Below are 51462 nucleotides of genomic sequence, written 5' to 3'. Positions count from 1 at the left end.
CCGCTGGAGCCCGGGTGCCGACCCCTCGAGGGGTCGGCACCCGGGCTCCAGCGGAGCGTCCCGCCGGCTGGTGCGAGCGGTGCTCAGCGCCGGACCGGTCGGCTCAGTGCTTGTCGCCGGTGATGGCGTCCTTCACCTTGGTGACCACGTTCTCGGCCTGCTGCGCGGCGCCGCCCAGGGCGTTGCCGGGCTTGCCCGGGCCCTGGCTGCCGTCGTAGGTGACGTACTGCAGCGGGTCGGGCGCGGGCAGGATGCCCTGGTCGTCGGTCAGCGGGCGCAGTTCCTCGGTGCGGAACGGCTTGCCGTCGATGACGCTGTTGCCGGTCGCCCACAGGCCCTCGCCGGCCCGGCTGCCGTTGGTGGAGGTGTAGAAGACGTGGGCGGCGTCGTCGCGCTCGAGGTCGGCGTTGGAGCGCTCGATCTCGCTCTCCGCGTAGCCCTCCTCCACCAGCATCTGGATGCCGAGCAGCCACTGCTGCTGGTGGTAGGTGTCGCGGGCCAGGTTGAAGGCCAGCATGTCCTTCACGCCGCGGTCGTCGGTCATGTTGGCGATGCGGCTGGTCATCAGCCGGCTCTGCCCCTCGGCGGCCGCGTTGGAGCGGAAGTCCGTCAGCAGGTTCCCGCTGGAGACGATGTAGCCGGCGTTCCAGGGGACGCCCTGGCTGTCGGTGGGCCGGGCGCCGCCGCCGGAGACGATGGCGTGCTGCGGGTTCTGCCCGCCCAGGACCGCCGCCAGCACCGGGTTCGCCGCGGCGGCCTTCTCCGTCGTCTCACCGGGAGCGCCCTCCAGCAGGCGGGCGAGCATGACGGTGAGCATCTCGACGTGCGAGATCTCCTCCGTCCCGATGTCCATGATCATGTCCTTGTACTTGCCGGGGACCCGGCAGTTCCAGCCCTGGAACAGGTACTGCATCATCACGGTCATCTCGCCGAACTGCCCGCCCAGGATCTCCTGGAACTTCGCGGCGAACAGGGCGTCGGGCTTCTCCGGCTTGGCGGTGAACTGCAGTTCACGGGTGTGCTGGTACACGCGATTCCTTCCGTGGTTGCGCGGGCGGGGCCGTCAGTTCTTCTTCTCGTACCCGGCGAGGGCGTTGCCCAGGCCGAAGAAGGTGGGCGCCCACTGGCCGATGAAGATGCCCCAGCGGTCGGCGCGGTCGATGCCCGCGCCCTTCTCCTTCTCCTTGGAGGTCAGCCAGGACGCGAACGACAGGCCGATGCTGCCGAAGGCGGCCGCGTAGGCCCACTCGGACTTGATCCCGGCCTCGTGCAGGTACTTGACCACGTGTGTCCCTCCTCGGGTGGTTCCGCTGGTGCTGTCCCCGTACCCGCCGCGGCCGCGTTCAACCGCCTCGTTTCCCGAGCGGTCGCCCACCCTCACCCGCTGCGCCGGTGCGGCCGGCGCAGGCGGGCGCGCCACCGCTGCCGGGGCGTGGCGGTCCCCCCGGACGGGGTCGTGCCCGGCAGGGTCCAGGGCGTGGGCGCCACCGCCTCCGGGTCCGGCTCGACGTCCCCGTGCCCCGTCCGCAGGGCGCCCAGGCAGCGGCGCACCGCTGTCACGACCGCGCCGGCGGTCTGCCGGTCGCGCTCGTCGGTGTACTCCGCGGCGGCCACGGCCGCGGACAGCCGCTGCACCTCCTCGCGCAGGCCGTCGATGCGGTCGGGCCCCTGCGCCTGCCCGTCCCGAGTCCCGTCCTGCGCGGGTTCCGCGCCGGCGGGCGGTTCGCGCACCACGTCCGCCATCGCGGCCAGCGTCGCCGCCACGGGCTGGCGCAGCGCGGCGTCCATGGCCACGCCCCGCTCGGAGGGGTTCTGCACCTCCACGAGCAGGGCCGTCAGCTCCTCCACCCGCACCGCCAGGCCGGCCAGCACCAGCCCCCGCTCCTGCCGGCGCTGCACCGCGTCGTGGTGGCGGCGCGCGCGCAGGTTGGCGTGCAGAGACTCCTCGACCTCCTCGCCGCTCTCGCGGGCGGCGGCGCGCACGGGTTCGACCGCGCGCAGCCGCTCGCTCCACTCCTGCGCGCTGGGCGGGGTGTCGCGGCGCAGGCCGTCGGCGAGGTCGTCGAGCTGGTCGGCCAGCACGTCCGCCAGCTGCTGCAGCGTGCGGTCGGACTGCAGCAGCGGCAGCTCCGGCAGCAGCGCGTTCACCCCCACGGCGACCAGGCCGCCGAGCAGCGTCAGCCCGCTGTAGGCCAGCACGTAGTCGACGGGGTCCGGGTCGCCGACGATGAGGACGAACACCGCGGCGGTCAGCACCCAGCTGCGCTGGTCGCCCAGCACCCGCCACCCGGCCAGCAGGGTCGCGGTGAACACCACGACGGCGACCACCGCGAGGCCGGCCCCCAGCAGCGCGTGGCTGGCCAGCGCCACGACCGCACCGAGCACGATGCCCGCCACGGCCCGCACGGAGTTGTCGACCGAGGAGCGCACCGTCGTGTAGGACCCGACCACCGCGCCCAGGGGGGCGTAGTACGGGTACGTCTCCGCGGCGGAGAACGGCAGCCACAGAGCGACCTGCCACGCCACGGTCGCGGCCAGCGCGGTGCGCACCGCCAGGCCCAGCCGGGGCCGGCGGCCGAACAGCAGGCCGCGGGCGCTCGCGCGTGGCGAGCGCCCGCGGGGGGTGGCGCTCAGGGTTCCAGGACGACCTTGACGCAGCCGTCCTCCTTCTTCTGGAACATCTCGTAGGCGCCCGGCGCCTCCGACAGGGGCAGGCGGTGGGTGGTCAGGTCCATCACGCCCAGGGGGTCGGCGGGGTCCTCCACCAGCGGCAGGACGTCGTCCAGCCAGCGGCGCACGTTGCACTGGCCCATCCGCAGCTGGATCTGCTTGTCGAACATCGTCATCAGCGGCAGCGGGTCGGCCTCGCCGCCGTACACGCCCGACAGCGAGACGGTGCCGCCGCGCCGCACCGAGGAGATCGCCGCGCGCAGCGCGCCGAGCCGGTCGATCCCGCCGGTCTCCATCACCTTCTGCGCCACCTTGTCCGGCAGCAGCCCCACCGCGCTCTGGGCGGCCTTGGCGACCGCTCCCTCCGGTGCGCCGTGGGCCTCCATCCCCACGGCGTCCACCACGGAGTCCGGCCCGCGCCCGTCGGTGCGCTCGCGCAGCTGCGCGGCCACGTCGGCTCCGGAGGCGTCGGTCAGGTCGATGGTGCTCACGCCGTGCCGCTCGGCCATCGCGCGCCGCTCGGGCACCGGGTCCACCCCGACGACGGTGAACCCCAGGTGCCGGCCGATGCGGGCGCTCATCTGCCCGACCGGTCCCAGCCCCAGGACGGCCAGGGTGCCACCGGCGGGCACGTCGGCGTAGGCGACGGCCTGCCAGGCGGTGGGCACCACGTCGGACAGGAACAGGTACCGCTCGTCGGGCAATTCCGTGCCCACCTTGATCGGGCCGTAGTCGGCGTGCGGCACGCGCAGGTACTCCGCCTGCCCGCCGGGCACGGAGCCGTACAAGGAGGTGTAGCCGAACAGCGCCGCGCCCGAGCCCTTCTCGCGCACCTGCGTCGTCTCGCACTGCGTCTGCAGGCCGCGCTCGCACATGAAGCAGCGCCCGCAGGCCACCTGGAACGGTATGACGACGCGGTCGCCGACGGAGAGGTTCGGCACCTCCGGCCCGACCTCCTCGACGATCCCCATGGGCTCGTGCCCCAGGACGTCGCCCTTGGCCAGGTACGGCCCCAGGACTTCGTACAGGTGCAGGTCGGAGCCGCAGATCGCCGTGGACGTGATGCGGACGACCGCGTCGGTGGGTTCCTGGATCCGCGGGTCCGGGACCTCGTCCACGCGCACGGACCGCTTCCCCTGCCAGGTGAGTGCCTTCACGCCCCCCACCCTGACCCCGCGACCGGACGTCGGCACCTTCTGGACGTTCCACGTTTGAGCACCCGCTGCCCGGGTAGTCACCTGCCAGGAACGCGAGAGATCACGCGGCCGGTCGCGAGCCGGTCCGGACGCGAGGAGGACGACGTGGGGATCGCCGACAAGGCCCAGCAGTTCGCGCAGGGCCACGAGCAGCAGACCGACAAGGCCATCGACGGAGCGGGTGACGCCGCCGACGCCAAGACCGGCGGCAAGCACGCCGGTGCCGTCGACACGGCCCAGGACAAGGCCGACGACGCCGTCGGCGGCGACCAGGGCGCGTGAACCCCACGATCCCGCAGCAGCACCCCAACGAGGAGGCGAACATGTCGACGTACGACGTCGCAGGTGGCTCCGGAGCGACGGCCTCCGGTGCCGAGGGTTCCGGTGGCGCCAAGGAGCGCGCGCAGCAGACCGCCGGTTCGGCCAAGGAGCAGGCCGGCCAGGTGACCGGCACCGCCAAGGAGCAGGCGGGTGCCGTCGCCGGTACCGCCAAGGAGCAGGCGAGCGCCGTCGCCGGCACCGCCAAGGAGGAGGCCGGGCACGTCGTGCACTCGGCCCAGGAGCAGCTCGGCGGTGTGCTGCAGGAGGCGCAGAGCCAGGCCGTGGACCTGCTCGGCGAGCTGCGCCGCCAGGTCGACGAGCAGAGCACCGGACAGCGCGACAAGCTGGCGGCCTTCCTGAAGCAGGCGGCGGACGAACTGTCCCAGATGGGCAGCGCCAGCGAGGGTTCGGGGATGGCGACCCAGCTCGTGCGCCAGGCCGGCGAGCGCGCCGGCGCCCTGGGCGACGCGCTGGCCGGCCGCGAGCCGCGCGAGCTGCTGGAGCAGGTGCGCTCCTACGCGCGCCGCCGCCCCGGTGCGTTCCTGCTGGGCGCGCTCGCCGCGGGCGCCCTCGCCGGGCGCGTCACCCGCGGAGCGCAGGCCGCCCACAGCTCCTCCGGGTCCGAGGGCCGCGAGCTGGAGCCGCTGAGCACCGCACCGACCCCGGGCACCACCGGCACCCTGGACCTGCCCGGCAGCGACCTGTCCTCCACCTACGCCGCCGGCGTCACGGGGACGGGCACCACCACCGCCGCGGGCACCAGCGTGGACGAGGCCGTGTCCCGCTACGGCGAGGACCCGAACGAGGACCTCGTCCCGCGCCACATCGCCTCCGACGTCCCCTCGATGTCGGACGCGCCGTCGCACGGGTCCCGGCCGTGAGCGGGGCCACGAGCGCGTCCCGCCCCGAGCCCGAGAACGGCGGTGGCGAGCGCTCCATCGGTGAGATCTTCTCCAGCATCACCACGGAGATGTCCACGCTGGTGCGCCAGGAGATCGCCCTGGCCAAGACCGAGCTGCGCCAGGACGCCAAGAACGCCGGCAAGGGGGCGGGCATGCTCGCCGGTGCGGGGGTGGCCGGGCACCTGTTCCTGATCTCCCTGACCGCCCTGGCGATCCTCGCGCTGGGCGACCTCATCGGCCACGCGTGGGCGGCGCTCGTCGTCACCGTCGTGTGGGGCGTGGTCGCGGCCGTGCTGGCCAAGAGCGGGCAGAAGGAGATGAAGAAGGTGCCGCCGCCGCTGGAGCGGACCACCGTGACACTGAAGGAGGACGCGCAATGGGCCAAGCACCCGACGAGCTGACCGGTACCGACGCGGGCCCGGGCAGCCCCGAGCAGATCGAGAGCGAGATCGCCGGCACCCGCTCCGCGCTCAGCGCCGACCTCGACGAGCTCACCGATCGGCTGAGCCCCTCGAACGTCGCCCAGCGCCAGGCCGACAAGGTCAAGGAGAGGGCCACCGGGCTCAAGGACCGCGTCATGGGCTCGGCCCACGACGCCGCCGACTCGGTGATGGGCTCGGCCCACGGCGCGGCCGACTCCGTGCGCGGCAAGGCCGGCGACGTCCGCCACCGCGCCGGCGACACCGGTGGTGGCCTGCGCGAGCGCGCCGGGTCGGCTCGTGAGGGTGTCGCCGGCAGCGCGGGCGACGCCAAGGGCGCCGTGACGTCCAAGACGCGCGGCAACCCGCTGGCGGCCGGTGTGATCGCCTTCGGCGCGGGCTGGCTGCTGTCCTCGCTGCTGCCGGCGAGCGAGAAGGAGGAGCGGGCCACCGCCAAGGCGGTCGACGCCGCCAAGGAGCACGGCGGCGGCGTGATCGAGGCCGCCAAGGGTGCCGTGGCCGACGTGCGCGGCAACCTGCAGGAGCAGGCGACCCAGGCCGCGCACCAGGTCGCCGACTCGGCGAAGGAAGGCGTGGAGGCCGTGCGCTCGGACGCGCAGGGTGCCGCCGCCCACGTCAAGGAGCACGGGCAGTCCGCGGCCGGCGAGGTCAAGGAGCACGGGCAGTCCGCGGCCGGCGAGGTCAAGGGCCAGGGGCAGTCCGCGGCCGGCGAGGTCCGCGACACCGCCCGCAGCTGAGCCGAGCAGGACCCGACGACGGCCCCGTCCCCCGCACCGGGGGGCGGGGCCGTGGACGAGGAGGACGCGTGAGCACCGGACCGCAGGAGAACGCCCGCCCGCAGGACGAGGACGCCGTGCAGCAGAGCACGGACGACCTCGTCGACGAGGCGCTGGACGTCGACGACGCCGACGCGCCGGACGAGCCGCGCGGCGGCACGCACATCCCCTGAGCAGCCATCCCCTGAGCAGCGCTGCCGGGACGCGCTCGGCGCGCGTCCCGGCGCGGGGGACGGGAGAGTGGAGACCATGAGCAGGACGACGCAGCGCAACGGCACCGGCAGCGACGAGCTGTCCGTGCAGCACGACGACCACGGCGAGAAGGCCGAGTCCCCCCAGCAGATCCCGGCGAAGGGCTGGCTGCAGGTCTCCAAGCGCGCCTGGAAGGAGGCCAGCGACGACCAGGTGCCGCTGCTGGCGGCGGGCGTCGCGTTCAAGGCGTTCCTGGCGATCTTCCCGGCGCTGACCGCCGCGTTCCTGCTGTGGAGCCTGTTCGGCAACCCCGACCAGATCACGAACCAGATCAACCAGATCTCCGCGATCCCGGAGGAGGCGCGGAGCCTGGTGACCAGCCAGGTCCAGCACGTCAGCCAGAACAAGGCCAGCGCCGGGTGGAGCGCGGCCCTGGCGATCGTGCTGGCGCTGTGGAGCGCCTCCAGCGGCGTGCAGAACCTCATGGCCGCCACGAACATGGCCTACGACGAGGACGAGACCCGCGGTTTCGTCAAGCGCAAGGGCGTCGCGCTGCTGCTGACGATCGGCGCCATCGTCTTCATGCTGCTAGCCATCGGGTTCATCGCGGTCGCACCGGTGCTCGTCAACGCGCTGGGCGCCAGCGGAGTCGTGAACGTCGTCGTCAGCGTGCTGCGCTGGGTGCTGCTGCTGGGCCTGGTCCTGGTGGCGCTGGCCGTGGTGTACCGGCTCGCCCCGGACCGCGACTCGCCGAGGATGAAGTGGACCTCGGTCGGTGCGGCCGTCGCCACCGCGCTGTGGCTGATCGTCTCGATCGGTTTCTCCCTCTACGTCACGCTGGCCGGCGGCACCTCGTACACGAAGAACTACGGTGCGATGGCGGGGGTCGTCATCCTGCTGATGTGGCTGTGGCTGACCAGCTACGCCATCCTGCTGGGTGCGGAGATCAACGCCGAGTCCGAGCGCCAGACCGACCACGACACCACCGTCGGCGACCCGCAGCCCATGGGCCAGCGCGACGCCACGGCCGCGGACCGCAAGCCCGAGGACCGCTAGGCCCCCGGGCTCGCGCCCCGCTCAGCGCAGCCGCAGGCTCACCGTCCGCCGGTGAGCTTGCGGCTGCGCTGCTGCTCGCCGGGCACGCCGTACGGGTAGTCCGCCGGTTGCGGGTCGCTGGCGGTGTCCAGCGCGTCGAGCTCGTCGGCCTCCAGCTCCAGGTCCGCCGAACCCAGGTTGTCGGTCAGCTGCTCCAGCGTGCGGGCGCCGAGGATCACCGAGGACACCGCCGGCTGCGCGGCCAGCCAGGCCAGCGACACCTGCGCCATCGACGCCCCGCGCGCCTCGGCGACCTGCTGCACCGCGGCGATGACGTCCCAGGTGCGCTGCTGGGAGTTGCGCCGCGCGTACGCCTCCACGCCCCGCTCGGGGTTCTCACCCAGCCGCGTCGCACCGGTGGGGGCGTTGTCGCGGGTGTACTTGCCCGACAGCCAGCCACCGCCCAGCGGCGACCACGGCAGCAGCCCCAGGCCGTTCTCCTCCGCGGCGGGCACGATCTCCCACTCGATCTCGCGCACCAGCAGGCTGTACTGCGGCTGCAGCGTCACCGGTCGCACCAGGCCGGACGCGTCGGCGGCGCTCACCGCCCTCTGCAGCTGCCAGCCGGTGAAGTTCGACAGGCCGACGTTGTGCACCTTGCCGGCGCGCACGAACGCGTCGAGGGTCTCCAGCGTCTCCTCGATCGGCGTCCACGGGTCCCAGGCGTGCACCTGGTACAGGTCCACCGCGTCCAGCCCCAGCCGGCGCAGGGACGCGTCCAGTGCCCGGGTCAGGTGCCGGCGGGACAGGCCGACGCCGTTGGGTTCCCCCGAGGTGGGGAAACGTCCCTTGGTCGCCAGGACCACCCGCTCGGTCACCTCCGCGGGGCGGGCGGCGAACCAGGCGCCGACGATCTCCTCGGACGTGCCGGCGGTGTAGACGTCGGCGGTGTCCACGAGCGTGCCACCGGCCTCCACGAACGCGTCGAGCTGCGCGAACGCGCCGTCCCGGTCGGTCTCGGCGCCGAACGTCATCGTGCCGAGGGCGAGGTGGGAGACGGACGTGCCGCTGCTGCCCAGGGTCCGGTACTCCATCGTGCGTTCCTCCAGACGGGTGGACTTCACGGGGGGATCCCCGCGCCCATCCTGCTCCGCGGGTCGCCGGCCCGCGCGGCGCCCCCGCCCACCACGGCGAGGGCCCCGCGACCGCGTCCTCAGCCGCCCGCGGGGCGCGGACCCGGCTGCAGCCCCCAGCGCTCCTGCGTGGTGTCGAACCGCCAGTAGTCGACCACCGCCTGCTCGCCCGCGCTGGCGCGGGTGGCGAAGACGTACCCGTCGTCGAACAGCGGGTTCGCCAGCAGGGTCAGATCGCCCTCCTCGTCCCCGATCGGCTCGCGCGGCACCAGGTTCCACGAGCCCCCGTAGTGGCTGGCCACGACCGCGTCGACGCCCGAGTGCAGCGTCCCGCCCTGCAGGTAGACGATCACGTCGGACCAGAAGTCCTGGGTGACGTGCCGCCACTCCACGGCACCCCCCGGCCGGTCCGCCAGCACCGGCTCCGGCAGGTCGAACCGGGCGTCGGCGGTCCACTGCGAGCCGTCCCAGCTGAACAGCTCCAGCGCCGACCCGGTGCCCTCGTCGCCGACGAGCGCGGCGAGGTCCGGCTGCGCGGGCGTCGCCGGGTCCATCGACACCACGTCCGCGTCCCGCGACGCGGCCAGGTCGGCCAGCGCCTGGTCGGCCGCCGAGTCCACGGCCGGTGGCACGGCCGACGCCGTCCCGGTGGGGGCCGTGGTGCTCGAGGCACCCGTCGCGGGAGCGGTGGGGGCGGCGGGGGTCGTGGTGGCGCTCGCTGCCGGAGCCGCGGTGGCGGCTGCAGGACCGTCGGCGGCGCTCCCGCAGCCGGACAGCGCCAGCGCGAGGACGAGGGGGGACAGGGTGCGGGTGGTGGTGCGGTTCACGTGCAACGGACGCGCCGGCTGCCGCGTCCGTTGCACGGCGGCTCGACCGGGCCGCCCGAGGGACGGAGGCGCGCATGGAGCACGACACGCGGGGAGAGGACCCGCTGGGCCGGGCGCTGCGCGCGCTGGGGAGCAGCGACCCCGGCATCGACGTCGTCGCCCTGACCGCGGCCGCCCGCGACCGGGCCCGCACGGTGCGCCGCCGACGGCGCACCACCGCCCTGGCGGTCGCAGCGGTCGCCCTCGTGGTGCCCGCCGGGCTGTCCCGGCTGCCCGTCACCGAACCCGCGCCGAGGACCGCGGTGGCCTCTCCGGAGGTGGTCGCCGAGCTGCCCGCCGCGGCGCTGCTCGACGACGCCGCCGTGCAGGACGTGCTCCCGGGCGCGGTCGCCGACGCGGGCCTGGCCCGGGCGGGCGGGTCGGCCGCGGACGCCCCCGCGGGCCTGTGCCGCGACGAGACCTTCACGTCCCCCGGGACGGTCGTCGCGAGCCGGTCGGCGGGCTGGTCCGTCCCGGCCACGGTCGTGCAGCCGCTGCCGCAGGCCGTGACCGAGCGGCTGCTGCTGCTGCGCGACGGCGGCGCCCGCGAGTTCGTGGCGCAGGTGCGCGAGCAGGCCACCGGGTGCGCCGCAGCCGGGGAGGAGTCCACCCCCTGGCAGGTGCGCGAGGGCTCCGGTGCCGGGGACGCCTCGGTCACCGGCTGGGCCCAGGTGCTGCTCGGCGACAACCCGCACTGGCGCGTGCGCGTCGTGGCCCGCGAGGGCGACGTCGTGGTCGACCTGCAGGCGGAGGTCTTCCGGGCCGACGGTGAGGCCGTCGCCCGGCAGCTGGAGGACCTGGCGGCCGAGGCGCTGGAGCGCGCCGCCGGGGAGGTGACCCGGTGAGCCCCGCGGGCACCGCCCTGCGCGAGGCTGCGGGCGTGCTGACGTTCGAGGAGTTCGTGGCCGTGCGCGGCCCGGCCCTCGTCCGGCTGGCGCGCGGGCTGCTGCGCGACCCCGACACCGCCGAGGACGTCGTGCAGGACGTCCTCGCCAAGGCGCTGCTGTCCTGGTGGCGAGTGGCGGGCGCCGACGACCCGGTGGCGTACGTCAACCGCATGGTCGTCAACGCGTGCACGTCCTGGTGGCGCCGCGCGGCCCGCCGCGAGCGGCCCGCCGGCGAGGACCTGCCCGAGCCGGCCGGCCGCACCCGCCCCGACGCGAGCGCCCAGCTGGCCGACCGTGACCAGCTGCTCACCGCGCTGCGCGCGCTGCCGGTCAAGCAGCGCACCGTGCTGGTGCTGCGCTACTTCGAGGACATGGCCGACGAGCAGATCGCCGACCTGCTCGACGTCACCACCGGCACGGTGCGCAGCAACGCCCACCGCGGCCTGGCGGCGCTGCGCGGTGCGGTGCAGCGCTGAACCGGGGGTGCACCGTTGCGGGGCCCGGCGAGATCACTCAGCATCGGGGGCGTGCCCGAGAACCCGCCGCCCTTCGACGTCCACGTGCGCGGCACGGTCTTCCTGGACATCGTCTTCACCGGCCTGGAGGCCGAGCCCCGCCTGGGCACGGAGGTGTGGACCTCCGGCATGGGCTCGTGCCCGGGGGGCATCGCGAACATGGCGGTGGCCGCGGCGCGCCTGGGCCTGCGCACCTCGCTGGCGGCGGCGTTCAGCACCGACGCCTACGGGCGGTTCTGCTGGGAGACCCTCGGGCAGCAGGAGGGGGTGGACCTGTCCACCTCCCACCGCGTCGAGGACTGGCACTCCCCGGTGACCGTCTCCCTCGCCTACGGCGGCGACCGGGCGATGGTCACCCACGAGCACCCTGCGCCCGTCCCGGACCCGGTGGAGGTGCCCCCGGCGCGCTCGTGCCTGGTGCACCTGGAGGCCGACCCGCAGCCGTGGGTGCTGCGGGCCGAGAGCCAGGGCGCCCTGGTCTTCGCCGACGTGGGCTGGGACTCCTCCACGCAGTGGAGCCCGGACGTGCTGGCCGGCCTGGAGCACTGCTACGCGTTCCTGCCCAACCACGTGGAGGCGATGCGCTACACCCGCACGGACGACCCGGCCGCCGCCGTGACCGCGCTGGCCGAGCGGGTGCCGGTGGCCGTCGTCACCCACGGCCCGGACGGTGCGTTCGCGGTGGACCAGACGACGGGGGAGAGCGCCCGGGTGCCGGGGCTGCGGGTGGAGGCGCTGGACGCCACCGGGGCCGGGGACGTGTTCGGGGCCGGCTTCCTGACCGGGACCCTCGCGGGCTGGCCGCTGGCCCAGCGGCTGGCGTTCGCGAACCTGTGCGCGGGGCTGAGCGTGCAGCAGTTCGGGGGTTCGCTGTCGGCGCCGGGCTGGGGCGACATCGCCGACTGGTGGTCCCACGTGCGCCTCGGCCCGCGCACCTCCGCCACGGCGGAGCTGGTGCGCCGCTACGGGTTCCTGCGCGACGTGCTGCCGGCCGAGCACGGCCGCGCGGTGCGCCGGGCCGGGGCGACGCTCGCGGTGCGCAACGACCTGCCGGTGGGGCCCAGCGCCCCGTCGGCCCCCGCCTGACGCCGCGGGGCGTACCGTCGGAGGACCGCACGGGGCCCGAGGGGCCCCGTCGCCGGCCCGCAGCACCACGACGGGGGACTCCAGGGCCCCGGGCCGGCACCACGCGGGACCGCGCGCCGAGCAGGCGCGAGCACGCCCGGTCGAGCCGGGCGGCGAGGAGCACACCGTGGACAAGTCCCCGCGCAACGGGTCCGTCAAGAAGGCCGGCAAGTCGCTGAAGGAGAAGCGGGTGGACAAGAAGGCCAGGTCCGCCGACCGCGGCGCGGCCGCCGCCGTCGCCGACAGCGTCACCGGGTCCCGCAAGGGCCGCTGAGCGTCCGGGGCACCCCGCTGCGACGGGGTGCCCCGCTGCGCCCGCGACGGGCGAGCGCCCGGGGGCGCGGACATGATCGGGGGGTGAGCGAGCCCGCGCCGGACACCGCGACCAGCACCCCCGACGGCACCCCGCGGGGCGCCCCGCTCCGACCCGGGCACCCCGGTGCGGCGCAGTGGGTCCCGCCGGGCGCGGACGTGGAGCGGTTGCGCGAGGCGGCGCGCGGGTGCCGGGGCTGCGAGCTGTGGGAACCCGCCACGCAGGTCGTGTTCTCCGCCGGCGCGGCCGACGGGCGCCTGGCCCTGGTGGGCGAGCAGCCGGGCGACCAGGAGGACCGCCGGGGGATCCCCTTCGTCGGGCCGGCCGGACGGCTGCTGCAGCGGGCCGTGGCCGAGGCCGGCATCGACCTGGCCACCACGTACGTCACCAACGCCGTCAAGCACTTCCGGTTCGAGCAGCGCACCGGCGCCGGCCGCCGCATCCACCGGACGCCCGACCTCGCGCACGTCACCGCGTGCCGGCCGTGGCTGGCGGCGGAGCTGGCGCAGGTGGACCCCGAGGTGGTGGTGTGCCTGGGCGCCACGGCCGCGAGGGCGCTGCTGCCGGAGGGCTTCCGCGTCACGAAGCACCGCGGGCAGCTGATCCGCCGGGTCACCTCGCGCGGGGAGAAGACGTTCCTGGGCACGATCCACCCCTCGGCGGTGCTGCGCGTGCCGGAGGCCGAGCGGGAGGCCGCGCACGCGGCGCTGGTGGCGGACCTGCGGGTGGCCGCCGGGGCGCTGACGTGACCGGGGGCCTCGCCGTGCCAAGATAGATACATCATGGACACAGCTGAGGTGCGCACCGCTCCGCCCGCTGCCGACCGCGTCTACGCCGACGTCAAGGCCGCCATCCTCGACCGCTCCCTGCCCGGCGGGCACCTGCTCACCGAGGGGGAGGTCGCCGAGCGCGTCGGCGTCTCGCGCACCCCCGTGCGCGAGGGGCTGCTGCGCCTGCAGGCCGAGGGCCTGGTGCACCTGATCCCCAAGCGCGGCGCCCTGGTGGTGCCCGTGTCCCCGGCCGAGGTCGAGGACGTCCTGGAGGCCCGCGAGCTCGTCGAGGTCCACACCGCCGTGCGCGCCTGGGACCTGCGCGCCGAGCTGACCGGCCCGCTGGCCGCTCACCTGGACGACATGCGCGCCGCCCGCGAGGCCGGCGACGCCTGGGCCTTCACCGCCGCCGACCGCGCCTTCCACGCCACCGTCGTGCGCGCCGCCGGCAACGAGATCCTCGCCGGCCTCTACGACACCCTGCGCGACCGCCAGATGCGCATGGGCGTGGCCATCGTGCGCGGCTCCCGCGAGCGCATGGGCACCACCCTCGACCAGCACGCCGCGCTGCTGGACGCGCTGGCCGGCGAGGACCGCGAGCACTGGCTGCACCTCGTGCGCGAGCACGTGCGCGGCGCCGGGCAGCGGCTGCGAGCGGCCCGGTGAGCGGTGTGCACCGGAGCACCGCCGAGGGCGCGACGGCGGTGCGCGGGGCGTGGCTGGTCTTCGCCGTGGGTGCCGCCGCCTACGTCGTCACCGTCGCCAACCGCACCTCCCTGGCCGCCGCCGGGCTGGAGGCGCAGGAGCGCTACGCCGTCGGCGCCGGTGCCCTGTCCAGCTTCGCCGTCCTGCAGTTCCTCGTCTACGCGGCGCTGCAGGTGCCCGTCGGCGTCCTCGTCGACCGCTGGGGCCCGCGCCGCCTCGTCGTCCTGGGCGCCGCCGTCATGGGCGCCGGCCAGCTGCTGCTGGCGCTGAGCACCGAGACCTGGCAGGCCGTGCTCGCGCGCGTCCTCGTCGGCGCCGGCGACGCCGCCACCTTCATCTCCGTGGTCCGCCTGGTCACCAACTGGTTCCCGCCGCGGCGGGTGCCGGTGATGACGCAGCTCGTCGGGTTGTTCGGCCAGCTCGGGCAGGTGTTCAGCGTCGTGCCCCTCGCCGCGCTGCTGCACGGGCCCGGCTGGACGCCCGCCTACGCCGGCCTCGCCGCGTTCAGCGTCCTGGCCGGGGTCCTGTCGGTGCTCGTGCTGCGCGACGTGCCGCCCGGCGCGCCCGACCCCCGCACCCGCCGCGGGGTCCGGCAGGTCGCCGGCGACCTGCGCGAGTCGCTGCGCCACCCCGGCACCCGGCTGGGGCTGTGGTCGCACTGGGCCACCCCCTTCGCAGGCAACGCCTTCGCCGTGCTGTGGGGCTACCCGTTCCTCGTCTCCGGGCAGGGGCTGTCCACCGGCACCGCGGGCGCCCTGCTGACCCTCTACACCGTCGTCGCGGCGGGCGCCGGTCCGCTCATGGGCACCCTGGTGGCCCGCCACCCGCTGCGCCGCTCCTGGATCGTGCTGGCCGTCGTCGCGGGCCAGGCCGCCGCGTGGGCGGCGGTGCTGGCCTGGCCCGGCCGCGCGCCCCTGGCGCTGCTCGTGCTGCTCGTGGTCGTCCTGGGCACCGGTGTGCCCGGCTCGCTGATCGGCTTCGACTTCGCCCGCACGTCCAACCCCGCCCACCGCCTCGGCGGGGCCACCGGCATGACCAACGTCATGGGCTTCGCCTCCACGGTGGTGCTCGTGCTCGCCGTCGGTGTCGTCCTGGACCTGCAGGGCGCCGGCAGCCCCGGCGCGTACTCCCTGGGCGCCTTCAAGCTCGCCTTCGCCGTGCAGTTCCCGCTGTGGGCCCTCGGCGTGGTGGGCATCGTCGTCAGCCGCCGGCGCACCCGCGAGCTGCTGGCGCGGGAGGGCGTCGTGGTGCCCCGGATGCGCGAGGCGGTGCGCCGGGACGCGGCCGCCCGTCGCGCCCGCGGCGGCGCCGCGCACCCCGGCCGGGACGACGCGCTGACCTAGTCCCGGTCCCGGTCCCGGTCCCGGTCCCGGTGCTGCGGCTCGCCGCCCGCCGCGGCCGCCGGCCCCGCGCGCCGCTGGCGCACCCGCCGCAGCACCGCCCACGCCAGGACCCCGGCGAGCACCGCGTAGAAGACGTAGTCGAGGTACTGCCCGTACTGCTCCACCAGCCGGTACTGGGTGCCCAGGGCCATGCCCAGGCCGATGAGCAGGCCGTTCCACAAGCCCGAGCCCAGCACCGTCAGCAGCGAGAACTTCCACAGCCGCATGTGCGCCGCACCCGCGGGCAGGGAGATCAGGCTGCGCACCCCGGGCACGAAGCGGCCGGTGAACACCGAGGCGCCCTCGTGCCGGCGGAACCAGTCCGACGAGCGGTGCACGTCGTCGGCGTCCATGAGGGGGATCCGGTCGGCGATCGCCGCCGCGCGCCGCAGCCCGACCGCCCGACCCACCCAGTACAGCAGGAGCGAGCCGAGGAACGCCCCCAGCACCGACAGCACGGCCACCCAGAGCAGGCTGACCCGGCCCTGCTGCACCTGGTAGCCGGCCAGCGGCAGCACCACCTCGCTGGGGATCGGCGGGAAGACGACCTCCAGGAAGCTCAGCGCTCCCACGCCGGGCGCCCCCAGGGTGGCGACGGTGTCGAGCACGAAGCCGGTCAGGCCGCCGACGTCGCCCTGGCCGCCGGTCGCGGTCTGCAGCGGGGAGCTCATGCGGGGGTGTCCTCCGGGGGATCGGTCGAGGTGGCGGCGTCCGTGACAACGCTGGCCCCCGCGGCGAAGTGCCGGGCGTCGGCCCCCGCCACCAGCCGGGCGGGCGCGGCGCCACCGGACAGCGCCCGCACCAGCGCCTGCTCGGGCAGCGGCTCCTGCGAGGCCACGAGCAGCGCGTTGCCGTAGCGGCGCCCGCGGAAGACCCCCGGTTCGGCCAGGACGGCCACGTGCGCGAAGACCTCCGCGGCCGTGGCCACCTCCGCCCGCGCGCGCGGCATCGGCGGGCGGTCGGCGAGGTTGGCCACCCACACCCCGCCCGGCGCCAGCGCGCGGGCCACGTCGCGCAGGAACTCCACGGTGACCAGGTGGGCGGGCACCCGGTCGTGGACGAAGGCGTCGCGCACCAGCGCGTCCTGGGTGGCGTCCGGCAGCGCTGCGACGCCCTCGCGCGCGTCGGCGACCTTCAGCTTGAAGCCCGCCGAGCCGGTGGCGCCGAAGCTGCGGCGCACCAGGTCCACCAGCCGCTCGTCCACCTCCAGCACCAGCTGGCGCGAGCCGGGGCGCGTGGCCGCCACGTACCGGGGGAAGGCGCACCCCGCCCCGCCCAGGTGCACCACGCGCAGCGGCCCCGGCGGGTGCACCGCGTCCAGCACGGCCGCCGTCCACTGCTGGTACTCGAACACCAGGTGCGCCGGGTCGGCGAGGTCCACGTAGGAGCTGGGCACCCCGTTGACCAGCACGAGCCAGCCGTCGGGGTCGTCGCGGTCGCGCTCCAGCCGCACGGTGCCGGTGCTGATGGGCGCCTCGCCCTCCACCGGCTCGGGGAGCCTGCCGGGACCGCGCACCGGGCGCACCGGACGGGGGCGGGGGGAGCGGGGCACCCGCCGATCCAACCAGCCCCCGCGGGGTTCGCGAGAGGGGCTGAAGTCCGCGCCCCGCCGTGCCGAGGTAGTCCCCATGTTCACGTTCGTGCAGACCGCCCTGCTCGTCCTCTTCCTCGTGCCCTTCGTCCTGGAGCGCCGCGCCCGCCGCCGCCCGCTGGACCCCTCCCTCATGCCCCTTGCCGACCGTCCCCCGGTCGCCGCGGGCACCCGTGCGCCGCGCGCGTGGACCCGCCGCCGCTACGTCGAGGAGGGCGTGGCCGAGGTCGCCGCCTACCTCAGCGAGCAGGACCCCGCCCGCTGACGCCCCCGGGAGGCTCCGCGGCCGCCCCGCTGCCCGCCCGGCGAGCGTCGCGCGGCCGCGACGGTTAGCGTCTCCTGCGCCCGGCCACCTCCGGCCGGCCGGAGGAGGACGAGAGCAGTGGCACGCCGAGACGCAGCGCAGGACCTCGCCCAGCAGGCCGTTCAGGGTGCCGACGACTCGCGCGCCGCAGCCCTCGTGCAACGGCTGCTCTCGGTCGGCATCGACGGCGCGGGCCCCTTCTCGTCGGCCGCCGAGGTGGCGCGCGCCGCGCGCGCCGCGCACCCCAGCACCGAGTCCGCGGTGCACGCCGTGGTGCGCCGGCACACCCGGCTCGTGGCCGCCAGCGGTTTCGCCACCGGTGTGGGCGGCCTGGTGACCCTGCCGGTGGCGCTGCCCGCCAACGTCGCCGGCTTCTACGTGCTGGCCACCCGCGCGGTCGCCGCCGTGGCGCAGCTGCGCGGCTACGACACCTCCCGGCCCGAGGTGCGCAGCGCCGTGCTGCTCACCCTCGTGGGCGCCGACGCCACCGACGTGCTGAAGTCGGCCGGTCTGCCCAGCCTGAACATCGGCGGGCGCCTGGCCTCGCTGGCGACCCGCCGCTGGCCCCCGGCGGTCCTCATGCTCGTCAACAAGGGCGTCGGGTTCCGCCTGCTGGCCCGCATCGGCACCGGGGGCCTGGTCCGCGTCGGCAGCCGAGCGCTGCCGGTGCTCGGCGGAGCGGTCGGCGCCGGCGCCGACGCCCTCATGCTGCGCCGCATCGCCAAGCACGCCGAGCACGCCCTGCCGCCGGTGTCCGCGGCCGTGGAGGGCCGCACCGAGCCGTGAGCGCCCGCCCGGCGTTCCCGGTGGACCGGCGCCGCTCGGCCCTGGCCGTCCTGTGGCGCACGGCCCGCTCGGGCACCCGGCCGGGCACACCGGGCCTGGGCGCCCGGGCCCGCTCGCTGCCGGCGATGGTGTCCGACTCGGTCGGCGGGCGCTACCGCGGGCCGGGCCGCCCCCGCCTGGCCGGCGCGGCCGCGGGTCTGGTGTACCTGCTGTCGCCGCTCGACGTGGTGCCCGAGGCCGTGCTGCCGCTGGTGGGCGTCCTGGACGACGCCGTGGTCGCGGCCTGGGTGGCCGGCGCCCTGCTGACGGCCACCGAGGACTACGCGCTCTGGCGCTCGCGCCGGGTCGCCGGGACCGGGGGCGTGGACACCGGCCCCGGTGGCACCCGTCGGGAGCACCGCGGGAGGCGCACCTCCTCCTGAAGCGCCGCAGCGGGCGCGCCTGTGGACGGCGCGTCCGCGGTGGAGCGCCCGGTGGGCACAGTGGGCCCGTGACCACCGACGCCGCGCCCCAGCCCCCGCTCGTCCTGTCCGGTCCCGGGGAACTGCTCGCCGTGCTGCCGTACCGGCTGGGCTTCCACCCCCGGCACAGCCTCGTCCTGCTGGAGCTGCGGACGGCCGAGGAGGGGGCGGGGGACCGGGCTCGCCTCGGCGCCGTGGTGCGCGTCGACCTGCCCGGTCCGGCCGAACCGCCGGTGCTGGAGCGGCTCGCCGAGACGGCGGCCGCCGGGGCCGTCGACCGCCTGCTGCGCGTCCGGGCGGTCGCGGGGCCGTCCGCGCCCACCCCGCCCGTCGTGGTGGCCTGCTACGACGAGACGGGTCTGGCGGCGGCACCGGCGTCCCCGGAGCCCGCGGTGCTCCGCGCCGGTGCCGCCGGTGCCGCCGCGGTGGCGGCCGCCCTCACCGGGCTGCGAGCGACGGGCTCCACCGCCGGTGAGGCGCTCCTCGTCGCGGGCGGGCGCTGGCGTTCCCTGAGCTGCGCCGACGCGCGCTGCTGCCCGCCCGAGGGCCTGCCGCTGCTGACCCCCGGCGCCGGGCGGGTGGCGGCGGAGGCCGTCGGGCGGGGCCTGTCCGCCCTCGCCGACCGCGACGCTCTGCTGCCCGAGCGCACCCCGCTGCCGCCCGAGCGCCTGCGCGCCGCCGGTGCGGCGCGCCGGGCCGCCGGGCGGGGAGCGTGGACCCCGCAGCGCCGGCTGCGGGCCCTGGCCGAGTTCGAGCGCGAGGTGCGGCGGCACCTGCCGCCCGCCGCCCCCGCGCTGCCCGACCCCGCCGTCGCCGGTCGCCTGCTGGCCGCCCTGCAGGACGTGCCGGTGCGGGACGCGGCGCTGCTCACCGGCGCACCCGCGCACCTGCGCGCCCCCGCCGTGGCCGCCCTCGTCCACGCGCCCGGCGCCGGTGGGGGCCCCGCCGGTGGGGGTCCCGCCGCCGACCTCGTGCACCGCGCCCTGGACGCCGACCACGACCGCCCCCGGACGGTGGCCGCGGCCGCGCTCGCGGTGGACCTGGCCCGCCACGCGCCCGGAGCCCCCGGAGCCGCCGCGTGGGCGCTGGCCGGCTGGGCGTACTGGTCCGTCGGGGACGGGGTGCGCGCCGGTGCCTGCGCCGCGGCGGCGCTGGAGGCCGACCCGGACCACCGGCTCGCCGGGCTCGTCACCGCGGCGCTGCGGGTGGGCCTGCCGCCGCGCGGGGGCGCCGCCCGCTGAGGAGCCGCCGCCTCGGCGCGCCAGGGGCTCGCGCGCGTCGCGGCACGGGGTGTCTAGTACGGTCACCGCGGCTGCACCCGGACCGCGCAGAGGTGGGACGGGGCCGTCGGCAGGTGCGGTCCGCGCTGGGGCGGGACCGCGCGTCGCAGCAGGGTCCAGGAGGGTGTGCGCATGGGGATCGTCGTCGGGTACGTGGCCAACCCGGAGGGGCGCGCCGCGCTGGAGCAGGCCGGAGCCGCCGCCGCCCGGCTGGGGCAGCCGCTGGTGGTCGTGCACAGCCGCCGGCCCGGCAAGGAGGCCGACCCGCAGGAGGCCGAGCAGTTGCGGGCCGCGCACGAGGCCGTGCGCGCCCGCCTGGACGAGGCGGGTCTGGGGCACGAGCTGCGCGAGGTCCCCGACAGCGAGGACCCCGCCGAGGACCTCATCGAGGCCGCGGAGAGCTCCGGGGCGGGCCTGATCGTCATCGGCCTGCGCCGGCGCACCCCCGTGGGCAAGCTCATCCTCGGAGCGAGCGCCCAGCGCATCCTGCTGGACGCCCCGTGCCCCGTCCTGGCGGTCAAGCCGGAGGACTGAGCGCGCCGGGTGCGCGACGGCGCCGGGCGCCCCGCGGGACGGGCCGCGACAGCGGTCCCGGAAGGGCCGTGCGGGGGGCTGCAGAGGCGCGCGCGGGTGCCGCGGTACGCCGGGACGGCTCCCGTCGTGCCACAATCGGCGTTTGTCGTCCTCAGTGGGCATGCAACGGTGCCCGCCGGTGTTGACCTTGTCGGCTGCTGCCCGCGCAGTCCCGTTCCGCCCACGACGAAAGGCAGTCCGTGTCGTCGGTATCGACATCCCGGCCGCTCCCGCCCGAGTTCGCTTCCGCTCCCTTCCAGGAGCTCCTGCAGCACGGCACCACCCACGGGTTCGTCGACGCCCACGCCGTGCGCACCGCGTGCGAGGACGCCCAGCTGCCCGTGCAGCGCATGAAGGCGGTGCTGCGCGCCCTCGACGACGCCGGCATCACCGTGCGCGTCCCCGAGGCCGCGTCCAAGCGCGCCGTCGCGGCCTCCTCCACGCGCCGCTCCACCTCCACCGCCACGGCCACCAAGCCGGCCCGCCCGGCGGCCAAGCGCGCCGCCGCCCCGGTCGACGGCGAGTCCGCTGCGGCGCCGGCGGCCAAGGCCAAGCCCGCCGCCAAGACGGCGACCAGGACCACCGCCAAGACCGCGGCGAAGTCCGCGGCCAAGACGGCGGCGCCCGCCGCCAAGGCCGCCCCCGGTGACGGTGCCGCCGGTGAGGAGCCGGCGGAGGACGTCAAGGTGGAGGACCTCGTCGTCGACGACGACGCCGTGGTCGAGGAGGCCGCCGAGGAGGCGCCCGGGGCCAAGAAGACCGCCGGCGGCTTCGTGCTGACCGACGACGACGACGACGCCCCCGCCCAGCAGGTCGCCACCGCCGGCGCCACCGCCGACCCGGTCAAGGACTACCTCAAGCAGATCGGCAAGGTCGCCCTCCTCAACGCCGAGCAGGAGGTCGAGCTCGCCAAGCGCATCGAGGCCGGCCTGTTCGCCGAGGAGAAGCTGCACTCCGGCGAGAGCATGGACCCGATCACCAAGCGGGAGCTGTGGTGGATCGCCGAGGACGGCCGCCGCGCCAAGAACCACCTGCTCGAGGCGAACCTGCGCCTGGTCGTGTCCCTGGCCAAGCGCTACACCGGCCGCGGCATGCTCTTCCTGGACCTGATCCAGGAGGGCAACCTGGGCCTGATCCGCGCGGTGGAGAAGTTCGACTACACCAAGGGCTACAAGTTCTCCACCTACGCGACGTGGTGGATCCGCCAGGCCATCACCCGCGCGATGGCCGACCAGGCCCGCACCATCCGCATCCCGGTGCACATGGTCGAGGTCATCAACAAGCTCGCCCGCGTGCAGCGGCAGATGCTGCAGGACCTGGGCCGCGAGCCCACTCCGGAGGAGCTCGCCAAGGAGCTCGACATGACCCCGGAGAAGGTCGTGGAGGTCCAGAAGTACGGCCGCGAGCCGATCTCGCTGCACACGCCGCTGGGCGAGGACGGCGACAGCGAGTTCGGCGACCTCATCGAGGACTCCGAGGCGGTCGTGCCGGCCGACGCGGTCAGCTTCACGCTGCTGCAGGAGCAGCTGCACTCGGTGCTGGACACCCTCTCCGAGCGCGAGGCGGGCGTGGTCTCGATGCGCTTCGGGCTGACCGACGGGCAGCCGAAGACGCTGGACGAGATCGGCAAGGTCTACGGCGTCACGCGTGAGCGGATCCGCCAGATCGAGTCCAAGACGATGTCCAAGCTGCGCCACCCCTCGCGCAGCCAGGTGCTGCGCGACTACCTGGACTGACCCGCGCCGGTGCACCTCGGCCCCCGGACCGCCTCGTGCGGACCGGGGGCCGAGGTGCGTCCCGGGGTCCGCACCGGGCCCTGGTCCGGCTAGCGTGCGGCGGGTGCCGGAGGGAGCGTCGGGCGAGCGGGAGCGGTGGCGGCGCGAGCGGACCGAGACGGCCGCCGCCCACGCCGCGGCGGCCGAGCGCGCCCGCGCCGCGGAGGCGGCCGAGGCCCACCGCCTGCTCGAGCTGTTCGTCGCCGAGGTGCGCCGCCTCGGCGCCGCCCCGGTGCCCCTGCGAGCGCGGGTCGGGGCGGGGCGCGCCCGCACGCCGCTGCGGGGCTGGTACCTGCGCCGCGACGAGTCCCTCGCCGTCACCGTGGACGGCACCTTCCACGTCCTGACGGTGAGCGGCGGCCTGCGCGAGCGGTTGCTGGGGGTGGACCCACCGGCGAGCGACCCACCGCTGCACGTGGGCCGCGGCGCGCGCGACGGGGAGTCCGTGGAGCTCGCCGAGCTGCTGCACCGGCGTCTCGCCGACCTCGGTGGTGGTGCGGGCGGTGGTGGTGCGGGCGGTGGTGCCGGCACCTCGCGCCGGGCGGGACCACCCGCCGCGGGGTGAACCCCCGGGGGACCGATCCGCGGAAAACCGCCACCCGGCACGCCCCCGCCTGCCATCGTCTGCGCACACGCGGACGATCGACCGCGACCGGCCGGTCAGGCAGGAGGAACGCCGTGGACTTCCCCCGGTGCGCCGTGGACGCCGGCATCGCCGAGCGCTGGCGCTCCGTCGTCGCCGCCGCCGCTGAGCGCCCCGCGGTCGTGGCCGGGACGAGCGCGCTGACCTACGCCGAGCTCGACGTGCGGGCGCACGCCCTCGCGCACGCGCTGGCCGGCGTGCCGGCGGGAGAGCCCGTGGCGGTCCTGCTCGGGCACGGGGAGGCCGTGGCCGTCGCCGCCGTCGGCGTCCTGCTCTCCGGACGTCCGATGGTGGCCCTGGACGCGGCCGCCCCCGGTCCCCGGCTCGCCGCCGTCGTCGACACCGCCGGGGCCCGCTGCTGCGTGGTGGACGGCGCCACCTCCGCGCGGGCTGTGGCACTGGGCCTGCGACCGGTGCCGGTGGAGCAGCCCGCCGCGCCCGCGAGCCGCGCCCTGCCCGCACCGGACCCGGACGCCCCGGCGACGATCGTCTTCACCTCCGGCACCACCGGCCGCCCCCAGGGCGTGGTGTGCTCGGGACGGCTCACCCTGCACGACGCCTGGCTGCGCGCCGACGCGGACTGGTGCCGCCCCGACGACGCCCTGGCGGTGCTGCTGCCCGCGGCCTTCGGCCTGGGCCTGGCGGAACTCGTCTCCGGGTTGCTCACCGGAGCCACCGCCCACCTGCTGGACCCGCGCGCCCTGGGGGCGACGGCCCTGCTGCGCGAGCTGGCCGGGCACGCCACGACCGTCCTGGCGGCGACTCCCGGCCTGCTGCGCACCCTCGTCGACGTCCCCGGTGCTGCGCTGCCCCCCACGCTGCGGCTCGTGCGCAGCGGCGGGGAGCGCTTCCTCAGCGCCGACGCGCGCGCCGTCGCGGCCGCCCTGCCGCCCGGCTGCACCCTGCTCAACGTGCTCGGTTCCTCGGAGACCGCGCTGCTGACCAGCTTCCGGGTGGACGCCGAGGCGCTGGGCGGCGCACCGGCCGTGCCCGCCGGCTGGCCCGTCGCCGACCGGGAGCTGCGCGTGGAGCGCGCCGACGGCGGCGAAGCCGCTCCGGGGGAGGCCGGTGAGCTCGTGGTTGTCTCGAGGTACCTGCCCAGCGGGTACTGGCGCGACCCGGTGCGCACCGCCGAGCGCTTCGAGGACCTGGCCGACGGCCGCCACCTGGTGCGCACCCGCGACCGCGCCAGGGTGCGCGCCGACGGCTGCCTGGAGCTGCTGGGGCGGATGGACCTGACCGTGAAGGTGCGCGGGCACCGGGTCGACCCGGCGGAGGTGGAGGCGGTGCTGCTGACCCACCCCGACGTCGCCGAGGTCGTGGTCGTCGCCCACGCGGGCGGTGCCGCGGGCGGGCGGGAGGGCCGTGACCGCCTCGTCGCCCACGTCGTGCCCCGGCGGGGCGCGCGCCTGCGCCCGGCGCTGCTGCGCGCCCACGCCCGCGCCGCGCTGCCGGCACCGGCGGTGCCCGAGCTCGTGCTGCCGCTGGCGGAGCTGCCGCGCACCGAGCGCGGCAAGGTCGACCGCTCCCGGCTGCCCGCGCCGGCCGCCGGTGCGGTGCACGAGGAGCCCGTGGGGGACTGGGAGCGGGCGCTGGCCGAGACGTGGGGCCACGTGCTGGAGCTGACCGGCCTCGGGCGCCACGACGACTTCTTCGAGCTCGGTGGCGACTCCCTGGACGTGGAGCACCTGCTGACCCTCCTGCACGACGACTGCGGCGTGCGCGCCACCGCGGCGGACCTGCTCGCCGCACCCACCCCGGCCCTCTTCGCCGCCCGGCACCGCGCCGGTCCGGGGCGCGCCCGCCCGGCTCCCGGGACCGCTGCGCTGGTGCCGGCCGTGGACGCCCCGCCCCTGTTCTGCATCGCCGGCGCCGGCGGCCTGGCCATCGGCTTCCTCCCGCTGGCGCGCCGGCTGAGCGGGGTCTGCCCCGTGCACGCGCTGCAGGCGCACCGGCTGGAGACCGGCGGGGTGCCCGACTGGAGCCTGGCCCGCGCAGCGCGCCGCCACCTGGCGGCCGTCCGGCGGGTGCAGCCCCGCGGCCCGTACCGCCTGGCCGGGCACTCGCTGGGCGCGCTGCTGGCCCTGGAGGTGGCCCACCTGCTGCGCGCGGCGGGCGAGCAGGTCGAGCTCGTCGTCGTCGTCGACTGCTTCGCCCCCGGGCACGGCCCCGCGGCGCCTCGGCGCAGCCCGTCGCAGCGGCTGCGCCACGCCGCCGGCCTGGCCCTGACCGGTCTGGTGGGCGGTCCCGGTGAGGAGCGCTCCCGCCGCTTCCACCAGCAGGGGGTGGTGCTCGGCCGCCGCCACCGGGGCCGCACCTGGGACGGCCGCACCGTCGTCGTGGTGGCCGCCGACGAGCCGGGCGGCGGGCGCGCCCGGGGCTGGGGCGAGTGGCTGACGGGTCCCTGGGAGCTGCAGGAGGTGCCCGGCACCCACCTGTCCGTGCTGCGCGAGCCGTCCGTCGCGGCGCTCGCCGACGTCGTCGCGGGTGCCCTGGCGGGCACCCGTCCCCAGCGCACCCGCACCCTGGCGGGGCGCCCGAGCGAGGAGGAGGCCGTCCGTGGTTGAGGGGACGAGGACGCCGGAGCCGTCGGCCCGGTTCGTGGCGCCGCCGCGGCTGCACGGCGTGCCGGGGCGCGGCTCGTCGCGGCGCGCGCTCGTGGCGGCGTCGGTGGGCAACGTCATCGAGTGGTACGACTTCGTGCTGTACGGCGCGTCGGCGTTCGTGCTGGCGCAGGTGTTCTTCCCGCAGCAGGACCCCGGCACGGCGGTCCTGGCGACCTTCGCGACCTTCGGGGTGGCGTTCCTGGCCCGGCCCGTGGGGGCGCTGGTGCTCAGCCACGTCGGTGACCGGGTGGGCCGTCGCGACGTGCTGGCCGGGTCGGTGCTGGCGATGGCGCTGGCCACCGCGCTGATCGCGGTGCTGCCCACCCACGCCCGGGCGGGCCTGCTGGCTCCGGCGCTGCTGCTGGTGCTGCGGGCGGTGCAGGGCTTCTGCGCCGGGGGTGAGTACGGCGGCTCGGCGACGTTCCTGGTCGAGTACGCGCCCGAGGGCCGTCGCGGGTGGTTCGGCGCCTGGCAGACCGCGACGATCGGCATCGGCTCGGCGCTGGCGACCGTGGCGGTGCTGCTGGCCTCGCTGTCGCCGCAGACGCTGTTCACGTGGGGCTGGCGGGTGCCGTTCGCGCTGGCGCTGCCGCTGGGCCTGGTCGGCCTGTGCCTGCGGCTGCAGCTGGAGGAGACGCCGGAGTTCCAGCGGGTGCGCGCGAGCGCCGCCCGGACGCGCCGGGCACCCGCAGCGGAGGTGCTGCGCTCGCACCGCCGCCCGGTCCTGGTCGGTGCCGCCCTCGTGTCGGGCGCGACGCTGAGCATGTACGTGTTCCAGAACTACGTGCCCACGTTCCTCGCCACGGCCGCCGGGGTGCCGCTGACCACCGCGCTGGGCGGCAACCTCGTGGGCATCGCGGTCTTCGCCGCGGCGAGCCTGCTCTTCGGCCGGCTGTCGGACGCCACGGCGCGCCGGCCGTTCCTGCTGGTGGGCGCGGTGGCGCTGGTGCTGTGCCCGTTGCCGGCCTACCTGCTGGACGTGCGCGGCTCCTTCTGGGCGATCGCGCTGGGGCAGGGGCTGTTCGGCCTGGCGGTGGCACCGCTCATGGGTCTGGTGCCGGCAGTGCTGGCCGAGCTGTTCCCCACGCCGGTGCGGTTCACGGGGCTGTCGATCAGCTACACCCTGGCCAACGCCCTGCTGGGCGGTACGGCGCCGCTCGTGGTGGCCTGGCTGTTCCGGGCGACCGGTTCGGGAGCCAGCTTCGTCTGGTACTGCAGCGCGGCGGCGCTGATCTCGCTCGCCGGGGCGCTGCTGGTGCGCGAGACGGGCGGCCGGCGCCTCGTGCAGGGCTGAGGCTCAGGCCCGCAGGGCGAGCGCCCCGGCCACCCACACCGCGGCGGCCAGCGTCCCGGCCAGGCCCTCGATGGCGACGCTGAGCCCCACGCCCTTGAGCGCCTGCACGGTCGAGGACCACGCGCTGCGCGCACCGAGGCGGGCGCGGGAGGAGCGGGCGAGCTCGGCGAGGAAGACGCCGAGCACGAAGCCCAGCGGCAGGCCCAGGACGGGCACGACGAAGAACCCGACGACGCCGAGCGCGCCGCCGAGCAGCAGGGTGGAGCGGGGGATCCCGGCGCGGCTCAGGCGCCGGCCGGGGACGAGGTACATGGCGACCTGCCCGGCCACGAGCAGCGCCGCGACGCCGGCGAAGAACGCCCAGGCGGCCCCGCCCTGCACGACGGCCCACACCAGCACGGCCAGGCCGATGAGGACGGTGCCCGGCAGGACGGGCACGACGACGCCGACGAGGCCCACCGCGACGGCGAGGGCGACGACGACGAGCCCGGCGTCACCCACGGGGGTGGCGCCGGGCTCGTCGGTCCTGCGCGGTCCTGGTCAGCGCCGCCTCAGCGCTCGTCGACCGGGGCGATCGACGGGGTGGAGGCCAGCTTGCGGGACTCGTCCTGGATGTCCCGCGCGACCTCGCGGAGGGCGTCGCGGTGCTCGCGCCCGTGGTGGGCGCAGAAGAGCAGCTCGCCCCCGGAGGCCAGCACGGCGCGGACGTACGCCTGGGCACCGCAACGGTCGCAGCGGTCGGCGGCCGTCATCGGGTCGCTGGCAAGGGCTGTTGTGGTGGTCACTCCACGACTCCTTCCGGTCCTGCGGGCGGCGGTAGCGGGTGCTCCCGCGCCCACTCTGTCCCAACCCCCGCCGGTGCGCGCGCGTTCCCACGCCGGTGGAGCAGTGCGTTCGCTCTCGGCGGAGGCGCCGGCGGCGCCGCACCGCGCGCCGCGCGCGGCACCGCCCCGCGTCGGGGGCGACGTCTACCCTGCCGGGGTGACTCCCCCCAGTTCGACCCCCCGCTCCCGCGCGCCGAAGGACGGCCAGGGGGAGGAGGGCTACACCGCCGCCCACCTGCTGGTCCTGGAGGGCCTGGAGGCGGTGCGCAAGCGCCCGGGCATGTACATCGGCTCCACCGACTCGCGCGGCCTCATGCACTGCCTGTGGGAGATCATCGACAACTCCGTCGACGAGGCGCTCGGCGGGCACTGCAGCCGCATCGACGTGGTCCTGCACGCCGACGGCTCGGTGGAGGTGCGCGACGACGGGCGCGGCATCCCCGTCGACGTCGAGCGGCGCACGGGGCTCTCGGGCGTGGAGGTCGTCTTCACGCACCTGCACGCCGGCGGCAAGTTCGGCGGCGGCTCCTACTCGGCCTCCGGCGGCCTGCACGGGGTGGGCGCCAGCGTGGTCAACGCCCTGTCGGCGCGCCTGGACGTGGAGGTGGACCGCGGCGGCAAGACGTACGCCACGAGCTTCCGGCGGGGCACGCCGGGCCGCTACGCCGGCGAGGGCCCGGACGCGCCGTTCACGCCCACCACCGGCCTGGAGGTCGTGGGGCGCGCCAAGCGCGGGTCCACCGGCACGCGCGTGCGGTACTGGGCCGACACGCAGATCTTCCTGAAGACCGCGGCGTTCTCCTACGAGGACCTCGCCGCGCGCGCCCGCCAGACCTCCTTCCTCGTGCCGGGCCTGCGCATCGTCGTGCGCGACGAGCGCGGTGAGCAGCCCACCGAGGAGGTCTTCCAGCACGACGGCGGCATCGGCGAGTACGCCGACTTCCTGACCCCGGACGCCCCGGTCACCTCGGTGTGGCGCCTGCAGGGCGAGGACGTCTTCACCGAGACCGTCCCGGTGCTCGACGACAGCGGCCACATGACGCCGCAGGACGTGCAGCGCCAGTGCGTCGTGGACGTCGCGCTGCGCTGGGGCACCGGCTACGACGCCACCGTCCGCTCGTTCGTCAACATCATCGCCACGCCCAAGGGCGGCACGCACCTGTCGGGCTTCGAGCAGGGCCTGTTCGCCGCCGTGAAGAAGCAGGTCGACGCCCAGGCCCGCCGCCTGAAGGTGGGCAAGGACGAGAAGCTCGAGAAGGACGACATCCTCGCCGGGCTCACCGCCGTCGTCACCGTCCGCCTGGCCGAGCCGCAGTTCGAGGGGCAGACCAAGGAGGTGCTGGGCACCGCCGCGGTGCGCCAGATCGTGCGCCGGGTCGTCGAGCGCGAGCTCGGCGAGGTGCTCACCTCCCCCAAGCGGGAGGACAAGCAGCAGGCGTCCCTGGTGCTGGACAAGGTCGTCTCGGAGATGAAGAGCCGCATCTCCGCCCGGTTGCACAAGGAGACCCAGCGGCGCAAGAACGCCCTGGAGTCCTCCTCGCTGCCGGCGAAGCTGAAGGACTGCCGCTCCGACGACGTCTCCCGCACCGAGCTGTTCCTCGTCGAGGGGGACTCGGCGCTGGGCACGGCGATGGGCGCGCGCAACTCCGAGTACCAGGCGCTGCTGCCGCTGCGCGGCAAGATCCTCAACGTCCAGAAGGCGTCCGTGGCGGACATGCTCAAGAACGCCGAGTGCGCCTCGATCATCCAGGTCGTGGGGGCGGGCTCGGGGCGCAGCTTCGACCTCTCGGCGGTGCGCTACGGCAAGATCGTGCTGATGACCGACGCCGACGTGGACGGCGCCCACATCCGCACCCTGCTGCTGACGCTGTTCTTCCGGTACATGCGCCCGCTGGTGGACGCCGGGCGGGTCTTCGCCGCGGTGCCGCCGCTGCACCGCCTGGAGGTCAACGGCACGGGCCGGGCGAAGAAGGAGGTCCTGTACACGTACTCCGACGCCGAGCTGCGCCGCGTCACCGCGGACCTGCAGCGCCGCGGGCGCACCTACAAGGACCCGCAGCGCTACAAGGGCCTGGGGGAGATGGACGAGGACCAGCTGGCCGAGACGACGATGGAGCCGCAGCACCGCACGCTGCGGCGGGTCACCATCGCCGACGGCGAGGCGGCCGAGCGGGTCTTCGAGCTCCTCATGGGCAACGACGTCGCCCCCCGCAAGGACTTCATCATCGCCGGGGCCGAGCGGCTGGACCGCGAGCGCATCGACGCCTGAGCACCGGCGGTGCCACCCGCCGCTCGCCCCGCCCCCGCGACCCCCGGTCGCGGGGGCGTCGTGCGCTGCGCGTGGGGGCACGACCACCCGCTGTGGTTTCGTGTCCGCTTGCACGCCCGTTCTTGCCCGATTGGTTGACAACGGGCTTGTTTGCGGCTCATCATCGAGCACGCCGGACCGGTTCGGGGTCCGGAGGAGCCCGCTCAGCGGGTCGGCACGGACGACGGAGTCGGCGATGTACGCACCGGAGCGCCACCACGCGATCCTCGAACGGGCCCGCGCGGCGGGCCGCGTCGAGGTCGCCACGCTCGCCGAGGTCCTGGACGTCACCCCCGAGACCATCCGCCGCGACCTGACGGCCCTGGAGCGCCACGGCGTGCTGCGGCGCGTGCACGGCGGCGCCATCCCCGTCGAGCGCCTGGGCACCGAGCCGGCCGTGGGAGAGCGCCAGGAGGTCTTCAGCGCCGAGAAGGGGCGCATCGCCACCGCCGCCCTGGCCGAGCTGCCCGAGGGCGGCACCGTCCTGGTCGACGCCGGCACCACCACGGCCCGCTTCGCGGAGCTGCTGCCCACCGACCGCGAGCTCGTGGTCGTCACCCACGGCCTGCAGATCGCCCAGGCGCTCGCGACCCGCTCCAACGTCACCCTGCACCTGGTCGGGGGGCAGGTGCGCGGGCGCACCCTGGCCGCCGTGGGCGCCTGGGCCGAGCGGGCGCTGGCGGAGGTCTTCGCCGACGTCTGCTTCCTGGGCACCAACGGCCTCAGCGTCGAGCGGGGGCTCACCACCCCCGACCTCGCCGAGGCCGGCGTCAAGCGGGCCCTCATGCGTGCCGCCCGCCGCACCGTCGTCCTGGCCGACCGCTCCAAGCTCGGCCGCGACGACTTCGCCCACGTCGCTGACCTGGAAGGGGTCGACACCGTGATCACGGACACCGGGGCGGACCCCGACGTCGTCGCCGACGTCGAGGCCGCCGGACCGAGGGTGGTGCGGGCGTGAGCGCCGCGCACGCGGCGGTCCTCACCGTCACGCCCAACCCCAGCATCGACCGCACCCTGGAACTGGACGTCCTCACCCGCGGCGAGGTGCACCGCGCCCGCGGCGCCTGCGCGCAGGCAGGCGGCAAGGGCGTCAACGTCGCCCGCGCCCTGGCCCTGCACGGTGCCCGCGCCGCGGCCCTGCTGCCCTGCGGCGGCGTCGACGGCGACCGGCTCGTGGCGATGCTCGCCCCGCAGGGAGTCGAGGTCGTGCCCGTCGCCATCGCCGGCGCCGTGCGGACCAACACCACCGTCGTCGAGGCCGACGGCACCACCACCAAGCTCAACGAGCCGGGTCCGGTCCTGGCGGCCGAGGAGGTCGAGGGGCTGCTGCGCACCGTGCGCGCCCGCCTCACCGTCGCCCCGCGCTGGCTGGCCTCCAGCGGCAGCCTGCCGCCGGGCGCGCCCGCCGACCTGCACGCCCGCCTGGTGCGCCTGGCCCGCGAGCGCGGCACGGCCACGGCCGTCGACACCTCCGGCGCGGCCCTGGCCGCGGCCGTCGACGCCGGCCCGGACGTGGTCAAGCCGAACCTGGAGGAGCTGGCCGAGCTCGTGGCCCGCGAGCTGCTGACCGTGGGCGACGTGCGCGCCGCCGCGGCGGAGCTGCGCGCGCGCGGGTGCGGCGACGTCCTCGTCAGCCTCGGCGAGGCCGGCGCCCTGCTGGTCACCGCCGAGGGCACCTGGTGGGCCGGCGGCCCGGCCCTGGTGCCGCGCAGCACCGTCGGCGCGGGCGACTGCACCCTGGCCGGCTACCTGCACGAGCAGGGCCCGGCCCCGCGGCGCCTGGCCACCGCGGTCGCGTGGGGACGCGCGGCCGTGCTGCTGCCCGGCAGCACCGTCCCCGGACCCGAGCAGACCCGCGCGGGCGCCACCGGCGTCCGCGTCGTCGAGAACCCCGCCCCCGAGACCCCCGTGAAGGACCTGCAGCCGTGAGCGACACCGCGAACACCCCGGACCTCATCACCCCCGAGCTGGTCATCGCCGACCTGCGCGCGAGCGACCGCGTCGACGCCACCCGTCAGCTCGCGCAGGCGCTGCAGGCCGCCGGCCGCGTCACCGACCTGCAGCGGTTCCTCGCCGACGTCGCCGCCCGCGAGGAGCAGATGGCCACCGGCATCCCCGGCGGCATCGGCCTGCCGCACGCGCGTTCCGCGGCCGTGACCGTGCCCAGCCTCGCGGTCGGCCGCGTGGTCTCCGGCGAGCGAGTCGACTTCGGGGCGCCGGACGGCCCGGCGAACCTCGTCTTCCTCATCGCCGCGCCCACCACGGGCGAGGCCGACCACATGACCATCCTCGCCGCGCTGGCCCGCAAGCTGGTCCACGTCTCCTTCCGCCAGTCCCTGCTCGAGGCGCCCGACGCCGCGTCGATCGCCCGCACCGTCGTGGAAGAGGTGTACGGACGATGAAGTTCGTCGCGATCACGTCCTGCCCCACCGGCATCGCGCACACGTACATGGCCGCCGAGGCCCTGGAGCAGGCCGGCAAGGCAGCCGGGCACGAGGTGAGCGTCGAGACGCAGGGCGCCGCCGGTTCCGCCCCGTTCGACCCGGCCGTCATCGCCGCCGCCGACGGCGTCATCTACGCCGCCGACCTGGAGGTGCGCGACAAGGACCGCTTCGCGGGCAAGCCGTTCGTCGACGTCGGCGTGAAGAAGGCCGTCGCCGACGCCCCCGGCGTGGTGGCCGCGGCCGTCGCCGCCGTCGAGGCGGCCGGCGCGCGCAGCGCCGCCGGACCCGCCGTCCAGCCGGGCCGCGACGTCCCCGGCGCGCCCGCGGCACCGGCCGCCCCCGCCGCGGGAGCCACCGCCGGGGCCGGCGTCGGGACCCGCGTGCGGCAGTGGCTCATGACGGGCGTCAGCTACATGATCCCGTTCGTCGCCGCCGGCGGCATCCTCATCGCCCTGGCCTTCATGCTCGGCGGGTACGAGATCGCCCTGGACCGCGACGGGGTCGGTGCGAACGCCTACTTCACCGGCCTGTTCGCCGACGGCTTCGACGTCGCCGACCGCGAGCAGTGGGCCGGTCTGCTGCTCGTCGTGGGCCAGGCGGCCTTCGGGTTCCTGGTCCCCGTGCTCGCCGGTTTCATCGCCTTCGGCATCGCCGACCGCCCGGGCATCGCCCCCGGTTTCGTCGGCGGCGCGCTCGCCGTGACCGTGGGCGCCGGTTTCCTCGGCGGGCTGGCCGCGGGTTTCCTGGGGGGTTTCGTCGCCCTGGGCCTGGCCCGGCTGAAGGTCCCCAACGCCGTGCGCGGCATCATGCCCGTCGTCGTCATCCCGCTGGTCGCCACGATCGTCACCGGGTTCGTCATGCTCGTCGTGCTCGGCCGGCCGCTGAAGTGGCTGATGGACTCCCTCACCACCGGCCTGAACTCGCTGTCCGGTTCCGGCATCGTCCTGCTCGGCGTGATCCTGGGCGCCATGATGGCCGTGGACCTGGGCGGCCCGGTGAACAAGGTGGCCTACACCTTCGCCACCACCGGCCTGGCCACCGCCGCCGCGGCCTCCGGCAGCCCCGTGGAGCTGAAGGTCATGGCCGCGGTCATGGCCGCCGGCATGACCCCGCCGCTGGGCATCGCGCTGGCGACGTTCCTGCGCAAGCGCCTGTTCACCGAGGCCGAGCAGCAGAACGGCAAGGCCGCGGTCCTGCTGGGGGCGTTCTTCATCTCCGAGGGCGCCATCCCGTTCGCCGCGGCCGCCCCGCTGCGCATCATCCCGGCGTGCATCCTGGGTTCCGGCGTCACCGGCGGTCTGGTCATGGCGTTCGGCAACGCGCTGCGCGCCCCGCACGGCGGCGTGGTCGTGCTCGGCCTGGTCAGCCAGCCGCTGCTGTACCTGCTCGCCATCGTCATCGGCACCGTCGTCACCGGCCTGGCGGTCGTCGCGCTCAAGAGCGCGCACCGCGGCGGCGCCGACACGCCCGCCGGCGCGCGGGCCGGCACCGCCGGCGCCCAGCCCGTCTCGGCCTGAGACCGGCGCGCCCGGGGGCCCGGCACGGGCCCCCGGGCGGCTGCGACCCCACCCGTGAAACACCCCGCCCGAACTCGCGCCGAAACCCCCGAGGAGAACCCCGTGCCCACCCGCACCGCCGTCGTCGGATCCCGCGTCGGCCTGCACGCCCGCCCCGCCTCCCTGTTCGTCCAGGCCGCCGTCGCCACCGGCCTGCCCGTCACCATCGCGGTGGAGGGCGGTGCACCCGTCGACGCCCGCAGCATCCTCATGGTCATGGGCCTGGGAGCCCAGCACGGCCAGAGCGTCACCCTGGCCGCCGACGGCGAGGGCGCCGACCAGGCCCTGGAGCAGCTGGCCGCCGTGGTCGAGACCGACCACGACGCCGCCTGAGCCCACGACCCAGCGCGTTCCCACCAGACCCGACCGACGACGAGACCGAGGACCCGCCGTGACGCTCACCGAACCCGCGACGCCCGCCGTGCTGACCGGCGTGGGCGTCGGCACCTCCGCCGCCGTCGGCACCGTCGTGCTCGTCGCCCCCGCCGCCCGTCCGCCGGCCGACGAGCCGCCCGCCGCCGACCCGGCCACCGCCACCGCCGCCGTGCGCGAGGCGTTCGCCGCCGTGGCCACCACGCTGCGCGAGCGGGCCGCCGCGGCCGGCGGCACCACCGCCGACGTCCTGCAGGCCACCGCGCTGATGGCGCAGGACCCCGGCCTGATGGGCGACGTCGAGCGGCGCATCGCCGCCGACACCGGTCCCGCGAGCGCGGTCGACGCCGCCGTGGAGGGTTTCTGCGAACTCCTCGCAGCCTCCGGCCCGTACCTGGCCGAGCGGGTCACCGACCTGCGCGACGTGCGCGACCGCGTCGTCGCCCACGTCCTGGGGCTGCCGCAGCCGGGCGTGCCCGACCTGCACGGCCCCTCCGTCGTCGTGGCCGCCGACCTGGCGCCCGCCGACACCGCCACCCTGGACCTGGCGAAGGTCGTCGGGATCGTCACCGAGCTGGGCGGACCGACCAGCCACACCGCGATCATCGCCGCGCAGCTCGACGTGCCGTGCGTGGTGCGCGTCGCGGGCGCCCTGGCCCTGCCGGCCGGTGAGCGCGTGGTGCTGGACGCCCGCGAGGGGACCGTCACGCCCGACCCCTCCGCCGAGCTGGTCGAGGCCGTCGAGGCGCGCCGCGCCGCCCGCGCCGCGCTCGCGCAGGCCCCGGGCGGTCCCGGCCGCACCGCCGACGGCGTGGCCGTGCAGCTGCTCGCCAACGTCGGCGCCGTCGAGGACGCCGAGCGCGCCGCCACCGCCGCGGGCGCCGCGGCCGTGGAGGGCGTGGGCCTGTTCCGCACCGAAGTCCTCTTCCTGGAGCGCACCGCCGAGCCCACCGAGGCGGAGCAGACCGACGCCTACGCCCGCGTGCTGGCCGCGTTCGCCGGCCGCAAGGTCGTGGTGCGCACCCTGGACGCCGGCGCCGACAAGCCGCTGGCCTTCGTCGAGGTGGAGCCGGAGGAGAACCCCGCCCTGGGCGTGCGGGGCCTGCGCACCGCCCGGCGCCACCCGCAGCTGCTGACCACCCAGCTGCGCGCCCTGGCCGCCGCCGCGCAGCGCACCGGCACCGACCCGTGGGTGATGGCCCCCATGGTCGCCACCCCCGCCGAGGCGGCGGGTTTCGCCGCGCAGGCCCGAGCCGCCGGTCTGCGCACCGTCGGCGCCATGGTGGAGGTGCCCGCCGCCGCCCTGCGCGCCGAGGCGCTGCTGGCCGCCGGGCTGGACTTCGTCAGCATCGGCACCAACGACCTCACCCAGTACGCCATGGCCGCCGACCGCCTCGCCGGGGAGCTGGCCGAACTGCTCGACCCCTGGCAGCCGGCCGTGCTGCAGCTCGTGGGCCTGACCGGCGAGGCCGGTGCGGCGGCGGGCAGGCCCGTGGGCGTGTGCGGAGAGGCCGCCCGCGACCCGCTGCTGGCCCTGGTGCTCGTCGGCCTGGGGGTGACCAGCCTGTCGATGGCCCCGGCCGCCGTGCCCGCCGTCCGCTTCGCCCTGGCGCGCACCACCGCCGCCACCTGCCGCGAGATGGCCCGCGCGGCCCTGGCCGCCGACTCGCCCGAGGACGCGCGCGAGGCGGCGCTGGCCCTGGCCGACGCGGAGGTGCGGGCGTTGTGACGCCGGGGTGCGCGCGTCGAGACGCGCGCACCCCGGCGCACGGCCCCTCACAACCGCGCGTCGGTCCCCGGCCCCAGCGGCAGCCCGAGGAAGAACCAGAGCGTCAGCAGCGCCATCCACGAGATCCAGAAGCAGATCGTGAAGGGCAGGAACCGCGAGATCAGAGTCCCCAGCCCGGCCTGCGGTTCGTAGCGGCGCAGCATCGCCAGCACCACCACGATGTACGGGTTCAGCGGCGTCAGGATCTGCGTGGCGGAGTCCCCCGCGCGGAACGCCGCCTGCGTGAACGCCGGTTCGTACCCCAGCAGCGCGAACAGCGGCACGAACACCGCACCCATGATCGTCCACATCGACGACCCGGAGATGATGAACAGGTTCAGCACGCTGGCCAGCGCCACGAACGCGACGATCGCCTCGTAACCCGTCAGGTCCAGCGAGCGCAGCGCGCTCGCCCCCGCCACCGCCATCCAGGTGCCCACCCGGCTCCAGGTGAACAGCGCGATGAACTGACCCAGCACGAACGCCAGGACGATGAACGGCGCCATGTCCTTCACCGCGTCGGCCATCGCGGCGGGCACCTGCGTGATCCGCCGCAGCGTGCCGTTGGCCCGGCCGAACACCAGGGCCGGGACGGTGAGCATCACCACGACGATGAACACGACCGACCCCAGCAGCGGTGAGGTGGGCAGGTACCCGCCGTCCTCGTTGCGCATCGGGGACCCCGGCACGACGGTGAGCGCGGTCAGCGCCAGCGCGGTGAGCAGGGCCGCCAGCCCGGCGCGCCGCAGGGCGCGGCGGTCGGCGGGGGTGACGGTGAGGTCGGCGACGTCCTGCACCGCAGCCGCTCCCTCGTCGTCCGCCCGCTCCTCGGTGGGCACCCCGCCGCGGCGCAGCGCCGGTTCCAGCACGCGGGTGATGAGCAGCCCGCACACCAGGGTCAGCACGATCGAGCTGGCGATGTTGTAGTACCAGTTCGACACCGGCGTCACCGGTGTGCCCGGTACCGGCAGGGTCTGCGCCACGGCGGAGGTGATGCCCGCGAACAGGGCATCCAGGCTGGTGACCGCGATCGACGTGGAGTACCCGGCGCCCGCCGCCGCGAACGCGCCCAGCAGGCCCGCCACCGGGTGCCGCCCCACCGCTTTGAACACCATCGCCGCCAGCGGCGGGATGACGATCATCACCGAGTCCGCCATGACGCTGCCCACGACGCCGATGAACGCCACCGCGTACGGCAGCGCCCAGCGCGGTGCGCCCGCGAACGCCACCCGCACCAGGGTCGCCATCAACCCGCTGCGCTGCGCCAGGCCCACCGCCAGCAGGATCACCACGACGGTGCCCAGCGGCGGGAACGACACGAAGTTGTCGACCAGGCTCGTGGTGAACCACTGCACGCCCTCACCGGTGAACAACCCGCGCACCGCGTCCACCTGCCCCGAACCGGGGACCTCCACGGTGACGCCGGCCCACGCCATGGCGCTGCTCGCCACCGCCAGCAGCGCGAACAGGATCAGGAACAGCACGAACGGCTCCGGGATGCGGTTGCCCACCCGCTCGATGCCGCCGAGGAACCGGTCCACGCGGGTCGGTGAGACCTCCAGCCGGTCCGCCCCGCGCGCGCCGGTGCGCCCGCGCCGGCTCACGAGAGGAACCCCTCGACGTCCAGCACCCCGCCGGCGGCCTCGAACTCCGCGCGCACCGCCGCCAGCAGTTCCGCGTCGGCCAGCACGTCCAGCGCCGTCAGGGCCAGCCCCACCGCACCGTCCAGCACCCCCGCGTCGCCCGAGGGGGAACCGGCCGCCCGCGCGAACTCCGCGGTGTGCAGGGACACCTCCGGCCCCGCGACGGCGACCATCGGGTGGATCGCCGGCACCCGCACGCTGACGTTGCCCAGGTCGGTGGAGCCCGACAGGTTCTCCGGCACCACCCCCGGCGGCAGGGCGGTGCGCCCGCGGCGGCGCTGGTGCAGCGTCCAGCGCGCCGCCAGTTCCAGGTTCGACCGGATCGGCAGGTACGCCGGCTGGCGGTCCCACTCCAGCTCGTACCCGCACCCGGTCATCGCGGCCGCGGCCACCAGCACCGCCTGGACCCGCGCGCACAGGTCCGCCAGCGTCGCCGGTTCCGCCGAGCGCACGTAGTACTCGGCCACCGCCCGCTCGGGCACCACGTTGGGGCGCTGCCCGCCGTCCAGGACGATGCCGTGCACCCGGTCGGCGGGGCTGATGTGCTGGCGCATCATCGCGATGCCCTGGTAACCGGCGACCACGGCGTCCAGGGCGTTGCGGCCCATGAACGGCTGGGCGGAGGCGTGCGCCGCCACGCCCCGGTACGTCACCCGCACCTGCCGCCGGCCCAGGAACGGCTGCACCGCCACGTCGTAGCTGAACGGGTGCAGCATCACCACCGCGTCCACGCCGTCGAACGCGCCGGCGCGCGCCATCGTCTCCTTGCCGCCGCCGCCCTCCTCGGCGGGCGTGCCCAGCAGCACCGCCGTGCCGCCCACCGCGCCAGAGCGCAGCGCGTCGACGACGCCGAGGAACGCGCCGACCGCGCTCGCGCAGATGACGTTGTGCCCGCAGCCGTGGCCGATGCCCGGCAGCGCGTCGTACTCGGCGAGCACCGCCACCGTCGGGCCGTCACCGGCGCTGACGGACGCGCGCAGCGCCGTGTCCAGCTCGTGCACGCCCACCTGCGCGTCCACGCCCCGCCCGGCCAGCAGGTCCGCCACCGCGCGCACCGAGGCGTGCTCGCCGAAGGCCTCCTCCGGGTGCGCGTGCAGCCGGTGGCTCAGCTCCAGCAACTGCTCGCTCAGGCCCTCGACGGCCGCCTCGGTGGCGTCCAGCAGTTCCGGCGGGGCACCGGCGAACCCGCTGCCCAGCGGGGTGGCGCTCGCCGCGGCCCGCTGCACGCCGGCCAGCAGCGAGGCCAGGTAGGTGCGGTCGGGCGCGGCGGGCTCGGCGGGGTCCTGCCGGGGCGGGGTGCCTGGTTCTGCCATGCCCAGCAGACCTACCCCCGTCCGCCGCCGGACGCCACCGCGCCGCGCCGCGGGGAAACACGGAGTTCACCGGCGCGGGGTGCGCGGGGAGGGGGTCAGCCCGCCCGCTCGCGCAGCTCGCGCGGATCGCGCCCGGGCGGCTGCTCCGGGCGGGGCAGGTCGGGCGCGGGTGGCACGTCCAGGGTGCGCGGGGAACCCGGTTCCACGGTGAAGGGCTCGCCGTGGTGGCTGGTGTCGACCGGCCCGCCGCTCAGCACGGCGTAGGTGGCCCGCTCGCGGGTGACGCTGACCTCCAGGCAGGAACCGCGGTGCCGGGTGCGGAAGGACAGCCCGTCCAGCCCGTCGGGCAGGCGCGGGGCGAACGCCAGGCGCCCGTCGGCGTCGCGCATCCCGCCGAAACCGGCCACCAGCGCCTGCCAGGCGCCCGCCAGGGAGGCGATGTGCAGCCCGTCGGAGGTCTTGCCGCGCAGGTCGTGCAGGTCCACGAACGCCGCCTCGCGGGCGTAGTCAGCGGCCAGGTCCAGGTGCCCGACCTCCGCGGCCACGACCGCCTGCACCGACGCGGACAGCGAGGAGTCGCGCACGGTCAGGGCCTCGTAGTACTCGAAGGCGGCGCGCTTCTCCTCCAGCGTGAAGGCCTCCGGGCGCAGCTGCAGCGCCAGCACCAGGTCGGCCTGCTTGGCGACCTGGCGCCGGTACAGGCTGAAGTACGGGAAGTGGTCGGCCAGCGGGTACTGCTGCGGCGAGGTGCCCTCGAAGTCCCACCGCTTGCGGCGGGTTGAACCCTCGTCCTGCGCGTGCACGCCCGTGTCCGGGTCGCGCGGCACGTGCACCGCGTCGGCCAGCTGCGTCCACCGCCGCACCTCCTCGCCGGTGACGCCCAGGGCGTCGGCGCGCTCGGGGAAGCGCCCGGCGAACTCCACGGCGGCCCGCAGGTTCGCCTGGGCCATGAGGTTCGTGTAGGCGTTGTCGTCCACCAGGGCGCTGTACTCGTCCGGCCCGGTGACCCCGTCGACGTGGAAGCGCCCCTGCGCGTCCTCGCGGCCCAGCACCACCCACGAGCGGGCGGTCTCCACGACCACGTCGGTCACCACGTCGCGGGCGAGGTCGTCGTCGCCGGTGGCGTGCACGTACCGCACCGCGGCGTCGGAGATGTCGGCGTTCAGGTGCACCGCCGCGGTGCCGGCGGGCCAGTACCCGGAGCTCTCCCGGCCGGTGATGGTGCGCCACGGGAACGTGGCCCCCGCCAGGCCCAGCTCGGCGGCGCGCTCCTTCGCCGCCGGCAGCATCGCGTGCCGCCAGCGCAGCGCCTCGGCGGCCGCCTGGGGCCACACGTGGTTGAGCATCGGCATGACGAACACCTCGGTGTCCCAGAAGGTGTGCCCGTCGTAGCCGGTGCCGGTCAGCCCCTTGGCCGGGATGCCGCGGTCGGTGGCCTGCGCGGCGGCCTGCAGGACGTGGAAGAGCGCGAACCGCACCGCCTGCTGCAGCTGCTCGTCGCCGTCGACGCGCACGTCGGCGTGCTCCCAGAACTCGTCCAGGACCGCGCGCTGCTGCGCGGCCAGGTGCTCGAAGCCGTCGCGCAGGCCCGCCTCCAGCGCGGTGCGCAGCTTCGGCAGCAGCTCGTGGCGCGTGTCCTGCGGCGCCCAGCCCAGGGCGGCGACCTTCACCACCCGCAGCTCCTGGCCCGGTTCCAGGTGCACGTGCGCCGTGGTGACGACCCGGTCGGCGGTGGCGTGGGTGCGCACCTCCGTCTCGGCGGGTCCGGTGACGTCGTGGTCCACGAGCACGGCCACCGCCAGCGCGCTGCCGTCGGTGCGCTGGCGCACGGTGCCGCCGCGCGCGACCGCCTCGGTGCGGGGGCGGTGCAGCTGCGGGCTGCACACCACCGCCGAGCGCACCTCCACCTCCAGCGCCTCGTCCACCGCCTGCACGCGGTGGTCCACGGCGAACAGGCCGGGCCGCTCCAGCGGCACCAGCCGCTCCGAGCGGACCCGCACCCGCGCGCCGTCGGGCGAGCTCCACTCCGCCGCGCGGCGCAGCGTGCCCGAGCGCAGGTCCAGGGTGCGCTCGTGGGCGTGCAGCTCACCGGTGCGCACGTCGAAGCGCTCCGGGCCCACGAACAGCTCCACGAGGCTCGGGTCGGGGACCGCGACGATGCGCTCCTGGACCTGCGGGTACCCGTAGCTGTACTCGGGGTAGGCCATCGGCCAGAGGTCGTGCACACCGCTGAGGTACGTGCCCGGGCTGCCGCTGGGAGAGCCCTCGTCCAGCGAGCCGCGCACCCCGAGCCGTCCGTTCGCCAGCGCGAACAGCGACTCGGTGCGTTCCAGGGCCGAGACGTCCAGCTCGCCCTCGTGCACCGCCCACGGGTCGACCGCACCGAGGTCCTTGCTCGTGCTCCTGCCCGCGCCCACGCGTCCTCCGTCCTCCGCCCGCCGTCCACCGGCGGGTACCGCGCTCATCCGAGCAGGTGCTGCTCCCGAGCGCACCCGCAGCCGGCGGGGACGTCGCGGCGGGCGTCCGCGCGCAGCAGTGCGAGCGCCCCGGAGGGGAAGAGGGGGAACGCCTCGTCGTCGAACTCCTCCAGGGCCACCCACCGCACGGGTTCACCGGTGTCCAGCACGGGCGGGACGTCCTCTCGGGCAGCGCGGCGAGGGGTTCGCCGGGCACCGCGAAGACGTGGACGACCTCGTGCCCGGGCTCGCCGCGGAACGTGGAGAGGTTCTCCAGCACCCGTGGTCGGCCCGGGCACCGCGTGGTGGGGCGGGACGCCGTCGCGACCCACCACGCGGTGCCCGCGGCTCAGAGCAGCGGCGGGCCGGCGATCGCCGCGGCGGGCTTGTCCAGCGCCGTGCCCGTGCCGTCGCGGCGCCCGGGGCCCTCCGGCAGCGCCACCGCCGTGCCGGTGGGCGTGGCCGCCTCCGCCGGGCCGTGCCCGGCCCACGCCAGCAGCAGCACGTCCTCGCCGCGGGCGAAGCGGTGGCAGCGCACCCCGCCGGTGGCCCGGCCCTTGGCGGGGTACTCCGACAGCGGCGTGACCTTCGCCGAACCCAGCTGGGTGCCCGGCAGCGCCCCGGAGTCGCCGGCCACGGTCACCACCACCGCGTCCGGGTCGTCGGCGTCCACGGCCGTCATCGACACCACCTGCGCACCCGGGGACAGCCGCACCCCCGCCACCCCCGCCGCACCGCGGCCCTGCGGGCGCACCAGCGAGGCGCTGAAGCGCAGCAGCTGCGCGTCGGAGGTGATGAGCACCAGGTCCTCGGAGCCGGTGCGCAGCTGCGCGACGGCGACGACCTCGTCCTTGCGGCGGGCGGTGACGTCCTTCAGGGCGATGACGTCGACCTCCTCGCGGTTGCCGAGGGGTTCCAGCACCAGCCGCTTGACGACGCCCGTGGCGGTGGCCAGCGCGAAACCCGGGTCGTCCGGGTCCTCCACCCCCGGCACCGGCAGCGGTACCAGGCCCAGCGCGCGCTCGCCCTTGGCCAGGGTCAGGAACTCCTTGACCGCCACCCCGCCGGACAGGGTCGGGCGGCCGTTCGTCGGCGGCAGCACCGGCAGGTCCAGCACCGGCAGCCGCACCAGGCGCCCGGCGGAGGTGACGACCCCGACGTGCCCGCGCGCGGTGGCCGGTGCCGCGCAGACCACCAGGTCGTGGCGGGTGCGCCGGCCCTCGGTGCCCAGCGGCTCGGCCGCGTCCGTGCGCGCCAGCAGCCCGGTGGAGGACATCAGCACCGTGCACGGGTCGTCGGCCACCTCCAGCGCCGCCACCGCGCCCGTGGCCGGCCCGCTGGAGGTCAGCAGCACGGTGCGCCGCGGCGTGCCGTGCTCGGCGGCGACCTGCGCCAGCTCGTCGCCGACCAGCTTCCGCAGCCTGCCCTCGTCGGCGAGGACCGCCCGCAGCTCGGCGATCTGCCGGTTCAGCTCCTCCTGCTCGCGCTCGAGCTCGATGCGGGAGAACTTCGTCAGCCGCCGCAGCTGCATGTCCAGGATGTAGGCGGCCTGCGTCTCGGACAGGTCGAACACCTGCGTCAGCCGCGCGCGCGCCGCGGCCGCGTCGTCGGAGGAGCGCACGATGGCGATGACCTCGTCGATGTCGAGGATCGCCACCAGCAGGCCGTCGACCAGGTGCAGGCGTTCCTCCCTGCGCCGCAACCGGTACGCGGTGCGCCGGCGCACCACGTCGACGCGGTGCGCGATGAACACCTCGAGCAGTTCCTTCAGCCCCAGCGTGCGCGGCTGGCCCTCGACGAGGGCGACGTTGTTGATGCCGAAGGTCTCCTCCATCGGCGTCAGCCGGTACAGCTGCTCCAGGACCGCCTCGGGCACGAAACCGTTCTTCACCTCGATGACCAGGTGCAGGCCCCGGGTGCGGTCCGAGAGGTCCACCACGTCGGCCACGCCCTGCAGCCGCTTCGCCTTGACGCTGTCGGCGATCTTCTCCGTGAGCCGCTCCGGGCCCACCCCGTAGGGCAGTTCGGTGACGACGATGCCCTTGCGGCGCGCGGTGACGTTCTCCACCCGCACCGCGGCGCGGGTGCGGAACGTGCCGCGCCCGTTCGCGTAGGCGTCGCGGATGCCCTCCAGGCCGACGACCCTGCCGCCGGTGGGGAAGTCCGGGCCGGGCACGAACCGCATCAGCTCCGGCAGGTCGGCGTCCGGGTGCTTCAGCAGGTGGCGGGCCGCGGCGATCACCTCGCCGAGGTTGTGCGGCGGCATGTTCGTGGCCATGCCGACCGCGATGCCGCTGGCGCCGTTGACCAGCAGGTTCGGGAACGCCGCCGGCAGCACGCCGGGTTCCTTCAGCCGGTCGTCGTAGTTCGGGACGAAGTCCACGACGTCCTCGTCCAGGCCCGTCGTCATCAGCAGCGCCGCCGGTGCCGGGCGCGCCTCGGTGTAGCGCTGCGCGGCCGGGCCGGCGTCCAGCGAGCCGAAGTTGCCGTGCCCGTCCACCAGCGGCACGCGCATCGTGAACGGCTGCGCCTGGCGCACCAGCGCGTCGTAGATCGCCACGTCGCCGTGCGGGTGCAGCTTGCCCATCACCTCGCCCACCACGCGCGCGGACTTCACGTGCGCGCGCTCGGGCGTCAGGCCCATGTCCTGCATCATGTAGAGGATCCGCCGCTGCACCGGCTTCAGCCCGTCGCGCGCGTCCGGCAGGGCCCGGGAGTAGATGACGGAGTACGCGTACTCCAGGAACGCCCCCTGCATCTCCTGCTCGACGTCGATGTCGACGATGCGCTCGGGAGCGTCCGGCGGCGGGGGAGGGGACGTGCGTCGTGCCATGACCCCCATCTTGCCGCCCACGGCCGACACCCCCGCGCACGGCGGCGGCCGCGGCGCCGCGGTGCGCGGGCCGGGCCGGGCCGGTCAGCCGCCCCAGGGCGCGCCGAACGCGCCGTCGTGGGCGCTGTCGGCCAGGGTCCGCCGGTGCCGCTGCGAGGGCCGCGACGCCTCACCCGGTGCCGGGTGCCCCAGGCTCACGGCGGCCACCAGCCGCCGCCCGGGCGGCACCCCGAAGCGCTCGCGCACCGCCGGGTGCGCCGCCGCCGGGACCCCGAACAGGCACGCGCCCAGCCCGGCGTCCACGGCGGCCAGCAGCAGCAGCAGACCGCTCATCCCGGTGTCGACGTCCGGCCAGCGCACCTCCCACGCCGCCGCGTCGCGGTCCGGGCCGGGCTTGTCCGGGCGCGCGTAGCGCTCGGCGTAGGCGCCGGGGTCGGCCAGCAGCAGCACCAGCACCGGAGCGGTGCGCATCCCCGTCAGCCACGCGTCCGCCGGGCCCGGGCGCCCGCGGGTGGTCAGCTCCCAGAACGCCTCCCGGTCGCCCGGCGCGCGCAGCACCAGCAGGTCGCGGCCCTGGCTGTTGCCCGCCGACGGTGCGCGCAGCGCCGCCGACAGCACCCGCTCCAGCACGCCCCGCTCGACCGGCCGGGCGTCGTAGCCGCGCACCATGCGCCGCCGGCGCAGCACCTCGGCGAAGTCCACCGGCCCACCCTCCCACCCCCGCGACGGGGCCCCACTAGGGTGGCGGGCATGGTGCCGCTGCCGCCGGTGGGCTACCCGACCCGCTGGGAAGCGGACGTCGTGCTCCGCGACGGGGCCACCGCGCACGTCCGCCCCATCCGCCCCTCCGACGCCGACCTCGTCGCCGCCTTCCACTCGCGCCAGTCGGAGGAGTCGCGCTACCTGCGCTTCTTCGCCCCCATGCCGCGCCTGTCCAGCCGCGACCTGGAGCGCTTCACCAACGTCGACCACGTCGACCGCGTCGCGCTCGTGGCCACCGTGGGCGAGGACATCGTCGGCATCGCCCGCTTCGACGCCACCCCCGTGCGAGCCGGCGCGCCGCGCGCCGCCGAGGTCGCCTTCAACATCTCCGACGCCCACCAGGGCCGCGGCCTCGGCTCGGTCCTGCTGGAGCACCTGGCCGCCGCCGCCCGCGAGCGCGGCATCCGCCGCTTCACCGCCGACGTCCTGCCGCAGAACGCCAAGATGATCGGCGTCTTCCGCGAAGCCGGCTTCGAGGTCCGCCAGGGCTACTCCGACGGCGTGCTGGAGGTCTCCTTCGACATCGACCCCACCGAACGCTCCGTGGACGTCATGCGCGCGCGCGAGCAGCGCGCCGAGGCGCGCAGCGTGCAGGCCCTGCTCTCACCGTCCTCCGTGGTGGTCGTGGGGGCCAGCCGCACCCCCGGCTCGGTGGGGCACCGCCTGCTCGCCGACGTCGTCACCGGCGGGTTCGCCGGCACCGTGCACGCCGTGAACGCCGAGGCCGCCCCCGGCGAGCTGCTGCTGGGCGTTCCCGTGCTGCGCTCGGTGCGCGACCTGCCCGGCCCGGTGGACCTGGCCGTCGTGGCCGTGCCCGCCGCGGCCGTCGTGCCCACCGTCGCCGACTGCGCCTCGATGGGCGTGCGCGGCCTCGTCGTCGTCTCCAGCGGTTTCGCCGAGACCGGCCCCGAGGGCCTGGCTCTGCAGCGCGAGCTGGTGCGCATCGCCCGCGCCAACGGCATGCGCGTGGTGGGCCCGAACTCCTACGGCGTCGTCAACACCGACCCCGCGGTGCGGCTGAACGCCTCGCTGTACGGCCAGGTGCCGCCCGCCGGCCGCTTCGGCCTGTTCAGCCAGTCCGGTGCGCTGGCCGTGACGGTCCTGTCCTCCGCGCAGCGCCGCGGCCTGGGGCTGTCCACGTTCGTCTCCGCCGGCAACCGCGCCGACGTCTCCGGCAACGACCTCATGCAGTTCTGGCTCGACCACGACGCCACCTCCGCCGTGGGGCTGTACCTGGAGAGCATCGGCAACCCCCGCAAGTTCAGCCGGGTCGCGCGCACCCTGGCGCGCAAGAAGCCCGTCGTCGTCGTCAAGTCCGGCGCCTCCGGCTTCGGCGTGCCGCCCGGGCACGCCGTGCGCGCCTCGCGCGCCCCCTTCGAGGCCGTCGACAGCATGCTGCGCCAGGCCGGCGTCATCCGCGTGGAGAACGTGCACCAGCTGTTCGACGTCGCCCAGGTCGCCGTCCACCAGCCGCTGCCGGAGGGCGCGCGCGTGGCCATCGTCGGCAACTCCGACGCCCTGGGCACCCTGGCCGCCGACGCCTGCGTCAGCTGGGGCCTGCAGGTCGCCCACGGCCCCGTGGCGGTCGCCCCCTACGCGGGCGTGGAGTCCTTCACGGCAGCCCTGGAAGCGGCCTTCGCCGACCCCGACGTCGACGCCGTGGTGGCCAGCTGGGTGCCGCCCACCCCCGAACCGGACCCGGCGGTGGCCGCCGCCGTGGCCCGCACCGCCGCGGCCGGCGCCAAGACCACCGTCACCTGCTTCCTGGGCACCCGGGCCGTCTCCGCGGCGCTCGCCGGCGCCACCGGTCCCGGCGCCCCCGCCGAGGCGCTCGCCGACGCGCCCGTCGTGCCCTCCTACCCCACCCCCGAGGACGCGGTGCGCGCCCTGGCCGCCGTCGTGCGCTACGCGCAGTGGCGCCGCCGCGACCGCGGCCACCCGCTGGCGCCGCAGGGCGTGGACCTGCGCGCCGCCCGCGCCCTGGTGGAGCGGGTGCTGGCGCAGGCCCCCGACGGGGCGACGCTCGACCCCGAGCAGACGCGCGCCCTGCTGGCCGCCGGCGGCATCGACCTGCTGGCCCGCGCGGAGGTCCGCAGCGTCGAGGAGGCCGTCGAGGCCGCCGCACGGCTGGGCTGGCCGGTGGCGCTGAAGACCGTCGGGGAGGAGCTGGCCGGCCGGCAGGACCTGCGGGGCGTGCGCCTGGGCATCACCAACGCCGCCGCCCTCGCCGAGGCCGTCGCCGACATGCGCCAGGTCTTCGGCCGGCGGGCGGACGTGCTGGCCGTGCAGCGCATGGCCGGGCAGGGGGTGCCGTGCATGGTGCGCAGCACCGAGGACCCCCTGTTCGGGCCCGTGGTCAGCTTCGGCGTGGAGGGCGACCCCCTGGACCTCATGGGTGACGTCGCCTACCGCATCCCGCCGCTGACCGACGTGGACGTCGCCGACCTGGTCCGCTCGGTGAAGGCCGCCCCCAAGCTCTTCGGGCACCGCGGCACCCCCGTGATGGACGTCGACGCGCTCGAGGACGTCGTCGCCCGGGTGGCGGTGCTGGCAGACGCGCTGCCGGAGGTCGCCGAGATGCGCCTGTCGCCGGTGCTCGTCGCCGAGCGCGGCGCGCGCGTGCTGGGCGCCGAGGTGGTCCTCGCCCCGCCGCAGGGGCGCGCCGACCCCGACCGGCGCACCCTGCCCACGTAGGGGCACCCCGCGCGGGGTCCGCCCGCCGCGACACGCCCCACCGAGCCGGACGCGCACGGGGGTGCCAGCGTGTCGAGGCGTACCGGCCCCGTCCGCCCCGGAGGAACCCCGTGCGTCACCGCGTCCCCGCAGCCCTGGCCCTCGGCGCCGCCGTCGTCCTGCCCGCCGCGTGCGGCGGGGCGGACGAGGGCGCCACCTCCTCCGCGAGCAGCTCCTCCGCGAGCGCCTCCCCGAGCTCGACGGTCCCCGCCGCGGTCCAGTCCGCCGGCGCCCAGCGCGCCGTGGAGTTCGAGTACGAGGGGGAGCTGGGGCCGGCGAACTGGGCCTCGCTGTCCGAGGACTACGCCGAGTGCGCCGACGCGACGCAGCAGTCGCCGATCGACCTGGCGGGCGCCAGCACCGTCCCGCTGCCGGACCCGCGGTTCGACTACGTCACCGGGGACGTCGAGCTGAAGAACACCGTGCACACCGTGCAGGGCGTCGAGCCGTCCGGGTCCACGATGACCGTGGACGGCGAGACGTACGCCCTGACCCAGTTCCACCTGCACGAGCCGGCCGAGCACACGGTGGCCGGGCAGACGTACGCCGGTGAGCTGCACCTCGTCCACACCGACGAGTCCGGGGCCGTGGCGGTGGTGGGGGTCCTGCTGCAGGAGGGGGCCGCCGACAGCGCGCTGGCGGAGTACTTCGAGCAGCTGCCCGCGGACACCAGCGAGCAGGCCACCCTCTCCGGCTTCGACACCGCCGCGCTGCTGCCGCAGGACCGCCGGACGTACCGCTACACCGGGTCGCTGACGACCCCGCCGTGCACGGAGGGGGTGTCCTGGTTCGTCGTGCAGCAGCCCGTCGAGGTCTCCGCGGAGCAGCTGGCCGACTTCCGGTCCGTGATCGAGGAGAACTCCCGGCCGGTGCAGCCGCTGGGCGAGCGCGAGCTGCTGCTCGACGCCGACTGACGCGACGGCCCGCCGAGCGGGGTGGGCGCCGGTGGTGCCCGCGGTGGGGGAGGATGGGGGGATGCGCGAGCGCACCCACTCCCGGCGGTCCGGGCACGGCACCAGCGGCACCCCCGGCCCCGAGGGGGGCCCGGCGACCGCACCCGGCGAGCTGCCGCCCCGGCTCCTGACCGACCTCGAGCGCGCCGGCTACTACCCGGCCGTCGTCGCCGACAGCCTGCTCACCGCGCTGGCCGAGGAGGAGGTCGAGGCGCACCTGGTGCACCAGGAGACGACCTTCGACGCCAACGAGGTGCGCCGGCACGTCACCGTCCTGACCACCACCGCCACGCGCCTGCTCGTCGCGCACGCCGACGACCACGGCCCGGACGAGACGTCCCCGGAGCCGTACGCGGTGTGCTCCACCGAGTCGGTCCCCCTGGAGCAGGTCGCCTCCGTCGTGGTCTCCCAGGTCGTCACCCGCCCCGCCGACCACCGGCCCGGTTCCGTGCCCGCGGAGGTCAGCCTGACGATCAGCTGGGGTGCGGTGCAGCGCGTCGACCTCGAACCCGCCAGCTGCCCGGACCCCGACTGCGAGGCCGACCACGGCTACACGGGCACCCTGACCGGCGACGACCTGACCGTGCGGGTGGCCGGGGCCGCCGAGGGCGCCGACGCGGTGGCGGCGGCCGTCGCGTTCGCCCGCGCCCTGTCGGCCGCCACGTCGCGCTGACGGCGCGGCGACCTCGTGGTGGTCCCGTCGTGAGCGTGCCGCCGGGCGTCGCGGGTGCGGCCCTGCCGGTGCCCGCGTACGGCCGCGACACCCTCGCCGAGCTGCTGCCGGCCGCCGCCCGCTCCCTGGGCGTGACCACCGGCCCCGGACCGGGCCCCGGCCTGGACCTGCCCCCGGCCGAGCGGGTGTGCCTGCTCCTGGTCGACGGCATGGGGGAGCGGGCCCTGCAGGAGCGTTCCGGCCACGTGCCGGCGCTGCGCCGCTGGCGCGCCGACGGGGGCCACCGCGTGCTCACCGCGGGGTTCCCCACGACGACCGCCACGAGCATGGGCCTGCTGGGCACCGGCCTGCCGCCCGGGTCGCACGGGCTGGTCGGCTACGAGGTCCTCGACCCCGACCGCGACGCGCTGCTGAACCAGCTGCAGTGGGACGGGCCCGTGGACCCGCGCCGCTGGCAGCCGCACACCACCGTCTTCCAGCAGGTCGCCGCTGCCGGCGTGCCCGTCACGCGCGTGGCGCCGCCGCACTTCGACGGTTCCGGCCTGACCGAGGCCGCGCTGCGCGGCGGGCGCTTCGTGGGCACCCCCGAACGGCTGGAGGCGCGCGTCGACGCCGCGGTCGCCGCGGTGCGCGCCGCACCGCGCGGGCTCACCTACGTCTACTGGGGCCGGCTGGACCACACCGGTCACGGCGACGGCGTGGGGTCCTGGCAGTGGGGCGAGGAGCTGGCGCGCGTGGACGCCGCCGTCGCCGAGCTGACCCGCCGCCTGCCGCGGGGCACCCTGCTGCTGGTCACGGCCGACCACGGCATGGTCGACGTGCAGGCCCCGCAACGCCTGGACCTGGCCCACGAGCCCGGCCTGCGCGAGGGCGTGCGGCACGTCGGCGGGGAACCGCGCGCCGTGCAGCTGTACACCGAGCCCGGTGCCGCGCAGGCCGTCGCCCGCGCCTGGGCGAGCAGGCTGGAGGGGGTCGCGCGCGTCCTCACCCGCGCCGAGGCCGTCGCCGCCGGCTGGTTCGGGCCGGTCGAGGAGCAGGTGGCCGGCCGCATCGGCGACGTGCTCGCCGTCATGACCGGACCCACCGCGGTGGTGGACTCCGCCCGCGCGCGCCCGCAGGTGCTGCGGCTGATCGGCCAGCACGGTGCGCTCACCGACGACGAGCGCCTGGTGCCGCTGTTCACCGCGCTGCTGTGAGGGGTTCCGCGAGCCCACCGGAAGTTCCGCGGACGTCCCCGTTTGAGCCCCCCCGACCCGGGTACCCCTGTCGTTGGCAAGGGATTGGCGAAACTGCCAAGACGTCCAACGGAAGGGGCACGACATGATCTCCGGCATGAACTCCGTCGAGGAGCTCTACGGCGCCACGGTCACCGGCACGGACGGCGACAAGATCGGCAAGGTCGACGAGGTCTACCTGGACAACGCGACGAACCAGCCGGAGTGGGTGTCGGTGAAGACGGGCCTGTTCGGTTCGAACGTCTCCCTGATCCCGTTGTCCTCGGCCACGGTCAGCGGTGACACCATCACGGTGCCGTTCGAGAAGTCCATGGTCAAGGACGCTCCGCACCACGACCCCGGTCACGAGCTGAGCGAGGCGGACGAGGACGACCTGTACCGCTACTACGGCATCTCCTCCTCCGGTGGCACCGTCACCGACACCACGACCACCACCGGCACCACCGGCACGGTGGGCACCACCGGGACCACGGACGCCGGGGTGCGCGGGGCCGGTCACGACACCTCCGGGCCGAACACCGATGACGCCATGACGCGCTCGAAGGAGGAGCTGCACGTGGCCAAGGAGTCCCGTGAGGCGGGCCGGGCGCGGCTGCGCAAGTACATCACCAGCGAGACCGTGACCCGCAGCGTGCCGGTGAACCGCGAGGAGGTCGTGGTCGAGCGTGAGCCGATCACCGAGGCCAACCGTGGTGCGGCGATGTCGGGTGGGGACCTGACCGAGGAGGAGCACGAGGTGACGCTGCACGAGGAGCGCGCGGTGGCCGCCAAGGAGACGGTGCCGGTGGAGCGGGTGCGTCTGGGCACGCAGACCGTGCAGGAGGAGCAGAGCGTCTCCGCCGAGGTGCGCGAGGAGCACATCGACCTCGACGCCGGCCAGGAGGCCACCACGAAGCGCGACCGCTCCTGAGCGAGGAGCACGCCGAGGTCGTCCGCTCGGCCGAGGAGCTGCGTGTGCAGCGGGTGCGCGTGCCCAGCGAGCGCGTGCGCATCCGCAAGGAGGTCGTCTCCGAGGTCCGCACGGTGCAGGTGCCGGTGCGCGTCGAGC

At 76.0% G+C, this 51462-nt stretch carries 51 protein-coding genes; 35 read left to right on the top strand and 16 right to left on the bottom strand.

Annotated elements, in window-relative coordinates; all coding sequences use genetic code 11:
- Positions 1 to 103 precede the first annotated feature (103 nt).
- The 4 genes from ACRYR9_RS08240 to ACRYR9_RS08225 all read right to left on the bottom strand — a co-directional run bounded on the left by ACRYR9_RS08240 (position 104) and on the right by ACRYR9_RS08225 (position 3827).
- Positions 104 to 1030, bottom strand: a complete 927-nt coding sequence (locus ACRYR9_RS08240) for a manganese catalase (protein WP_432494566.1) — start codon at positions 1028 to 1030, stop codon at positions 104 to 106.
- Positions 1031 to 1063: 33 nt separating this feature from the next.
- Positions 1064 to 1285 carry a hypothetical protein gene (locus tag ACRYR9_RS08235; protein WP_432494568.1) on the bottom strand — a complete coding sequence of 74 codons (222 nt, stop codon included), beginning with the start codon at positions 1283 to 1285 and terminating at the stop codon, positions 1064 to 1066.
- A 92-nt stretch (positions 1286 to 1377) separates the two neighbouring features.
- Positions 1378 to 2550 carry an FUSC family protein gene (locus ACRYR9_RS08230; RefSeq protein WP_432494570.1) on the bottom strand — a complete coding sequence of 391 codons (1173 nt, stop codon included), beginning with the start codon at positions 2548 to 2550 and terminating at the stop codon, positions 1378 to 1380.
- Between the two features lie 80 nt (positions 2551 to 2630).
- Positions 2631 to 3827, bottom strand: a complete 1197-nt coding sequence (locus tag ACRYR9_RS08225; RefSeq protein ID WP_432494572.1) for a zinc-dependent alcohol dehydrogenase — start codon at positions 3825 to 3827, stop codon at positions 2631 to 2633.
- Between the two features lie 144 nt (positions 3828 to 3971).
- Here ACRYR9_RS08225 and ACRYR9_RS08220 point away from each other — a divergent pair, with 144 nt between their 5' ends.
- The 6 genes from ACRYR9_RS08220 (at position 3972) to ACRYR9_RS08195 (ending at position 7553) form a co-directional block, all read left to right on the top strand.
- Positions 3972 to 4148 carry an antitoxin gene (locus ACRYR9_RS08220; protein ID WP_432494574.1) on the top strand — a complete coding sequence of 59 codons (177 nt, stop codon included), beginning with the start codon at positions 3972 to 3974 and terminating at the stop codon, positions 4146 to 4148.
- Positions 4145 to 5068 carry a hypothetical protein gene (locus ACRYR9_RS08215; RefSeq protein WP_432494576.1) on the top strand — a complete coding sequence of 308 codons (924 nt, stop codon included), beginning with the start codon at positions 4145 to 4147 and terminating at the stop codon, positions 5066 to 5068. Before ACRYR9_RS08220 ends, ACRYR9_RS08215 begins: the two co-directional genes overlap by 4 nt.
- Positions 5065 to 5490: a phage holin family protein gene (locus ACRYR9_RS08210; protein ID WP_432494578.1), complete on the top strand. Its 426-nt coding sequence runs from the start codon at positions 5065 to 5067 to the stop codon at positions 5488 to 5490. Before ACRYR9_RS08215 ends, ACRYR9_RS08210 begins: the two co-directional genes overlap by 4 nt.
- A complete protein-coding gene (locus tag ACRYR9_RS08205) occupies positions 5466 to 6266 on the top strand; it encodes a DUF3618 domain-containing protein (protein WP_432494580.1) in 801 nt (266 codons plus the stop codon). The genes ACRYR9_RS08210 and ACRYR9_RS08205 overlap by 25 nt, the downstream gene beginning before the upstream one ends.
- 68 nt (positions 6267 to 6334) lie before the next feature.
- Positions 6335 to 6478, top strand: a complete 144-nt coding sequence (locus ACRYR9_RS08200; RefSeq protein ID WP_432494582.1) for a hypothetical protein — start codon at positions 6335 to 6337, stop codon at positions 6476 to 6478.
- A gap of 76 nt (positions 6479 to 6554) precedes the next feature.
- On the top strand, positions 6555 to 7553 hold the full coding sequence (locus tag ACRYR9_RS08195) for a YihY/virulence factor BrkB family protein (RefSeq protein ID WP_432494584.1): 999 nt from the start codon (positions 6555 to 6557) through the stop codon (positions 7551 to 7553).
- A 38-nt stretch (positions 7554 to 7591) separates the two neighbouring features.
- Here the strand turns inward: ACRYR9_RS08195 and ACRYR9_RS08190 are convergent, their stop codons facing one another.
- Both ACRYR9_RS08190 and ACRYR9_RS08185 read right to left on the bottom strand, forming a co-directional pair.
- Entirely contained in the window at positions 7592 to 8626 is a 1035-nt protein-coding gene (locus ACRYR9_RS08190) for an aldo/keto reductase (protein WP_432494660.1), read from the bottom strand.
- A gap of 119 nt (positions 8627 to 8745) precedes the next feature.
- Complete coding sequence (locus ACRYR9_RS08185; protein ID WP_432494586.1) at positions 8746 to 9492, bottom strand: hypothetical protein; 747 nt, start codon at positions 9490 to 9492, stop codon at positions 8746 to 8748.
- Positions 9493 to 9566: 74 nt separating this feature from the next.
- Here ACRYR9_RS08185 and ACRYR9_RS08180 point away from each other — a divergent pair, with 74 nt between their 5' ends.
- From ACRYR9_RS08180 to ACRYR9_RS08150, 7 genes are all read left to right on the top strand, one after another.
- Positions 9567 to 10376, top strand: coding sequence for a hypothetical protein (locus ACRYR9_RS08180; RefSeq protein WP_432494588.1), 810 nt, complete (start codon positions 9567 to 9569; stop codon positions 10374 to 10376).
- Positions 10373 to 10894 (top strand): SigE family RNA polymerase sigma factor, encoded by a 522-nt coding sequence (locus tag ACRYR9_RS08175; RefSeq protein ID WP_432494590.1) that lies wholly within the window; start codon positions 10373 to 10375, stop codon positions 10892 to 10894. Before ACRYR9_RS08180 ends, ACRYR9_RS08175 begins: the two co-directional genes overlap by 4 nt.
- 51 nt (positions 10895 to 10945) lie before the next feature.
- Entirely contained in the window at positions 10946 to 12019 is a 1074-nt protein-coding gene (locus ACRYR9_RS08170) for a PfkB family carbohydrate kinase (RefSeq protein ID WP_432494592.1), read from the top strand.
- Between the two features lie 166 nt (positions 12020 to 12185).
- The gene (locus ACRYR9_RS08165) at positions 12186 to 12332 is read left to right on the top strand and encodes a hypothetical protein (protein ID WP_432494594.1); all 147 of its coding nucleotides are present in this window, start codon (positions 12186 to 12188) and stop codon (positions 12330 to 12332) included.
- Positions 12333 to 12415: 83 nt separating this feature from the next.
- On the top strand, positions 12416 to 13120 hold the full coding sequence (locus ACRYR9_RS08160) for a UdgX family uracil-DNA binding protein (protein ID WP_432494596.1): 705 nt from the start codon (positions 12416 to 12418) through the stop codon (positions 13118 to 13120).
- 33 nt (positions 13121 to 13153) lie between these two features.
- A complete protein-coding gene (locus ACRYR9_RS08155) occupies positions 13154 to 13807 on the top strand; it encodes a GntR family transcriptional regulator (RefSeq protein WP_432494598.1) in 654 nt (217 codons plus the stop codon).
- The gene (locus tag ACRYR9_RS08150; protein ID WP_432494600.1) at positions 13804 to 15189 is read left to right on the top strand and encodes an MFS transporter; all 1386 of its coding nucleotides are present in this window, start codon (positions 13804 to 13806) and stop codon (positions 15187 to 15189) included. The genes ACRYR9_RS08155 and ACRYR9_RS08150 overlap by 4 nt, the downstream gene beginning before the upstream one ends.
- Here ACRYR9_RS08150 and ACRYR9_RS08145 read toward each other — a convergent pair.
- Positions 15186 to 15899: a DedA family protein gene (locus ACRYR9_RS08145; RefSeq protein WP_432494602.1), complete on the bottom strand. Its 714-nt coding sequence runs from the start codon at positions 15897 to 15899 to the stop codon at positions 15186 to 15188. The genes ACRYR9_RS08150 and ACRYR9_RS08145 overlap by 4 nt on opposite strands.
- On the bottom strand, positions 15896 to 16780 hold the full coding sequence (locus ACRYR9_RS08140) for a spermidine synthase (RefSeq protein WP_432494604.1): 885 nt from the start codon (positions 16778 to 16780) through the stop codon (positions 15896 to 15898). The genes ACRYR9_RS08145 and ACRYR9_RS08140 overlap by 4 nt, the downstream gene beginning before the upstream one ends.
- 76 nt (positions 16781 to 16856) lie before the next feature.
- On the opposite strand from ACRYR9_RS08140, the gene ACRYR9_RS08135 reads away from it, so the two are divergent.
- The 9 genes from ACRYR9_RS08135 to ACRYR9_RS08095 all read left to right on the top strand — a co-directional run bounded on the left by ACRYR9_RS08135 (position 16857) and on the right by ACRYR9_RS08095 (position 26541).
- Complete coding sequence (locus ACRYR9_RS08135; protein WP_432494606.1) at positions 16857 to 17084, top strand: hypothetical protein; 228 nt, start codon at positions 16857 to 16859, stop codon at positions 17082 to 17084.
- A 117-nt stretch (positions 17085 to 17201) separates the two neighbouring features.
- Positions 17202 to 17909, top strand: a complete 708-nt coding sequence (locus tag ACRYR9_RS08130) for an EcsC family protein (protein ID WP_432494608.1) — start codon at positions 17202 to 17204, stop codon at positions 17907 to 17909.
- Positions 17906 to 18331, top strand: coding sequence for a YkvA family protein (locus tag ACRYR9_RS08125; protein WP_432494610.1), 426 nt, complete (start codon positions 17906 to 17908; stop codon positions 18329 to 18331). Before ACRYR9_RS08130 ends, ACRYR9_RS08125 begins: the two co-directional genes overlap by 4 nt.
- Before the next feature lie 68 nt (positions 18332 to 18399).
- Complete coding sequence (locus tag ACRYR9_RS08120) at positions 18400 to 19611, top strand: DUF4192 family protein (RefSeq protein ID WP_432494612.1); 1212 nt, start codon at positions 18400 to 18402, stop codon at positions 19609 to 19611.
- 171 nt (positions 19612 to 19782) lie between these two features.
- Positions 19783 to 20184: a universal stress protein gene (locus tag ACRYR9_RS08115; RefSeq protein ID WP_432494614.1), complete on the top strand. Its 402-nt coding sequence runs from the start codon at positions 19783 to 19785 to the stop codon at positions 20182 to 20184.
- A gap of 239 nt (positions 20185 to 20423) precedes the next feature.
- The gene (locus ACRYR9_RS08110; RefSeq protein ID WP_432494616.1) at positions 20424 to 21959 is read left to right on the top strand and encodes an RNA polymerase sigma factor; all 1536 of its coding nucleotides are present in this window, start codon (positions 20424 to 20426) and stop codon (positions 21957 to 21959) included.
- Positions 21960 to 22062: 103 nt separating this feature from the next.
- Positions 22063 to 22563, top strand: coding sequence for a hypothetical protein (locus tag ACRYR9_RS08105; RefSeq protein ID WP_432494618.1), 501 nt, complete (start codon positions 22063 to 22065; stop codon positions 22561 to 22563).
- 113 nt (positions 22564 to 22676) lie between these two features.
- On the top strand, positions 22677 to 25208 hold the full coding sequence (locus ACRYR9_RS08100) for an AMP-binding protein (protein WP_432494620.1): 2532 nt from the start codon (positions 22677 to 22679) through the stop codon (positions 25206 to 25208).
- Positions 25201 to 26541 (top strand): MFS transporter, encoded by a 1341-nt coding sequence (locus ACRYR9_RS08095; protein ID WP_432494622.1) that lies wholly within the window; start codon positions 25201 to 25203, stop codon positions 26539 to 26541. Before ACRYR9_RS08100 ends, ACRYR9_RS08095 begins: the two co-directional genes overlap by 8 nt.
- Positions 26542 to 26544: 3 nt before the next feature.
- On the opposite strand, the gene ACRYR9_RS08090 is transcribed toward ACRYR9_RS08095, so the two are convergent.
- Both ACRYR9_RS08090 and ACRYR9_RS08085 read right to left on the bottom strand, forming a co-directional pair.
- Entirely contained in the window at positions 26545 to 27042 is a 498-nt protein-coding gene (locus tag ACRYR9_RS08090; RefSeq protein WP_432494624.1) for a DUF456 domain-containing protein, read from the bottom strand.
- 50 nt (positions 27043 to 27092) lie between these two features.
- Positions 27093 to 27293, bottom strand: coding sequence for a DUF7455 domain-containing protein (locus ACRYR9_RS08085; RefSeq protein ID WP_432494662.1), 201 nt, complete (start codon positions 27291 to 27293; stop codon positions 27093 to 27095).
- Positions 27294 to 27522: 229 nt separating this feature from the next.
- Between ACRYR9_RS08085 and ACRYR9_RS08080 the strand changes: the two genes are divergently transcribed.
- The 7 genes from ACRYR9_RS08080 to ptsP all read left to right on the top strand — a co-directional run bounded on the left by ACRYR9_RS08080 (position 27523) and on the right by ptsP (position 35774).
- Positions 27523 to 29634, top strand: a complete 2112-nt coding sequence (locus tag ACRYR9_RS08080) for a DNA gyrase/topoisomerase IV subunit B (RefSeq protein WP_432494626.1) — start codon at positions 27523 to 27525, stop codon at positions 29632 to 29634.
- Between the two features lie 235 nt (positions 29635 to 29869).
- Positions 29870 to 30631, top strand: a complete 762-nt coding sequence (locus ACRYR9_RS08075) for a DeoR/GlpR family DNA-binding transcription regulator (RefSeq protein ID WP_432494628.1) — start codon at positions 29870 to 29872, stop codon at positions 30629 to 30631.
- The gene (gene pfkB / locus ACRYR9_RS08070) at positions 30628 to 31602 is read left to right on the top strand and encodes a 1-phosphofructokinase (RefSeq protein WP_432494630.1); all 975 of its coding nucleotides are present in this window, start codon (positions 30628 to 30630) and stop codon (positions 31600 to 31602) included. The genes ACRYR9_RS08075 and pfkB overlap by 4 nt, the downstream gene beginning before the upstream one ends.
- Positions 31599 to 32075 (top strand): PTS sugar transporter subunit IIA, encoded by a 477-nt coding sequence (locus ACRYR9_RS08065; protein ID WP_432494632.1) that lies wholly within the window; start codon positions 31599 to 31601, stop codon positions 32073 to 32075. The genes pfkB and ACRYR9_RS08065 overlap by 4 nt, the downstream gene beginning before the upstream one ends.
- Positions 32072 to 33634, top strand: a complete 1563-nt coding sequence (locus tag ACRYR9_RS08060) for a PTS fructose transporter subunit IIC (protein ID WP_432494634.1) — start codon at positions 32072 to 32074, stop codon at positions 33632 to 33634. Before ACRYR9_RS08065 ends, ACRYR9_RS08060 begins: the two co-directional genes overlap by 4 nt.
- 102 nt (positions 33635 to 33736) lie before the next feature.
- Positions 33737 to 34006 (top strand): HPr family phosphocarrier protein, encoded by a 270-nt coding sequence (locus ACRYR9_RS08055; RefSeq protein ID WP_432494636.1) that lies wholly within the window; start codon positions 33737 to 33739, stop codon positions 34004 to 34006.
- Between the two features lie 58 nt (positions 34007 to 34064).
- Positions 34065 to 35774 (top strand): phosphoenolpyruvate--protein phosphotransferase, encoded by a 1710-nt coding sequence (gene ptsP, locus ACRYR9_RS08050; RefSeq protein WP_432494638.1) that lies wholly within the window; start codon positions 34065 to 34067, stop codon positions 35772 to 35774.
- 47 nt (positions 35775 to 35821) lie between these two features.
- On the opposite strand, the gene ACRYR9_RS08045 is transcribed toward ptsP, so the two are convergent.
- The 6 genes from ACRYR9_RS08045 to ACRYR9_RS08020 form a co-directional block, all read right to left on the bottom strand.
- Positions 35822 to 37417, bottom strand: a complete 1596-nt coding sequence (locus tag ACRYR9_RS08045; RefSeq protein ID WP_432494640.1) for an AbgT family transporter — start codon at positions 37415 to 37417, stop codon at positions 35822 to 35824.
- Complete coding sequence (locus tag ACRYR9_RS08040; RefSeq protein WP_432494642.1) at positions 37414 to 38769, bottom strand: M20 family metallopeptidase; 1356 nt, start codon at positions 38767 to 38769, stop codon at positions 37414 to 37416. The genes ACRYR9_RS08045 and ACRYR9_RS08040 overlap by 4 nt, the downstream gene beginning before the upstream one ends.
- 95 nt (positions 38770 to 38864) lie before the next feature.
- Positions 38865 to 41234, bottom strand: coding sequence for a glycoside hydrolase family 65 protein (locus ACRYR9_RS08035; RefSeq protein WP_432540184.1), 2370 nt, complete (start codon positions 41232 to 41234; stop codon positions 38865 to 38867).
- Positions 41231 to 41395, bottom strand: a complete 165-nt coding sequence (locus tag ACRYR9_RS08030; RefSeq protein WP_432494646.1) for a hypothetical protein — start codon at positions 41393 to 41395, stop codon at positions 41231 to 41233. Before ACRYR9_RS08030 ends, ACRYR9_RS08035 begins: the two co-directional genes overlap by 4 nt.
- Before the next feature lie 179 nt (positions 41396 to 41574).
- Positions 41575 to 44058: a DNA gyrase/topoisomerase IV subunit A gene (locus tag ACRYR9_RS08025; protein ID WP_432494648.1), complete on the bottom strand. Its 2484-nt coding sequence runs from the start codon at positions 44056 to 44058 to the stop codon at positions 41575 to 41577.
- Positions 44059 to 44142: 84 nt separating this feature from the next.
- Positions 44143 to 44760: a nitroreductase family protein gene (locus ACRYR9_RS08020; protein ID WP_432494650.1), complete on the bottom strand. Its 618-nt coding sequence runs from the start codon at positions 44758 to 44760 to the stop codon at positions 44143 to 44145.
- A 48-nt stretch (positions 44761 to 44808) separates the two neighbouring features.
- Between ACRYR9_RS08020 and ACRYR9_RS08015 the strand changes: the two genes are divergently transcribed.
- The 6 genes from ACRYR9_RS08015 to ACRYR9_RS07990 form a co-directional block, all read left to right on the top strand.
- On the top strand, positions 44809 to 47514 hold the full coding sequence (locus ACRYR9_RS08015) for a bifunctional acetate--CoA ligase family protein/GNAT family N-acetyltransferase (RefSeq protein ID WP_432494652.1): 2706 nt from the start codon (positions 44809 to 44811) through the stop codon (positions 47512 to 47514).
- Between the two features lie 110 nt (positions 47515 to 47624).
- Entirely contained in the window at positions 47625 to 48467 is an 843-nt protein-coding gene (locus ACRYR9_RS08010; protein ID WP_432494654.1) for a carbonic anhydrase, read from the top strand.
- A gap of 61 nt (positions 48468 to 48528) precedes the next feature.
- Complete coding sequence (locus ACRYR9_RS08005; protein ID WP_432494656.1) at positions 48529 to 49179, top strand: DUF5998 family protein; 651 nt, start codon at positions 48529 to 48531, stop codon at positions 49177 to 49179.
- A 29-nt stretch (positions 49180 to 49208) separates the two neighbouring features.
- Complete coding sequence (locus tag ACRYR9_RS08000; protein WP_432494658.1) at positions 49209 to 50375, top strand: alkaline phosphatase family protein; 1167 nt, start codon at positions 49209 to 49211, stop codon at positions 50373 to 50375.
- A gap of 124 nt (positions 50376 to 50499) precedes the next feature.
- Positions 50500 to 51324: a DUF2382 domain-containing protein gene (locus ACRYR9_RS07995; RefSeq protein WP_432509691.1), complete on the top strand. Its 825-nt coding sequence runs from the start codon at positions 50500 to 50502 to the stop codon at positions 51322 to 51324.
- 44 nt (positions 51325 to 51368) lie between these two features.
- Positions 51369 to 51462: hypothetical protein (locus tag ACRYR9_RS07990; protein WP_432540185.1), on the top strand; the 94-nt coding region annotated here is incomplete at its 3' end.

It is taken from the genome of Kineococcus auxinigenes (assembly GCF_050871525.1).
In the GTDB taxonomy this organism is placed as follows: domain Bacteria; phylum Actinomycetota; class Actinomycetes; order Actinomycetales; family Kineococcaceae; genus Kineococcus.
This window is presented reverse-complemented; position numbering and strand designations above follow the sequence as displayed.

Coding starts and splice junctions, on each gene's coding strand:
- ACRYR9_RS08115 (WP_432494614.1), top strand. CDS start 19,783: ATGGGGATCGTCGTCGGGTACGTGGCCAACCCGGAGGGGCGCGCCGCG.
- ACRYR9_RS08040 (WP_432494642.1), bottom strand. CDS start 38,769: ATGGCAGAACCAGGCACCCCGCCCCGGCAGGACCCCGCCGAGCCCGCC.
- ACRYR9_RS08180 (WP_432494588.1), top strand. CDS start 9,567: ATGGAGCACGACACGCGGGGAGAGGACCCGCTGGGCCGGGCGCTGCGC.
- ACRYR9_RS08205 (WP_432494580.1), top strand. CDS start 5,466: ATGGGCCAAGCACCCGACGAGCTGACCGGTACCGACGCGGGCCCGGGC.
- ACRYR9_RS08075 (WP_432494628.1), top strand. CDS start 29,870: ATGTACGCACCGGAGCGCCACCACGCGATCCTCGAACGGGCCCGCGCG.
- ACRYR9_RS08145 (WP_432494602.1), bottom strand. CDS start 15,899: ATGAGCTCCCCGCTGCAGACCGCGACCGGCGGCCAGGGCGACGTCGGC.
- ACRYR9_RS08155 (WP_432494598.1), top strand. CDS start 13,154: ATGGACACAGCTGAGGTGCGCACCGCTCCGCCCGCTGCCGACCGCGTC.
- ACRYR9_RS08085 (WP_432494662.1), bottom strand. CDS start 27,293: ATGACGGCCGCCGACCGCTGCGACCGTTGCGGTGCCCAGGCGTACGTC.
- ACRYR9_RS08135 (WP_432494606.1), top strand. CDS start 16,857: ATGTTCACGTTCGTGCAGACCGCCCTGCTCGTCCTCTTCCTCGTGCCC.
- ACRYR9_RS08025 (WP_432494648.1), bottom strand. CDS start 44,058: ATGGCACGACGCACGTCCCCTCCCCCGCCGCCGGACGCTCCCGAGCGC.
- ACRYR9_RS08195 (WP_432494584.1), top strand. CDS start 6,555: ATGAGCAGGACGACGCAGCGCAACGGCACCGGCAGCGACGAGCTGTCC.
- ACRYR9_RS08190 (WP_432494660.1), bottom strand. CDS start 8,626: ATGGAGTACCGGACCCTGGGCAGCAGCGGCACGTCCGTCTCCCACCTC.
- ACRYR9_RS08015 (WP_432494652.1), top strand. CDS start 44,809: ATGGTGCCGCTGCCGCCGGTGGGCTACCCGACCCGCTGGGAAGCGGAC.
- ACRYR9_RS08005 (WP_432494656.1), top strand. CDS start 48,529: ATGCGCGAGCGCACCCACTCCCGGCGGTCCGGGCACGGCACCAGCGGC.
- ACRYR9_RS07995 (WP_432509691.1), top strand. CDS start 50,500: ATGATCTCCGGCATGAACTCCGTCGAGGAGCTCTACGGCGCCACGGTC.
- ACRYR9_RS08060 (WP_432494634.1), top strand. CDS start 32,072: ATGAAGTTCGTCGCGATCACGTCCTGCCCCACCGGCATCGCGCACACG.
- ACRYR9_RS08035 (WP_432540184.1), bottom strand. CDS start 41,234: ATGAGCGCGGTACCCGCCGGTGGACGGCGGGCGGAGGACGGAGGACGC.